Source organism: Bradyrhizobium hipponense, assembly GCF_008123965.1.
In the GTDB taxonomy this organism is placed as follows: domain Bacteria; phylum Pseudomonadota; class Alphaproteobacteria; order Rhizobiales; family Xanthobacteraceae; genus Bradyrhizobium; species Bradyrhizobium hipponense.
Genome location: NZ_VSTH01000084.1, coordinates 1 through 53,795, shown reverse-complemented (window position 1 = coordinate 53,795; position 53,795 = coordinate 1). Strand labels below are relative to the sequence as shown.

The following is a 53,795-nucleotide window of genomic DNA, read 5'->3' as shown; positions in this document are numbered from 1 at the left end:
GCCCTCAACGGAGGGATACGTTCCAATCGTTCAGTCAATTGATGTTCGTCAAGTCAACCAAGTATTCGACGCTTAAGGTATAGGCGGAGAAGCTTAACTGGTTATGGGTCGGTACCTATGTCTGACGCTCACCATTTTTCCCCTCTGCACTTGCAGCTTACAACACCTAGATGTGCGGTTCGCACCCTACGGCAACTCCAGACTTGGCTCTTGCCAATCGGATTGGCCGCGCTTTTTGTCGCCACTCCAGAAGGCGCCGTTTCGTCAAGCGGAGCCGTCGCGGCCGGGCTCTCGTTGAACGTCATCGAGCAAAATACTCCCGGTTACAGCGAGGCATTTCCCGCCGGCGCTCCCAAGACGTCATCATGGTGCAACGGCACCTCCAGACCTGATGACGGTGGCCCCCCTTCGGACTTCACGGCCGTCACAGGACTAGCTTCGGTCTTTCCAGAATTTGGGGCGACCCAACCCGCCAATTCGGACGGAAAGATCCTCGTGGCAAATGGAAAGACGTATGTACGCCTCCGCGCCACAAAGGAATGGGCCCTCGTGCAAGACCAGAATGAAAACGAGATCGTTGGAGCCCATTTTGACGCTATGGCTCCCAAGAATTTGGCCATCCAAATGAAGATCGAGGTGCAAGCCGATGGAGGCACCCTTGTCGGCAGTCCTCCGCCTGGCCGCAACGACCTGATGTGGATGGTGAGACGAGGCAGCTTCGCTGCCGGAAGCGTGGATGCAGTGTACGTGCAGATGGACATGAGAACGTCGGATCCGAACATGAAGGTTGTCGCCAACATTGGAGCCGACTGGTGGCGAGCCCCGGATTCGCCGCATAGTGGCGTTAACAATCGAGGGGCTGGCAACAGCAACTGGGTCGAACTGTCAGCAGATTGGTCTACCCTCTATTTCTTTTCCGGGAGCACCTCGCAATTTACTGCGGACCCCCCTCCACCGTTGACCGAGTCGCCACCTCCGACACGACCCGCGAGCATGCGGCGCGCCCCAAATTCCCCATCGCCGTGCCTGCGCGTCCTGGCACCTCGATAACGGCTTGCGTGAATCACCCGGCATCGGTGAGCTTGCGAATTAATCCGCACTGAATACGGATCTAGGGACGGTCGTCGACGTCGCGTCCTCATGACATATCTCTGCGCTCACGAACCTTCCTCTCTCATCATGAAGCGCCGGATCTCGCGGTTGAGATTCGTCAAGTTCATGGTGCGCGTGGAGCAATATCCTTCCGCTGATCTACGGGCGCGAGGGACGATATCGTTAAAGGTAATGAATTGCTGCGGCCAGTCTTTTCGAAAGAGGCTCTCGATGTCCTCAGCCACATACGGTTCCAAGCATTTATCTTCTGCAGTCACCGGTCGTAGCCCTTCGCTGCAAAGACCGTTTCAAATCGTCATCATGGCGGGCGATTTCCTGCTGGTTCTGCTCAGCTATGTCTGCGCTTCCCTCGCTCATCGTGAGCTCATGGGAATTCCGGCCGACCATGAACTTTCAGTGGGCGCTGGCTTGATCGTGGCCATGCTATTTGTCACGATTGCTTTCGGTCAAGGCGGCTACGACCGCCACAATCTGCTAAATGCGAGATGGCAATCGCGCCAAGTCCTGCTTGTTTGGATCTTGTCACTGACAATTCTTGCGGTCGCTGCTTTCCTGTTGAAATCGACGACCGCTCTGTCCCGCGCCACCATCATTTTGTTCGCGGCAATGGGCCTCATTAGTCTGGGCGCACACCGTGCGGTCTGGCGCCTCGTCTTGACCTCATCCTTTGCCAGGGGCCACTCCTTCAAGCGGCGGGTCGTGTTGCTCAGCCAAAGCCCCCTCGATTTCACCTCCAGCCGCTTCAAGGATTTGCGCAAGAACGGTTTTGAGGTCGTGCATCACGTCGTGCTGAATTTGACGCCGCAGCACGACGATGCAGCGTGGGACCGGGATGTTCTCCAGATCGTTCGAGAGTCTCGTGCTGCGGAAGCAGATGAATTTCTCCTCGCTTTCAACTGGAACGAACTTCCAACATTACAAAAGCTGAGCCAACGGTTGCGCCAGGTACCAAATGCCATTCGCTTGCTGCCCGATTTCGCGATCGCGGACCTCGTGTCACGGCCTTTCGTGCCCATAAGCGGCACGATGGCGATCGAACTCCAGCGCGCCCCTCCTTCAATCGCCGAACGTGCCCTGAAGCGCGGCCTCGATGTCAGCTTGGCCTCTCTAGGGCTGTTGTGCATGGCCCCGCTGCTGATCATAACAGCGATTCTGATCAAGCTTGACTCGCCGGGCAGCGTCATTTTTCGTCAAACACGCCGCGGGATCAACGGCGGGCTGTTCGATATCTGGAAATTTCGCAGCATGACGGTTTCGGATAATGGCCCTGAGATTAGACAGGCAAGCAAGCGGGATGCGAGAGTTACCAGGATCGGTCGTCTCTTGCGCAAGACGAGCATCGACGAATTGCCTCAGCTCTGGAATGTCCTGCGCGGAGAAATGTCGTTGGTTGGCCCGCGCCCGCACGCGCTTGCGCACGACAACTACTACAATCAGATGATCAGCAACTACGCCTATCGCCACCACGTGAAGCCTGGCCTGACCGGCTGGGCCCAGGTCAACGGCTTCCGCGGTGAGACTCCAACCATCGACTTGATGAAGAAGCGCGTCGAATACGACGTCTGGTATGTGACCAATTGGAGCATCTGGCTGGATCTTCGCATTCTAATGCGTACCGCGATTGTGCTTTCGAGCCAGGATGCCTATTGAGATCGCGATTCCACAGGTGCTCATTTCGCGATGGGTGTGCTGTTGCGATAAAGATGATGTTCGTGTTCGTGCCCCGCGGATCGCCGTGGGGACTCGAAGTCAATTGATGGTCGGAAGGTATCCCTTCGAGATGAGGCGATAGTCTCGGCTGACGAGAAGACGCGCAGCTCGCGGGCGACAATTTGTCACCGAGTCGATTTTGACATCCATCAGATTTAGGAGATCCAAACTTCGTACGAACGGCCGGCAATTAACCGCGGCGTTTGAAATTGAATTGGGCGGCGTACACTCTCGACTGGACCCTTCAAACTGGCGCCTCGGTCTGGTTGACGAGCAACACCAGGTCGCGAGGCCTTCCGCCAGTAGGCACCGATTTGCCTATCCTTTTGGGGGATGCCACGATCATATACGGCACTGTGCTTGCCTCATCATCCTCTGCCGTTGTTCTCGAACTGGACAGCGGCCATCTCCGGCGGCTCACTCCAGCGACTTTCCCTTTCCCCTCGCCTCGATTCCTAGGCTCAGAATGGATTGTGCAGCGGCGCGCCTAGCAGGGGACAGGTTTGCACGCCTATCCCAAGCGCGCACTCGCCCCAGCCATGGCCGGTACCGTCGTTCCCTGCCGTAAGGCCCTCTTAGAACTGTCTTGAACAGGCGCCTTTCTTTACCCCCGAGGTAATCGAATTGGGCCCCCGGCCAGCGCATCTTCGGGAGCAACAGGAGGTGACCATGATCGCGCTGTTGCTCTACCGGACCCTTGCAGACCACATCGTGCCCTGGGCCACGACGTTCGCAACCCGAATGCTGGCGCGCGAGCTCAACATGCCCGAGCCGCTGCTGCATTCGACCGGCGACTATGTCGTCGCGCAGGTCTTCGCCTTCGAACATGGCGTCTGCAAGAGCCTCTGTCCCTTCCGCCTCGCCGCTCTCGTCCGCGCCTGGTGGCGCGGACAGCACTGAGTTTCACCCCAAGCCCCCCAAACCGTGAGAGGAGACCATGATGATTAACGCATCCATCTTCCTGCGCCGCGCGCTGCTCGCCGACGCCATCTTCAGCGGCGTCGCCGCCCTTGGCTTCACTTTCGGTGCGAGCGCGTTTGCGGCGCTCTTCAACCTGCCTGAAGCGCTGCTGAGCGAGACCGGCCTGTTCCTGATCGCCTACGCTGCGCTGGTCGGCTGGCTCGCCTCGCGCGCAGCGGCGCCGAAGCCGCTCGTGCTGCTGGTCGTGATCGGCAACGTCGCCTGGACGATCGGAAGCATCGCACTGCTGTTCTCGGGCGCGGTGTCGCCGAACCTTTCCGGCGAGCTCATGGTGGTGGCGCAGGCGATCGCGACGGGTGTGTTCGCCGAGCTGCAATATGTGGGATTGCGGAAGAGCGAGAACGCCGCAATGGCGTGACACCTGGCCTGACAGGCAAACCGCTAGCAGTCGTCGCCCGGTTTGACCGGGCGACGCAGCATTCCAGAGATAGTCATTTTTAAGTAGAAAAGCCGCGACGTACTGGAGATGCCCCGCCCCAGTGCGCAATTGCGCACAAGGCGGGGCATGACCGCGAGGTTGAGCCTACGCCCGCGAGCGCCCGACCTTGCCGCCGAAGTGCTTGCCGTTCAGCTTCTTCTTTTTCGCGGCTGGAGCCTTGCCAGTGGCCTTCTCGGCTTTGCGCTCTGCGCGCGCCTTGACCTTGGCCCGCTCGGCCCGGGCTTCGGCGCGCAGCTTCTTGCGCTTCTTCTCGCAAGACTCGCATTTGCAGCCGATCGGCTTCAGATAGGCTTTGAAATAGTCGGTGCCGTAATCGTAGTTGATCTCATCGCCCGGCTCGATGTTCTTGATGGCGCGGATATAGACCTTGCGCTCGCGTGGACGGACGTCGGATTCGGCGTTGGGCCGGCAGGAATGGTTGATATAGCGGGCGAGGTTCTTGCGCACCGAGCCGTCGATGGTCCAGCGGCCATTGAGCTCGAACAGGTACTTGTTCTCGATGTCATCCTGCTCGGGGATGCGCGAATCCAGGATCGGCCCGAAATAGCGGACGATCCGGGTCCCCTTCTTGATCGGTTTGGTGGCGAAGAGGCCGAGTCCGGTCTTGGAGCGGCCGACGCGGTAAGGTTTGTTCGACGAGGTGGTTGGCATGATCAGTAAAATAGAGGACGCGAACAAGGCTCGATGAAGCCCAAGCGAAGCCGCCGTTCTAGAACGATTCCGCCTCCCTGTCAGGTGTCTCCCGGGCTTGTTTGAACCTTGCCCACAGTGAACGCGTCAGATGGACGGAGTTCCGCTGCATCGAGGCCTCATGATGACCCGTATTGCCTCCCTATGGCTGGCCCTGTTGCTGATGGGCACCGGCCTCGATCGCGCCGGCGCCCAATCGCTGGGTAGCAGCTATACCTCCACCGCGCCGAAGGATTGCCGCCAGATCGGCAAGCCCGGCGAGCTCGACGGCAGCACCACGCGCGTGTGTCCGGGCAAGAACGGCCTCCTCGTGCTGATCGCCGAGGACGACCTTCGCGAAGTCGTCTCAGTCGGCCGCAATCGCAAGCTCGCTGCCGAGGAACCGGCAGCAAAGGTCTGGTTCGGCCCATTCAATTCGTCTGAAACCACGGCCGAATGGCGCGCCAGCGGCGCAAAGCCGTTCGCCATCATCCAGCGCTGGCACATCGCCGACGGGACTGACCTCGACAAGCAGGGGCGGCCCAACACCAAGGCCATGCTCGTCGTCACGCGGCTGCCGCCCGGACCGGTCTGCCACGTCGCCTATGTCGATGCCGTCGCCAATCCGAACGCCAATGAGCTCGCGCGCACGGCCGCGGACGAGGCTGCCCGCGGTTTTCGATGTGGCAAGGACGAGGTGAAAATCATCGGCGCGAGCGGCCGCGCGGTCGAACTCGCGACCAGGCGTTAGGCGTTCGCCTGGCGCCATGGGCCGATCCAGTCAGCATCCTGGCAGCTTCGGCACCACCGTCGACGTCAGCATCGCCTGGAGAAGCTGTTCAGCCGTTGTCCCCTTGGGCAGCCGCTCCAAAATATCCTTGAGCCGTCCATCGAGCAGCAGCGTGGTGAAGCCGTGCACCATCGACCAGGCGCGCGCGATCGCCGCGCCCTGATCGAGCGTCAGTGCATCGCCGCTGATCTGCTCCTGCCGCATCGCGCCGATCGCGTTGGCCAGACCGGCGAACGAGGCCTCGGACGCCTCGTGCAGCGAAGGCCTGGAATAGTCGAGCCGCTCGGTGCGGAACATCAGGCCGTACATGCCGGGATGGGCCTGCGCATAGGCGACATAGGCCTTCGGCCGCGCCAGCGTGCGCTCGAGCGGCGTGGTGGCGGCGTCGCAGGCCGAGACCATCGCCGCGTTGAACTGGCGGAAGCCGATCGCCGCGAGTTCGCTGACGAGGCCGGTCAGATCGCCGAAATGATGCGTCGGCGCTGCATGCGACACCCCCGCCTCGCGCGCCACCGCGCGCAGCGTGAGACCGGCGAGACCCTCGCGCTCCAGCACCCGTTCGGCGGCCTGGAGCAGCGCCTCGCGCAGGGCACCGTGGTGATAGGGCGTCTCGGTCTTCGCGCTCGCCGCGCGGCGCGCCGGGCGTGCCGATGCGCTCGATGATGTCGTTCCCCGATTGCGCGGGCTGTGCGCTGTTTCGCTCTTGATCTCGCTCTTGGTCATGTCCCCAGCTATATGACGCAATATTGACAGTGTAAAGATTTCCCTTGACCGACGTTGTAATCGGCGCTATCTGATCTTTACGATGTAAAGATAGGGAGAGACGCCGTGCAGCAGGATGCCATCGCCGAGCGCCGCAACAACCTCGCTCCGATCCCGTTCGAGGCGGATGCATTTTTCCTCAAGATCGTCGGCGAAATGCCGCGCGAGCTGAACGGCACGCTCTATCGCAACGGCCCCAATCCGCAGTTCGACTCTCCCGGCGCGCACTGGTTCGTCGGCGACGGCATGCTGCACGCCTTCCACCTCGATAACGGTCGCGCAAGCTACCGCAATCGCTGGGTCCGCACGCCGAAATGGCTGGCCGAGCACGATGCCGGCCGCGCTCTATTCAGCGGCTTCGGCCGCAAGCTGCCGGATGCGCCGGCAAACCTCAGCGATAGCGGCGTCGCCAATACCAACATCATCTTCCATGCCGGCAAGCTCTTGGCGCTCGAGGAGGCCCATCTGCCGACCGAGATCGAGCCGGGCACGCTAGCAACGCGCGGCTACCACAACTATCAGGGCCGCGTTGCGGGCAGCTTCACGGCGCATCCGAAGATCGATCCCGTCAGCGGCGAGCTCGTGTTCTTCGGCTACAACGCGGCGGGGCCGCTGACATCCGCCCTCTCCTATGGATCGATCGATGCGTCGGGCAAGGCAACACGCTTCGAGCGTTTCGAGGCGCCCTATGCCAGCATGGTGCACGACTTCATCGTCACCGCAAACCACGTCCTGTTTCCGATCCTGCCGATCACCGGCAGCATGGAGCGTGCGATAAGCGGACGGCCGCCCTATGCCTGGGAGCCGGACAAGGGCGCTTATGTCGGCGTGATGAAGCGCAAGGGCACGGCAAAAGACATCGTCTGGTTCCGCGCTGAAGCCTGTTACGTCTTCCACGTCATGAATGCGTGGGAGGACGGCGATCGCATCATCGCCGACGTCATGCAGTTCGAGGAAGCGCCGCTGTTTCCGCATCCCGATGGGCGACCGACCGATCCCGAAAAATCGCGCGCTCGCCACTGCCGCTGGACGTTCGATCTCGCCGGGAATACCGACCGCTTCCAGCAGACTTATCTGGACGATCTCACCGGCGAATTCCCGCGCATCGACGATCGCCGCGCCGGCTTGAAGAGCCGTCACGGCTGGTACGCCTGCGCCAATCCGAGGCTGCCGATGTTCGGCGCGCTGTCCGGCATCGTCCATGTCGACGGCGCCGGCAGGCGGCTCGGGCACTATCTGCTGCCGGCCGGCGATACCATCTCCGAGCCGGTGTTCGTCGAGCGATCGAAAGACGCGCCCGAGGGCGACGGCTGGCTGCTCGCGGTGGTCTGGCGCGCGCGGGAGAACCGCAGCGACCTCGCCATCTTCAACGCCACAGATGTCGAGGTCGGCCCCGTCGCGCTGGTACAGCTCGGCCACCGCGTGCCTGATGGTTTTCACGGCAATTGGGTGGGAGCGCAATAACACTGCCCGGTCATTCCGGGGCGCGACGAAGTCGCGAGCTACGATGCGCAATTGCGCATCTGAGAATCCATTTCACCTCGCGGACCGCTGCCCGACGGATTCTCAAATGCGCACTTGAGTATCTTAGCTCGTGCTGACGCGTGCCCCGGAATGACAGCGTAGATGTGTCACCAGAGAGGCCTTCCATGCACGCGCCATCAATCACCGCCGACTGCTTCGCAGTTCTTGCCCTGGCCTGTGCCGCGCTCGCACTCTGGATGATCCGGCTGCGGCGGAGCAGCCATGCCACCTTAAGCGGCTGCATCCTGCTCTCGATCAGCCTCTTGATCGCCAGCGCGGTGCCGATCCTGTCGATCGTGCCCTGGGCGACATTCGCCGAAGAGGCATCAGACCAAGTCCTTGCAGCAGTTCATCTTTTGCAGGTAGCTTACATAATTTTGACACTGTAAAGATTTCACTTGACCGTGCCTCGTCACTGAATTAGTTATCTTTACATCGTAAAGATTGACCCACCGAGGCGGCCCATGACGATTTTCCTGATCCTTGCCCCCTACGGCGTCTACACCTTCCTGCTGCTCGTGACCTCGGCGACGGTGAGCGTGTTCGCGGCCTCCGCGATCTGCCTCGCCACCATCGCAGTCGATGTGATGCGCGGCCGCTCGGTGAAGATTCTCGCCGCCGGCTCGGCGATGCTGTTCGCCGGTATCGGCCTCTACCTCGCCTTTGCCCACCCCGCGCTGAGCGAGCTTGCGGTCAAGGTGTCAGTCGACGCCGGCATCTTCCTCATTTCGCTGGGCTCGATGCTGGTCCGCCGTCCCTTCACGCTGCAATATGCGCTGGAAGAGGTGCCCGCCGAGACCGCGGGAATGCCGGGCTTCCTGCGCGCCAACTATACGATCACCGCGGCCTGGACCGCCGCCACGCTGTTGATGATGGCGGCCAACGTCGTCCTGCTCTATGTGCCCGGCCTCCCAATCTGGTCGAGCCTCGCAATCGCATTTGCAGCCCGCAACAGCGCAATTTATTTTACGAAGTGGTATCCTGAGTATCGCAGGATCAAGGACATCGCCGCAGCCGCGGCGCTGCCCAACGGCTGATCGAAGCCTGACCCGAAAAGGACCGACGATGAAGGACGTGTTTGCCCGCCTTGCCTCCGACTTCCTTTCGGCCATCATCTTCCTGGCGATCTATCTCATCACCGACAATGTGGTCCTGGCAACCTCGGTGGCGATTGCCACTGCAATCGCACAGGTGATCTACGCCCGCGTCAAAGGAAGCCAGTTGAGCTTCATGACCTATGCGAGCCTCGCGCTCGTCATCGTGCTGGGGTCGATGACGCTCCTCACCAACGATCCCCGCTTCATGCTGGCGAAGCCCGCGATCGCGCATTTCGCAATCGGCGTCATCATGCTCAAGCGCGGCTGGATGCTGCGCTACATGCCGCCGGTCGTCGCCGAGACCGTTCCGGAATATGTGACGACTGCGGGCTATGCCTGGTCGGGCCTGATGTTCGTGATCGGCGCCGGCACGATCGCGGTCGCCTCCACCGGCGACCTGAGACTGTGGGCGTTCTACATTTCCGTGGTCGCCGGCGGCGCCAAGATCCTGGCTTTTGCCGTGCAATATGTCGTTCTGCGGCTCATCGTCACAAGCCGCCTGCGCGCCGCTGCCCGCGCCTGACACAGTGTTAGGCAGGGGCTCCGAGTTGGGTTATAGGCTCGGCGCTGGACCGGCCGCGGATCGTCGCGCTTCGCCGGATGACCTTGGGAGGCGGGAATGGCCGTGGACGGCAACTGGAATCTGACCATGACGACCCCGATGGGCGAGCGCCAGGCGACGCTGACCCTGTTGAGCTCCGCCGGTACGCTGACGGGCACGCAGGGCGCCGACGGCAATTCCGCCGAGATTTTCGACGGCACCATCAGCGGCGACGCCGTCAACTGGAAGGTCTCGATCACCAATCCGATGCCGTTGACGCTCGAGTTCATCGGAACGGTCTCCGGCGACAGCATGAGCGGCGAGATGGGCATCGGCCCGATGGGCAGCTTCCCGTTTACGGGCACGCGCGCGTAGAGCACGGCGACCATGCGCGTTCTCCGCCTTATCGCGGCAACGATCCTGTGTGTCGCTGCGCCGGCGGCAGGGCGTGCGGACGACACCGAACCGGCGTGGCGCGTGAGCGCGCTCGCCCTGGTGCCGGCAGGCCACGTGGCAGGCGCAGCATATCGAACCGACGGTTCGATCGGGTATCTTGCCGTCTATCCGTCAACGTCGAACGACCCGAAGTCGCCCGCGAGCCTATTCGCTGTCCGCCAAGAGCTAACGGTCACGCTTGCGCCGGACGGGAAGCGCGCTGTATCGGCTGAATTGAAGCCGCGCACTGAACCCGGTCCCGACGACGACGACATTGCTTCCGCAAAGCTGCACGCCGATCTCGCGGCGAAAAGCGCAACGCTCCCCGGGGGCACCGAGCCCTGCGATCTCGGCGCGTGGTCGATCGACAAGGATCCGAACGGCCTCAACGTGCGCGCCGAACCCTCGGTGAAGGCGCGCGTGATCGGCACACTGCCGCCGCCCTACCGGCTGAAGCTCGGCGGCAGCGAGAACACGCCCGACGGCGGCTGGCTCACCGAATTCCGCATCATCGGTTTCAGGGACGGTTGGTTCCTGATCGAAGGCGCCAAACCGCCGGGCAAGGACTACGAGGACGAGACAAAGTATCCGCGCAATGCGCCAAAGCCCTATGCGGGGCGAGGCTGGGTCGCAGCCAACAAGGTTGGCGCGGCCTACGCCAATGGCGGCACGCGCATGGGCGGCCTGTTCCAGGCCCCCTTCGTCGACGCCAGATGGATGCCGGCGCAGCGCGAGCTTGGCGGCCCTATCGACACTGACGGCGGCCCGAAGCGGCTGCTTGCATGCAGCGGCTTTTGGGGTCTCGTCGAAAGCCAGGACGGCGTCCGCGGCTGGTGGCGCGGGCTCTGCTCCAACCAGGTCACGAATTGCAGTTAGCGAGTGGGTGCGAGAGCTCCGAAAAACGGGTGCAGGCTCGCCGCGCAATCAGCGTCATCACCGGGCTTGTCCCGGTGATCCACGCTTCTCCGCGATCTCGGAAGGCCGTGGATGGCCGGGACAAGCCCGGCCATGACGAACCTGGGAGAGTGACGTTCCTCAGCCCAAATTCAATTCCTTGAAGAAGTCGTTGCCCTTGTCGTCGATGATGATGAAGGCGGGGAAATCGACGACCTCGATGCGCCAGATCGCTTCCATGCCGAGCTCGGGATATTCGAGCACCTCGACCTTCTTGATGCAGTGCTCGGCGAGGTTCGCCGCCGCCCCTCCGATCGAGCCGAGATAGAAGCCGCCATATTTCTTGCAGGCCTCGCGCACGGCCGGCGCGCGGTTGCCCTTCGCCACCATCACCATCGAGCCGCCTGCGGCCTGAAACTGGTCGACGAAGGAATCCATGCGTCCCGCGGTGGTCGGGCCGAACGCACCGGAGGCATAACCCTCGGGCGTCTTGGCGGGGCCGGCGTAATACACCGGATGGTTCTTGAAGTAATCCGGCAGCGGTTCGCCCTTCTCAAGCCGCTCGCGCAGCTTGGCATGCGCGGAATCGCGCGCCACGATCATGGTGCCGGTCATCGAGACCCGCGTCTTGATCGGATATTGCGAGAAGGTCGCCAGAATGTCCTTCATCGGCTGGTTGAGGTCGATCTTGACGACCTCTCCGCCGAGCGACTGCTCGACTTCCGGCAAATATTGCGCCGGGTTGTGCTCGAGCTCTTCGAGATAGACGCCGTCCTTGGTGATCTTGCCGAGCACCTGACGGTCGGCCGAGCAGGACACGCCAAGCCCGATCGGCAGCGAGGCGCCGTGGCGCGGCATGCGGATCACCCGCACGTCGTGGCAGAAATACTTTCCGCCGAACTGCGCGCCGACGCCGAGTGACTGCGTCATCTTGTGGATTTCCTGCTCCATCTCGACGTCGCGGAAGGCGTTGCCGTCGGGCGAGCCGTGGGTCGGCAGCGCATCGAGATAGCGGGCGGATGCAAGCTTCACCGTCTTCATGCAGAGCTCGGCCGAGGTGCCGCCGATCACGATGGCAAGGTGATAGGGCGGGCACGCGGCGGTGCCGAGCGTCAGGATCTTCTCCTTCAGGAAAGCGAGCAGCCGGTCCCTGGTCAGCACCGAGGGCGTTGCCTGAAACAGGAAGCTCTTGTTGGCGCTGCCGCCGCCCTTCGCCATGAACATGAACTTGTAGGCCGAGTCTACGTCTGAAGAGCCGCCCTCGGCGTAGATCTCGCACTGCGCCGGCATGTTGTTGGCGGTGTTCTTCTCCTCGTACATCGAGAGCGGCGCGACCTGCGAATAGCGCAGATTGCGGCGCAGGTAAGCGTCGCGCGCGCCTTCCGACAGCGCCGCCTCATCGTCACCGTCGGTGATGACGTTGCAGCCCTTCTTGCCCATGATGATCGCGGTGCCGGTGTCCTGGCACATCGGCAGTACGCCGCCGGCGGCGATGTTGGCGTTCTTCAAAAAGTCGAGCGCGACGAACTTGTCGTTCGGACTGGCCTCGCCGTCCTCCAGGATCGCGCGGAGCTGCTTCAAATGGCCGGGCCGCAGATAGTGGTTGATGTCGCCGAAGGCGGCTTCCGATAGCGCCCGCAGCGCCTCGCGCGACACCACCAGCATGTCTTTGCCCAGGACCTTCTCGACCCGGACGCCCTCGGCCGTGATCTTCTTGTAGGGCGTCTCATCCTTGCCCAGCGGAAACAGCGGGGTGTGCTTGTAGGGCGGGACGGGCTTTGACGGATCGGGGAATGCGGTGGGAGCGTTCATGAATGGCTCGCGGGTTAAATCCCAGGAAAAGGCGGTATTGAAAGGTCTGATAGACCACCATCTTGTGCGAGCGCAACAGATGTCTCGGAATGGCGGCCGCGGAGCGTCCCAATGGCGACTTTCGTATTGATTCCAGGTGGTTGGCGCGGCGGCTGGACGTTCGCCGAGTTCGTCGCCAGGCTGAACCGGTCAGGCCATGAGGCCGCCGCTGTAGCCCTCAGCGGCCTGCATGCGGAGCATGAGCGATCCGCAGCCCCCATTAACCTGGACACCCATATCGCCGACGTCCTGGACCTTCTGAGACTTAAGGATCTCTCTGAAGTGATCCTGTGTTCCCACAGCTATGGCGGAATGGTCGCGAGCGGCGTCGCCGACAGGGCCCCCGAGCGCATCGCAGCGCTTGTCTACCTCGATGCCTTCGTGCCCGAACACGGTCAGTCCTGGTGGGACCTTGCGGGCGAGCATTTCCGGAATCTGGCGATCGACCGCGCCCGTCACGATGGCCTCAGCGTACTCCCGCCAGAGGGCGGCGATCCCCGACGCCGGCCCCATCCGCTCGGCTCTTTCCTTCAAGCCGTGCATCTGCCGCGCGCGCCCGCGCCTATGCCGCGCGTCTTCGTCTATGCCAGCGGCTGGAGCGCAACGCCCTTCACCGCCCAATATCAACGCCTGCGCGACGATCCGGCCTGGATCGTTCACAGCCTCGCCTGCGGCCACGACGTCATCAACGCTGCGCCGGATGAGATTTTCGAGATCCTCATGCAGACGGCAGCCCGCCTCGCAACGACCTAGCGATGTTGCAGAAGAACGTCATCCCGGACGTTCACGATTCTGCACGGCTTGTCCACCCTTGCGCTTCGCGCCCTCGGACGCTTGAATGCGCCCCCTAAGGGGCATTTCATCATGATTTTGAAACTGAACGTCCGCGGCGCGCTTCTGCTTACCGCCGCCATCACCGCGCTTGTCACCCTCGCCGCGCCTGCGCGCGCGGACCAGTGCGACGATATCGCCAAGCAGCTCGCGAGCGGCATTGACAAGCTGAAGATCAACTTCAAGGCCGCCAACATCATATATCTCACTCACCCGGCGGCGAAGGAGCTGTCGCTCGGCTGCCGCGCGCAGGGGAAGACTTACGCCAACGAACTCTATGCCAAGGGCGATCGCAAGCCGGCGCCACAGTTCTACGATCTGGCCGGGTCCGCGGCCGCGATCATTTTCACGCTGCCGAAGGGCGACACCACGACCGGCGCCACGCGCTGCCTGAAGCGGATGGGCCTGTTGCGCGGCGACAAAGTGTCGATGCGGTACAAGCGCCTCAACATGGAATGCACGCGCACGAAAACGGACGCCGCGATCGCGATCACGCGGCCAAAGGACGAGTAGGCGCACGCCTGCGGTCCCGCCGTTGGCGTGATCCGGACGCATCGCGACGTCGGGGAGCCACATACTCCGTTATTGCGAGCGCAGCGAAGCAATCCAGAAATCCCGCCGCGGAGACAGTCTGGATTGCTTCACTGCGTTCGCAATGACGGTGGAGAGAGCCACTGTCCTCAAAACGGTGCAATCGCGGAGGCAGAGGGACGCGTCTCGCCGGGCCAAATCCCTCGCATTTTAGCGATTGCCTTGACGGAAGGTTCGTTCCTCGCGGGCCAGTGTGGATTGTTTCCACCTGTGAGGGTTTGTGGATGAGTGTTTCCAGCGTTGCACCGCCGCCGATCACGATCGTGGTCCCGAGCTACGACACGACCAAGCAGCAGGACGACCAAGCCAAGACCGACGACCCGACCTACAAGCCGCCGCCGCCCGCACCGCTGCCGCCGGGACAGGGTACGCGGATCGATCAGCTCGCCTGAGCGAATCCGCCGACGATGGTTCGCCCGATCCTGTCGATCGGGTCTGTTCCGCATCCGGCCCCATCTTTGCCGGATAGCCTGGCCAATATCGTGCGACATTGCCCGGGGAACCGTGCATGATCGCAAAATTGCTGTTGCAGAATACGATCTTCGTTGTGGCGATGGGCGCGCTGCTGTTCGCATCCGCCGGAACGCTGCATTGGCCCGGCGCCTGGGCAATGCTGGTCGCGTCCGCCCTGCTCGGCCCGCTCTGCGGCTGGTGGCTTTACCGGCTCGATCCGGCGCTGTTGGCCGAGCGTCTTCGCCCGGTCATCCAGAAGGACCAGCCGCTCGCCGACAAAGCCTTCATCATAGCGTTCGTGCTGGCGATGCTGATCTGGCTGGTCGCCATGGGGATCGACCGGCGCTATCTCGCGTCCAACGTGCCGCTCGCACTACAGGCGCTCGGATTTCTGCTGATCCTGGCCTCGACCTTCTTCACGATGTGGGTGTTCCGCGAGAACTCGTTCGCCGCGCCTGTGGTGAAGCTGCAGGCCGAGCGCGCGCAGCGCGTGATCTCGACCGGGCCCTACGCCCATGTCCGCCATCCCATGTACAGCGGCATGGTCCTGTTCTTCACCGGCCTGCCGTTGCTGCTGGGATCATGGTGGGGACTTGCGATGATGCCCGTGTTCCTCGCCCTGTTCGCGGTCCGCATCCGCATCGAGGAGCGCACGCTGAAACAAGGTCTGCCAGGCTACACCAATTATGCGGCCCCGGGTGCCCTATCGCCTGCTGCCGGGTATCTGGTGAGCGCGCATCAATAGCGCCGCGCCGTTGGGAAAAGCATTCTTGCGCTCCGATCAGCTGACGGACCGGCTAATCATCGAGTTCGCGGTAACGGCGGAAGATGCCCTGCTCGTTGAAGGCAATGCGGCGGTCGCTGGCGAGATACGCCTCGATGTTCGGCCGCGCCGCGACGCGACCGTGCAGTCCGACCAGGCCCGGGATATCTGCCTCGAAAGCCTTCATCCGTTTCGGGAAAGCGTAGCGCAGCCCGTCGACGATCTGGAACAGCGAAAGATCGACATACGTCAATTTGCGGCCGGTGACGTAGGCACCGCCACGATCCGTCAGAAGCTGCTCGAAATAGCCGAGATATTTCGGCACGCGCTCGCTCCAGAAATCGGCCGTTCGCTTCTTCGCGGGCGGCTTCTGGTCCTCGTAGTATAGCGAAGGCCCGAGCGGATGATGGGTATCGTGGATCTCGACCACGAAGTCGGTGATGGTGAGCTGAAGCTGATGCACCCAGAGCCGGCCTGCTTCCGTCTTCGGCGCGAGCCCGTGGCGGGCGCCGAGATAGAGCAGGATGTTGGCGGTCTGGCCGATGACGAGCTTGCCGGCTTTCAGAAAGGGCGGCGCGAAGGGCGGCGTGCCGCCACGCCCGTCCATCATCTTCATCATCGCACTGGTGCCGCGCGGACCGCGCGCGACATCGACGTACGTCGCACCCGCCTCCTCCAGCGCCAGGCGCACATATTCGCCGCGGCCCTGAATCTCAGGCCAGTAGTAGAGCTCGTATTTCATGAGGGGCAATCCGTGAACGCTTGGTGCAGTCATACCAATATAGCACGCAGGCCACGGTTCCATCAGCGCTAGACGCTCGGCGCATACACACTCGATTCGCCGACGCGACGGCATTCCCGATTTGCCAGCCCGCGGTGGGAGCCGGGACCGCGCATGTCGATTAATTGCTTCCCCGGACCGCTGCGCCCGGCGAGCATGCCGAGCCTGGCCGATCGCAAAAGTGATCGCCCAGGGAGGACGTGGGGACAATTTGTGCGGGCCGTTCAGGGCGGTATCCGCGATCGGGCTTTGCCGCGAGCCGCGGCGCTAGGGGAGATCGTCCATGCATCGGAAGACCACCAGCCGCATTGCAGCGCTTGCGAGCTATGTCGCGCTTTCGTGCCTTGCCGCCGGACCGGACCGCGCCTCCGCTGAGGAACTCTTGAAGGCTCGCCTGGCGCAAAACCTCGGGCCGATTTCCGGCCTTGCGATCGTAGCCAAGTCGAAAGGGATCTTCGAGAAGCATGGACTGGAGATCACGGTCTCGAACTTCACCTCCGGCAAGCAGTGTCTCGACACCGTGATCGGCGGCGGCGCGGATATCGCAACGACGGCGGAAGCGCCGGTCACCGCGTCGGCGATGGCAAACCAGCCGATCGCCTTCGTGGCCGGCATGGAATATTCCGATCTCAAGACCGTGGTTGCCGCCAAGGCCGGCATCAAAACCAGAGCGGATCTCCGTGGCAAGCGGATCGCGTTCACCGCCGGCACCGGCAGCGAGGTCTATACCGTGACGCTGTTGAAATCGGCGGGCTTGACGGCCAAGGACGTCACCTTGGTCAATCTGCGCCCGCAGGAGATGCTGCCGGCACTGGCGGCCGGAAGCATCGATGCGTTCGACACCTGGGAGCCGCACATCTCCAACGCGAAGAAGGCGCTCGGCGAAGCTGCCGGCGAACTCGACACAAAGGGGACCTACTCCGAGACGTTCAACATCGTAGTGATGCGGCCTTATCTCGACGCCAATCCCGCGCTGGTCGAGAAGTTTATCGGCGCACTGATCGATGTCGAAATCTGGATGAAAGCGCATCCGGACGAAGCAATCGCGGTGGTGGCGGATGCGGCCGGCATGAAGCGGGACGAACTCTCGGCGATCTGGACCGAGTACGTCTACCGGGTGCGTCTTGACGACCGGCTGATCGAAATCCTTCGAACACACGCGGCATGGCGCCTTGAAAGCGGCAATCATCCGCCGGGCGCCACGATGCCGGATTTCCGCAACATCATCGCCGCGGAGCCGCTCAAGAAACTCGATCCCGCGCGAGTCACCCTGTCGTGGAAATAGGTGCCGAAGCGATCGTGCAGAACAAGACTCCAAAGCGCGCTGCTGTGACGGCCGGAGCTGATCGTCCTGGCCGGCGGCCGACCTCGGGCCGTTTTCGTCGTCTCAATGTCTTGGTTGGGGTACTTTCGATCCCCCTGTTCGTCATTCTTTGGGAGCTGATCTCCCGATCGGGCATCGTCAATATGGTACTATTCCCGCCGCCGACCGTGGTTGCGGCAGCCGTCCTGGAATGGATGCGAAGCGGACAGTTTTTTTGGGACGTGGCAGCAAGCCTCTATCGAGTCTCCGCAGGTTTCCTCCTCGGCAGCGCGCTCGGCGTCCTGCTCGGCATTCTCACGGGCCAATTTCCCGTCGTTTCCAGCCTGCTGTCGCCGCTGTTTCAGATCCTGCGGCCAATCCCGCCGATTGCTTTCGTGCCGATCGTCATTCTCTGGTTTGGCCTGTCGGAAGCAGGAAAGCTGTTTCTCGTCGTGTGGGGCGTATTCTTCACGGTATGGCTGTCGACCCATATTGGCGTGCAGAAGGTCGACCGCGGCTTGATCCGCGCCGCGTTGATGCTCGGCACGCCGCGGCGGCAGATGCTACAGGAGATCATTCTGCTGGGCGCATTGCCCTACATCGTGGTCGGGCTGCGCACTGCGGTCAGCATCTCCTTCTACACGCTGGTCGCAGCGGAACTTGCCGGCACGTTTGCGGGCGTTGTCTACCGGATCGAGATCGCGCAGCAAAATCTACAGACAGGCCAGGTGATGGGCGGACTAGCGGCGCTCGGGCTGATTTCCTTCATCGCCGATCGGCTGTTTGCCGCTCTTGCAGAACGAACGGTTTGGTGGCGCTGATGTCGGGATATCGCTCGACCACAAAACTGGCGCTGGCAAGTTCGCAGCCGTCTGTCAAGGCGGCGTCGAAACAACCGGCGATACAAGTCTCAAACCTGAGCATCGTGTTCGACACCAATCGCGGCCAGATGATCGCGGTAGACCGGGTTTCCTTCGACGTCGCAGCCGGCGAGTTCGTCTGCATCGTCGGTCCTTCGGGCTGCGGCAAGTCCACTGTGCTCAATACGATTGCCGGGCTGGAGCTGCCGTTCGAAGGCGAAATCCTGGTGGAAGGGTCGCCCGTGGGCAATCCGCGGCCCGATATCGGCATGGTGTTTCAGCAGCCGCATCTGTTTCCCTGGAAGTCCGTTCGCAGAAACATCGCCCACGGTCCGAGAATGCTCGGAAGGTCCGCGAAGGAGGCCTGCGCCATCGCGGACGATCTGATCGCGATGATCGGGCTTAAACGCTTCGCCGACGCCTATCCGAACACGCTGTCCGGCGGCATGCAGCAGCGCGTCGCAATTGCGCGCGCGCTTGCCAATGAGCCGCGCGTTCTGCTAATGGACGAGCCATTCGGGGCACTTGACGCGCAGACCCGAGCGGTGATGCAGGACAATCTGCTGGAGCTGCGGGACCGGATCAAGGCGACCATCGTGTTCGTCACGCACGATATCGATGAAGCCATCGTGTTGGCCGACCGCGTCCTGATCATGAGCGCGGGGCCCGGTCGCATCCTGCGGGAAGTCGCCGTCAACCTGCCGCGTCCGCGTTCGAGCGCGATCCTGATCGAGCCGACCTACCTGGCGCTCAAGAGAGACTGCCTCGAAGTCATTCGCGCGGAAGGGTTGCGGGCGTTCAATCAATCGGACTCGAGCTGACCGCGCCGATGCTCGCGTGACGCCAAGCCGCCGATAGTGCGCTGGCACGGTTCTTGAATAATCGAAGCCGTCTCTTGACGTGGAGCCGGCGATGCACAGGGCGAATAGCGCGGTAGCGGCTGGCGTGATGCTGGCAGAGTCGGACAATCTTGTGAGGCCGCTGCCCGGCCTGTTGGATGGCCTGAGCAGCGTCGATTGCAAGCGGTTGCGCGCGATCGGACGAGAAAAGCTCTTGGAAGCAGGGCAGCTGGTCTGGAGCCAGGGCGATGCACAGAACGGAATCTATCTCATCCGCGAGGGGCGCGTTCGCAGCTATTACGTGGCGCCCTCGGGACGGGAGGTCACGCTCGCCTACTGGTTTGCGGGCAATTTCGTCGGTGGTCCCGATATCTTCGGAATGGGTCCACATATGTGGACATCGGTTGCGGCAGAGCGCAGCCTGCTGACGTTCCTGCCTGGCTTGGCCTTGCGGCGCCTCGCGCTGGAATCCTCTTCGATCGCGGTCGCCTTGCTGGATGCCCTCGCTTTCAAGGCGCGATGCTATTCGGCGATGGCCCAGATGCTGGGGACGCGGTCAGTCACGGAGCGGCTGCACCGGCTGTTGATCTTCCTCTCGCACGTCTATGGCGTGCAGCGCGACGGTGAGACCGTCATTGGCATGCCTTTTACCCACGGCGATCTCGCAAACCTGATCGGATCCACCCGTCAGTGGGTGACGGTGCAACTTGCGCGCCTCCAGGAGCAAGGCGTCATCACCTACGATCGATCGATGATTTCGATTCTTGATCTTTCGAGGCTTGATCGGGAGATGAACTAAAGCCCCTTGGAGAGAGGTGAAGAGGTCTGGCAGCCGATTTAGCCATCGAACATCACGCTCAGCTGTCGATCGCGCTCATGCGCGGGATTTCAGCTCGAACGCCGCGCCGCTGCACTTGCCTTCGATCTGGCGCGCCAGGCCGATCAGTGCTCGGTCCTGCCAGGCCGGCGCCAGCAGGGTCACGCCCATCGGCATACCGTTTGACAACGTCGCGTTCGGAATCGCCACGCCGCACAGATCAAGCAGATTGGCGAAATAGGAGTAGTAACCAAGGCGATTGTTGAGGGTGATCGGATCGCGATGCATCTCCTCGAGCGTGAACGGCCGTGGCGCCGTCGGGACCATCAGCACGTCGATGCCGGCAAAGATCTTCTCCGCGTCCCGGCGCAGCCGATAGAGTGTGTGGATGGCACCAAACGCATCGACTGCCGAATAGCCGAGCGCCGATTTCAGCACGGCGCCCGTGACCTCGAGCAAGGGGGGAGCTTCGATTTCCATGAGCGAGGCGATGGCCGAACGGCGCTCGGAAACCCAGGGACCATTGAACATCAACTCGCCCGTTTCGCGGAACGGGGCAAAGTCAATCTCGATCGGCGTTCCGCCGGCTTGCGAAAGACGCTCGCAAGCACGCTCGTACAGCTCACCGCATTCGGGCATGCCGAAGCATTCGACATGAGCCGCGGCAATGCGGCCGAACCGGAACCACGGCCCGACCTTGCCGCCGGACAAACCTTTGGGCAAACGGCTGTAGGGATCCTCGGGATCGAACCCCTCGATGACGTCGAGGACCGCCTCGCCGTCGGTGATGGTATTGCAGAACACCGAAACGCAATCGAGCGTCGGGCAGTTCGGCACCAGGCCGCGCGACGACACCAGCCCCACCGTTGGCTTGATCCCGACGATACCATTGAAGCCGGCAGGAATGCGGCCGGAGCCGCCGGTATCGGTGCCGAGCGCGAAGGCGACATGCCCGGCCGCCACAGCAACCGCCGAGCCGGAACTGGAGCCGCCCGAGACGTAGCGCGCATCTGCAACTGACGCGCAGGAGCCGTAGGGTGAGCGCGCTCCGGAGAGTCCCGTGGCAAATTGATCGAGATTGGTCTTGCCAAGGCAGATGGCTCCGGCCGCTACGAGACGCTCGACGCTGCGCGCGGAATGCCAGGGCGTGTAGCTGAAGGCCGGACACCCCGCGGTGGTCGGCATTCCCGCGACGTCTATGTTGTCCTTGACGCCAAAAGAAATGCCGAGCAACGGCAGGCTCTCGCCGGCTCGCGCGCGCGCCATGAACCTGCGGCACTCCTCACGTGCTTCATCCCTTGGACGCACATGGATCCAGCAGTTGCGGTCACGTTCGGCCTCGATCCGGTCATAGGCCACATCGATCGCCTCCAGCGGCGACATGGAATTTTTCGCAGTGACTTCGTGGCGTGTCCCGGAGCGCGCAATGGACTGGCTCACTGAGTATCTCCCTATCGGCCGGCGTGATCGAGATTGCGGGAGGGCTGCTTATGCAACAAGCAATTAAGTGCCTTGCCCAAACGCGAGGCGTCACCAAGGGCGAGCGCACACGCTCGGCGAACACCTTCCGTGAGAAATGAAATCGTGAGAAATGAAAATGGCACCGTGGGCTAAATTGCGGCGCCATGAATCTCGGGCCAGTAGTAGAGCTCGTATTTCATGGAAACAGTCCGTGATTGCGTTGCGGCAAGCACGCAACCACGAACGCCATGACGGCGGAGAGAGTTCCGCGCCTCAATTCGACGCGAAGCAATACAGCAGCCCATCGCCGCCCGTGCTCTTCAAGTCGGCCTGCGAGCAGCCGCCATCGGGGCCGCGCGAGAGATGCGAGCTGTTCCAGGATTTCGACGGCTCGTCGTCGCGCAGGCCCTTCTGGTCGGCATGGCCGACCACCGCGGCACCTTGCGTGCTGGACGACCAGTTCTTGCAGGTCTTGTCCTCGCCGGCGGCGAACGCAGTGCCATCGGGTTGCGTTCCCGTGAGGATGTCGTGCCGATTCGGTGTATCGCCGATTCCGTTGTTGACCTCGCCCTTCTCGCTCAGCGCCGTTTGCTTTGTGAGGTTGTTGGCGGGGCCATGCAGGTCGGCAACATCCTTGGCAATGATCGCGCCCTTGGCATTCTGCCACGGCCCCTTGCCGATGCGATCGCGCGCGTTGACGGCCGGCTTGCCGTCGGCGGCCTGGGTCGAGAGATAGGCGCGCCAGCTCTTGGCGCCGGCGCCGGCGGCCTGGGCGAGCTTCTGGCAATGCGCATCGGCCCCTTCCAGGCCGCCGAGATCGGCTCCCTTGCCGGGGCCGCTCGAGGTCACGAAGAAGGTCATGTCGGCCGACTGCGCCTGCGCGGATGGCGCCGCAAGCAAGGCAAAGGCGGCCGCGGCAAAAACAAGAGCTTGGGATTTCACGGATCCGTCGAAACGATGCATCTCTTCCTCCGATTGTGTTTTGTCGTTGGCTGCCTGACTTGAACCCAAGGCATGCCCTGTTATTCCGTGATACGAGGCGCGCACAACAAAAAGGGCGCCGTGCCGAAGCACGACGCCCTCATTTGTTACGTCACGTGCGATCAATTGGTCTGCTGGATCGCCGACAGTTCCCAGCCGGCGCCCGGCCGTCGGGCAAACGTCCAGACTTCGGTGGCTTCGCCCGGTTGTTCGCTGCCCGCGACGAGCGCACCGGTGTTGCGGTCGACCGTCTTGTCGGTGAGCGCGAAGCGGAGTGCCACCGTCGCATACTCGGTTTCGCCTTCGCGCCAGGCCTCCGCAAGGTCACCCTGCAACAGCTTGACGTTGGTCACCTTGTTGACAGCGTTGCGCGCGCGGTTCTGGGCGAGGTCCTGCTCGAAATAGGACACCATCTCCGGCGTCGCGAGCGTATGCAGCTTGGCCACGTCCTCGTTCGACCAGGCGGCCTGGACATCGCCAAGCAGGCGCTCGAACGCCTCATAGTCGTCCGGCTTGATCTCGAGCGGCGCGTTGTTGGCGCCGAAGCCGAAACCGCCAAGACCGCTGCGATAGTTCGTCTGCGGTCCCGGAGCGGCACCGGCACTGGCATCCGCATTGGCGTAAGCCGCCTGCGGCGTGTGGCGGCGCTGCCACCACGACATCGCCAGCCGCACCACGACCACCACCAGCACGATCTGGATGATCAGGCCCAGGATCGAGGACAGGCCGCCGAGGCCGCCGAACAGGCCGCCGCCGAACAGCATGCCCAGAAGGCCTGCGCCAAGGAAGCCGGCGGCGAGACCGCCCAGGAAGCCGCCGCCGCGGCCGAACAGGCCGCCGCGCGCGGGCGCGGCTGCGGCCGAGTTCATGCCTGCGCCCGGCTGAGTGTAGGTGCGATTGAACTGCGACGTCGAGCCCGGCGCGGTCGTGGTCGACGGCGGGGCCGAGTAGGTCCGCGAGCCGCGCGAACCCGACGACATGCCGCCACCGACGCGGGCGTCGGCTGACGAGATTACCAGCGCAGTCGGCAGCCCGAGCGCCAGTACGACGGCAATCGTCTTGAAGAGACCGCGGCTACGTTGCGAGAAATTCATGTGCTTTTCCCAAATCCCCGGCATGGGGACGTGCCCCTAAGATGGTCAGCCTTCCCGAAAAGGGAAGCCGGTTTCGGAACTTATGGCTGCGGCCCTCAGTCGCGGGGATGTGGCAAAAGCCCATATTTGTCGAGGGTTTGGCGGGAAAGCGCGCCGAATTGTGGTCGCCCGTTACCGGCGGGTTGACGGAGGCGGCTATCCCGCCTTCACCATCGTCTCCTTCACCGCCGCCACGAGCTGGCTGAGCGTGAACGGCTTTGGCAGGAAGTCGAACTGCTGCCCTTCGGGCAGGCTCTTCTCGAAGGCGTCCTCGGCATAGCCGGAGACGAAGATGAACTTGATCTCCGGGTTCTTTTCTCGCATCGCCTTCAAAAGCGTCGGCCCGTCCATCTCCGGCATCACGACGTCGGAGACGACGAGATCGATCCCACCGCTGTGCTCCTCGAGCACCTCCATGGCCTCGACGCCGTTTTCGGCCTCGACCACGGTGTAGCCGCGCGAGCGCAGGCCGCGCGCGTTGAGTGCGCGCAGGCCCTCTTCGTCCTCGACCAGGAGGATGGTGCCTTGTCCGGTGAGATCGGTGCGCGGCTTGGCCTCCGCCGCGGGTGTGGCTTCCCTCGCGCCATTGAGCGAGCCAACCGCCGCGGGCTGCTCGAGCTGCGCGTCCGGCTCGGCATGGTGCCGCGGCAGGAAGATGTTGAACGAGGTGCCCTGCCCCGGCTCGGAATCGACATAGATGAAGCCGCCGGTCTGCTTGACGATGCCGTAGACGGTGGAAAGCCCGAGACCGGTGCCCTTGCCCACTTCCTTGGTCGAGAAGAACGGCTCGAAAATCTTGTCGCGGATGTCGGCGGGAATGCCGGTACCGGTGTCGGCGACCTCGATGCGGACATAATCCGCGGCCGGCATGCCCTTGTAGGCGAGCTTGGCCGCTTGTTCCGCGGAGACGTTGGCGGTGCGGATGATCAGCTTGCCGCCGTCCGGCATCGCATCGCGCGCGTTGACCGCGAGATTGACGATCACCTGCTCGAACTGGGAGACGTCGACCTTGACCGGCCAGAGGTCGCGGCCGTGGATGGTCTCCTGCTTGACCTTCTCGCCGATCAGCCGCCGCAGCAGCATGGCAAGGTCGCTCAGCGCATCGCCGAGATCGAGCACCTGCGGCCGAAGGGTCTGCCGCCGCGAGAACGCGAGCAGCTGCCGCACCAGCGTCGCGGCGCGCGTCGCGTTCTGCTTGATCTGCATGATGTCCTGGAACGACGGATCGGTCGGCTTGTGCGCGTTCAGCAGGAAGTCGTTCGCCATCATGATGGCGGACAGCACGTTGTTGAAGTCGTGGGCGATGCCGCCGGCGAGCTGGCCGACGGTCTCCATCTTCTGCGACTGGTTGATCTGGTTCTCCAGCGCGCGCCGCTCGGTGGTTTCGAGCATGTGGACGATGGCGGCTTCAGCATCGTGCTCGGCCTCGTCGACCGGCGTGACGAAGAACTGCCCCCAGCGCTCCTTCGTGCCCTCGAGCGCCACCTCGACCGGCGCAACGTCGCCGCGGCCTTCGGCGGCCTGGTTGATGGCCGCGATCAGCAGGTGCCGGTCGCGCGAATTGACCGCGCGGAAGATCGATTTGCTGGCGCTGTCGAGCCCGAGGGCCTGCCCGAGCTTGGCGTAACGCGCATTGGCACGCACGACGTTGCCGGCGCGGTCGACGGTCGCAATTGCCATCGGCGTGTGGTCGAAGAAGCGCATGAAGCGCACTTCGGCGGCGCGGTCGGGATCGCTGCGCTCGTCGCGGGCGCGGCTGATGACCAGCGTGCGCGACGGTCCCGGCGCGCTGTCGGCGCCGAAGGCGAGTTTGTGATAGAGCCGCACCGGCATGGTCTTGCCGGTGCGCATACGCAGGTCGATGTCGAAGACTTCCGTCTTCACCTCGCCCGGCACCGCCACGATCGAGGTGAGCAGCGAAGTACCATCGCCGGAGACGATATCGGTCAGCTTGAGGCCGCCGGAGCCAATCTCGGCGAGGTCGTAGTCAAGCCAGTTCGCGAGCGTCGCGTTGACATAGACGAGCTCGCCGGCCGGATTGACCGAGAAGAAGCCGCAGGGCGCGTGATCGAGATATTCGATCGCGTGCTGGAGTTCCTGGAACACGTCCTCCTGGCGCTCGCGGTCGCGGGTGATGTCGGCGATCGACCACACCGCGTATTTCGCTTCGCGCTTGCCGGTGCCGAGCGGGCGCACCCGCATGCGCAGCCAGCGCCCCTGGCTGCCGTCATGGCCGGAAATGCGCACCTCTTCCTGCTGGCGTTTGCCCTCACGCGCGGCTTTCAGCAGGCGGAATACCGCCTCGGAGACGTCGGGATTGCCGATGAAGACGCGCTCGACCGGGCGCACCTCCTGCGGGCCGGTGGCGCCGGTCAGGGTCAGATAGGCGGCGTTGGAATAGACGACGTGGCCGCGCGGATCGGTCACCGCCAGCCCATCAAAGGCGTGGTCGGCGATCCGCCCCATCACGGGATCGTCGAGATTGCGGTCGACGAAGCGGATGATGCCCGCAGCAAAGGCGAACAGGTTGAACAGGCCGACCATCGCCAGCACGGCGAGGATGCCGAGAATGTAGGGCTGCGCCTGCGCACGCCCGAGCGTCATCAGCCCGACGGCGACGGCGACGAGGCCGGCGGCCACCAGCAGCACAAGCGCGATGCTGCCCGAGCGCGGCGACGGTTCGTGCGCCGCAACGGGCTCTCGCGTGAGGTCGTGGTCGGTCTCGGCAGTCATATCAAGCTTGCGCAGCCTGTCGGCAGAGAATCAACGCGCTACGGGGCGCGCCGGGTCCTCCCTGCCTGAATCGGACCCGCAGGCGCAAGGGCAGCAAGGGCGAAAGGTACGCTGATTCCCAGATTACAGCCATTTCCGGTATTTTTCGGGAGCTTTATTGCCGTCCGGCGCCGAATCCGCGCTTCAGCCGCATGACGTAGCCGATGACTTCGGCGACCGCATGGTAATGCTCGGTGGGGATTTCCTCGTCGATCTCGACGGTGGCGTAGAGTGCGCGGGCCAGTGGCACGTTCTCGACGATGGGGATGTCGTGCTCGCGCGCGATCTCCCGGATCTTGAAGGCGAGATTGTCGACGCCCTTGGCGACGCAGATCGGCGCCTGCATGCCGCGCTCGTAGGACAGCGCCACCGAATAGTGGGTCGGGTTGGTGATGATCACAGAGGCCTTGGGAACCGCCGCCATCATGCGCTTCTTGGCGCGCTGCTGACGCAGTTGCCTGATCTTGCCCTTGATGTGGGGGTCGCCCTCGGACTGCTTGTACTCTTCCTTGATCTCCTGAAGCGACATCTTCTGCCGCTGGAACCAGCTTCGGTACTGGAAGAAATAGTCGGCAATGGCCACGATCGCGAGCGCCGCGACCACCGCGCCGAGCAGGTGGATGGTCATGCTGGTCGTCGCGCCGAGCATGGCTGCGGGATCGAGCTTGACCATCGCCTCCATCCGGTGCCGCTCCGGCCATAGGATCACGGTCATGACCACGCCGACCGCGACCAGCTTGCCGATACCCTTCAGAAAGTTCGCCGCCGCCTGCTTGCCGAAGATGCGCTTGAAGCCGGCGCCGGGCGAGATCTTGCTGAACTTGGGCTTCAGGGATTCGGCCGACCACACCAGGCGATGCTGAAGCATGTTGCCGGCAATCGCCGCCAGCGCCAGCATCAGCAGCGGTACGCCGAGCGCCGCGAGCAAGGCGACTTCGAGCTGCTGCATCAGCGCAAGCAGAGCTTTTCCGTCGGTCTTGATCATCCAGGAATTGGCGAGCAGACCGCGCATTGGCGTCACCAGCCCGCTGCCGATCGAGCCCGAGAAGGTCGAGACCACGAGCGTGCCGCCCGCGATCACGAACCAGGTGTTGATCTCCTGGCTCTTGGCGACGTCGCCGCGTTCGAGCGCATCGTCCAGGCGCTTTTGCGTCGGGTCTTCTGTTTGACTCTCGGGATCGTTGTCTTCAGCCATCGATCCCTCGTTACCTGAGCGGCATCATCTGGTGCATGACACCGATGAAGTAATCGAGATACGTGCCCATCATCGCCGAGATCACCACGCCGAGCACAAGAAAGCCCACGAAGATCGACAGCGGCACGCCGACGAAATAGACCTGCATCTGCGGCATCAGCCGCGCCAGCACGCCGAGCCCGATGTTGAAGACGAGGCCAAACACCAAGAACGGGCCCGAAAGCTGCAAGCCGAGCCGGAACGCCGCGGCGAACGCGCGCGTCGCGAGCGAGGCGACGTCGCCACTCGACACGGTCTCGCCCGGCGAGAAGATCGCATAGCTGTCGTTGAGCGCCGCGATCACCAGGTGATGGCTGTCGGTCGCGAACAGCAGCGTCACGCCAAGCATGGTCAGGAAATTGCCGACCAGCACACCCTGCTGGCCCTGGGTCGGATCGACCGAAGTCACGAATCCCAGACCCATCTGCTGCGCGATCACGGCACCGGCGACCTGAAGTGCCGACAGCGTCACGCGCGCGGTCGCTCCCAGCACGATGCCGATGGCGATCTCATGCAGCATCAGCACCAGCAGCGGAGCGATCGAGCCCATGTCGACGTGATAGGCGTTGCGGTGCAGGGGCAGGATGATGAGCGTGAGCAGCAGCGCGATCGACAGCTTGATCCGCGTCGGGATGTTGGACTCGCCCAGCCCCGGCAACAGCATCACCATCGCGCCGACCCGGGCGAAAGCGAGCATGAAGGCCGCGGCGAGCGCCGGCAGCAGCGAGACGTCGATGCGCATAGCGCCCGCATTCTGCCTCAGCCGCCGACGATTCGCGATGATATCCGCAGCATGTGGGAATGGAGAGCGTCGGCCATGAACGGCAGCGCCAGCAGCATGGTGGCGAAAATGGCCAGGATCTTCGGCACGTAGATCAGCGTCTGCTCCTGGATCTGCGTCAGCGCCTGGAACAGCGACACGATGACGCCGACCACGAGCCCCACCACCATCAGCGGCGATGACACGATCACGATGGTCCAGATCGCATCGCGCGCGACGTCGAGGGTTTCAGGTCCGGTCATTTTGATTTTCTCTCTGTGAATTGCTTGTCGTCATTCCGGGGCTCGCGAAGCGAGAACCCGGAATCCATTCAGCGGCATCGTCGGTAGCACCATGGGTTCCGGGCTCGCGACTTCGTCGCGCCCCGGAATGACGGATCCATCAGATCGGCATCTTCATGATGTCTTCATAGGCCGCGATGACGCGGTCGCGGACCGACACCAGCGTCGACACGGCGACGTCGGTGTCTGCGACCGCCGTCACCACGTCCATCACGTTGGCCTTGCCGGCGGCCATCGCCACCGTCTGCGCGTCGGACTTGCGGCCGGACTCCATGACGCTGCCGACGGCGTCTTTGAGGAGCGAAGCAAAGGACTGCCCGGTCGCCTCGCTGCCCTTGCCAGCGCCGCTGTTTTCCAGCACGCGGGCGAGATTGGCATAGGCATTGGCTGCGATTGTCGGTGATGCCATGGCTTAAGGTGTCCCGTTCAGGATTTGAGGATGTCGAGCGTGCGCTGGATCATCCGGCGCGTCGCACTGATGATGTTGATGTTGGCCTCGTAGGACCGCTGCGCATCGCGCATGTCGGTCATCTCGACCACCGAGTTCACGTTGGGATATTTGACGTTGCCGGTGGCATCCGCCGCCGGATTATTCGGCTCGTACTTGACGCGGAAGTTGGACTGGTCGGGCCGGATCTTGCCGAGGGTGACGACCTGCGCGTCGAGCGTACGGTCGAGCGCGGAGGAGAAGGTCGGCACCTTGCGGCGGTAGGGATCGCCGCCGGCAGCCTGCGACGTCGAATCCGCGTTCGCGATATTCTCCGAGATCACCCGCATGCGCCCGGCCTGCGCGCGCAGGCCGGAGGTCGCGATCGCCATCGAGCGGGCAAAGTCGCTGCTGTCATTCGTCATGGTTTTCCTCCTCTAGCCCTTGCCGATCGCGGTCTTGAGCAGATGCAGGCTCTTCGAGTACAGCGAGGTCGCCGCCGCATAGTCCATCTGGTTGCTGGAGGACTTCATCATCTCCTCCTCGAGATTGACGGCGTTGCCCGCGGGGCGGGTCTCGAAGCCCGCATTCTTGTTCTGATCAAAGCCCGAGGGCGAGCCGGATGGCGTCATGTGGGAGCCGCTGGTACGGGCGAGTGCCAGGGGGCCCATCGAGCCGGTGACCGCGCCGCTCTTATCGAACTTCGGCTCGACCAGATCGCGCGGCCGGAAATTGGGCGTATCGGAGTTGGAGACGTTCTCGGACAGGACGCGCTGGCGTTCCTGGTGCCATTGCATCTTGGTGCGAAGCGCCGACAGCACCGGGAGGTCGTTGGTGGACATCGTTGCGGCTCCTTCCGCCCCCGGACCTGTGTCCGAAGCTAGGCAGAATTTGCCGCGTGTATGGTTAACAGGTGGTTAAAGGTGGCGCAGGCACATGTCCCCTGCCGGGACAAGTCTTTGCGCCCCCGTGATTCTATGGTCCGAAAAGCGGTATTAACCCAACCGTTTGGCGGTGCGTGCACAGGCCAAGAAGTCGTTTTGGATCGGGCGATTCATAGGTTATTAAGAGTTGGGGACGGTAAAACCTGCCGTGGGACATTAAGAGATCGCAGTTTGGGGCATCGCGCGCCAGTGGTCGGCGCAGCTGACCACGGGCACAAGAAAAGCGCCATTTGTCGGGGACAAGTATGCAAGGCAGCCCTATCACCTTCATCGTCGCGTTCATCGTCGTTCTGGCGTTGATCGGCGTCGCTGCATGGCTGGTTCGCCGATTCGCCAGCAGCCGGCTCGGTGCCAACACCCAGCGCGGCAGGATGCCCCGGCTCGCCGTGATCGATGCCGCCGCAGTCGATGGCCGCCGGCGCCTGGTGCTGGTCCGGCGCGACAATGTCGAGCATCTCCTGATGATCGGTGGCCCGACCGACATCGTCGTCGAACCGAACATCGTGCGCGCCGCGCCCGGCCGCGACCAGCTGCCGCAGCGTTCCAACGCCGCCGAACCGCCGCGTCTTGCGCCCATGCCGGACACCAGCGGCTGGGCCGACGAAGCGCCGCGACCCGAACTGCTCGATCATCCCGAGCCGCAAATGCCGGAACCGCCGCCGCGGCCCTCGCGGCCGTCATTTGCCGACGAAGTGCGCCGGCCAGCGCCCGCTCTGGCCGAGCGCCGCAGCGATCCCCTCGCCGGCTTTACGCCCGAGCCGATCTCACCGCGCCCGGAACGCGGCGAGCCGCGTCCCGAGCCGGCGCCGCCGCGCGTTGCCCGCGGCGAACCACCCTTGATGCCGCGTCCGCCGCGCCAGAGCGAGCCGGTGAAGGTGCCGCCGGTGCGCGCCGAGCGCGCGGCCGCGCCGCCGCCTCCGCCGATCCCCCAGGCTCCGCCTGTTCCGCGGCCGGACACGGCCCCTGTGGCGCCCTCGAGCGCCGAACAGAATCTGGCCGAAATGGCGCAGCGGCTCGAAGCCGCGCTGCGCCGTCCGGCCGGCGAGACGGTCGCGCCTCCGGTTGCGCCCGAGCCGCCGGCACCTTCGCCGCGCGCAGCACGCGCCGAACCGCCCGCCGCACCGGCCGCGCCAGCGAAACCGGCCACGGAAAAGACCAGCTTCGAGAACCTGGAGGACGAGATGGCCTCGCTGCTCGGCCGTCCAAAGCCACCTTCGTGAGGCTGCCGGCCCTCCCGCGTAGAGTTCTTGTTCTTTCTGTCCTGATCGGCGCGGCTTCGCTCGCAAGCTCTGCGCATGCGCAGGACATCAGCATCAATCTCGGCGGCGGCCAGGGCGGCGGCGTCACCGAGCGCGCGATCCAGCTCATCGCGCTGCTCACGGTGCTGTCGATCGCGCCGTCGATCCTGATCATGATGACGTCGTTCACGCGCATCGTGGTCGTGCTGTCGCTGTTGCGCACGGCGATGGGCACCGCGACTGCGCCGCCGAACTCGGTGATCATCGCGCTGGCGATGTTCCTCACCTTTTTCGTGATGGGCCCCGTGCTGCAAAAATCCTACGACGACGGCATTCGTCCGCTCGTCGCCAACCAGCTCGGCGTCGAGGACGCGCTCCAGCGCGCCTCGGTGCCTCTGCGCGGCTTCATGCAGAAGAACGTGCGCGAGAAAGACCTGAAGCTGTTCCTGGATCTCTCGGGCGAGCCGCCGCCGGCCACGCCTGACGAGCTCGGCCTGCGCATCCTCGTCCCCGCCTTCATGATTTCCGAGCTGAAGCGCGCCTTCGAGATCGGCTTCCTCCTGTTCCTGCCGTTTCTGATCATCGACCTCGTCGTCGCCTCCGTGCTGATGTCGATGGGCATGATGATGCTGCCGCCCGCGACGATCTCGCTGCCGTTCAAGCTGATCTTCTTCGTGCTGGTCGACGGCTGGTCGCTGGTAGCGGGGAGTCTGGTGCAGAGCTACGGGGGGTGAGCCGACGCCTCGGGGACGACGTCACCGACGCATCCCCTCAGTCCCCAACGATAACCTTCGGCCTCTCCCCGTCATTGCGAGGAGCCCTTGCGACGAAGCAATCCAGACTGCCCCCGCGGAAAGACTCTGGATTGCTTCGCTCCGCTCGCAATGACGGAGAATGCGGAGCTGTCTCGGGCTGCGCTTCGCGCTGCGGCAGACACCCTACCGCATCATCTTGATCTGCCGCACGGCGGGGATCTTCGGCAGCGAGCCGGTGTGCTCGGCTTCGTCCTTGGCCTGCGGGGCCGCCGGTGCGCGGGCGGTGGCGTCAGGGAAGCGCTGCTTCATCTCGCGCAGGAATCCGTCGAGCGTGTCGACGCTGGCAGCCAACTTGGCGATCTCGGCAAATTCGGCGCTAGAGGCTCCGGCCGGCTTGCTCGCGATGTCGAAGGCGAGCCGGTCGGCGCTCTCGCTCATCAGCGGCGCATATTTCTCGCGGAAGCGCGACAGGCCGATCGAGTCGTCGGCCAGCGCATAGCCGACGGCGGCGCGGATGATGTCGCTCTTCTCCACCGAATTGAGCGGCTTGAAGTCGCGGAAGCGCTCGCCGTAATAGAGCTCGATCTGCTCGGCGGATTCGCGCCAGCGCCGCGCCGCCCAGAAGATATCGGAGCGCAGGCGCAGCACCTCGCGTCCCGAGACGTTGGAGACGATGTCGAGCGCGAGGTCATGGCGGCCGACATCACTCTGCGCACGGGCTTCCAGCAGCAGGCGCTGCTGCCGCAGCTCGCCCGACAGATCGCTGATGCGGCTCGCGCGCAGCGCCGAAATCGCCATGTCGGGCTTGCGGTTGGCAAGATAGATCATGGAAAGGCGCGCGGCGACCTGCGCGCGCGCAGCGCCTTCGAGGCGGTGGTCGACCTGGTATTGCAACAGCTCGGCAGCCTGGTCGAGCAGATCGATCGAGGCCAGACGGTCGGCCAGGCGGCGGATCAGTTCGTCGCCGCGCCGGCCGATCGGCGTCAGCTCGCGGAACTCGTAGAACATTCCGAGCGCCTCGATCGGCGGCAACTCGTCGCCTTTCGGCCCGAGGAATATCTGTGTGAACAGGTCGGAGGCGAGATCCTGCGCCAGGCGCGAGGCCTCGGCATTCGGTTGAAGCTTGGTCGCCGTGCGTGCCGCGGTGAGCGCGTCACGGTAGCGCCCGTTCTCGGAGTACATCCGCGACAGCAGCTGGAGCGTCTTGACCTCGATCGCGTCGCCGCGCCAGGTCATCGACAGCGTCTCGAGCTCGCGCAGCGCCTCTTCCTTGCTGATCTCGTCGCGCTTCTGCCGCAGTGCGACTTCGAGCTGCTTGGCCTCTGCCGCGGCCTGACGGTCGTCCGAGGCAACCGCGATCTTGTAGTCGTCGAGCGCATCCTTGTCGTGACCGAGCGCCTCGGCGAGCCGGCCGCGCAGCACGGCAAAGGCGGGCGCCGTCTCGGGTGGCACGCCGACCACCTCGATCTCGCCGCGGCGCTTCGAGGCACCGGCATAGTCCTTGACCTCGAGCGAGGCGCGCATCGCATCCATCGTCACGATCCGCTGGATGTCCAGCGGCAGCGAGGCGATGGCGAATTCGACGTTCTTGAATTTTTCGCGCGCATCGGCCCATTTGCCCTGGCGTGCATAGGCGAGCGCCTTCCAGAGCTGGGAGTCATGGCTGTTGCCGATCACGGGATTGGCGAGGTCCTTCAGGCCCTGCGCCGGCCGGCCGATCAGGATGCTTGCGATCGCATGCATGATCAGCGCGCCGCTCTCCTCCTTGTTGAGGGGATCGCTCAGCATCAGGTCGGTGACGGCCTTGGCCTCGTGATACATGGCGCGCGACATGTAGAACTGCGCGAGGTCGAGCCGCGACAGCGAGCGCATCGCCGGTTCGACGGCCGCGATCGCCGCGATCAGATCGCCCTGGCGCGTGATGAAGTTCTCCGACTGGCCCTTGCGCCAATTTTCGGGACTGAAGATCGGCCGTACCGCGGTCGGCGCCCGCTCGGCGGAGATGTCGACCGGCGACAGCGTCAACCCGCCCCTCTTGCCGAGAATGACCTTGTCGGCCCCGACCTCGACCCCGATCTCGTCGGAATTCGGCCGGATCGCAATGCCGTGCGCGGATTCCAGCAGCGAGAGGTCGACAAGGTCCTGGCGCTTGATGAAGCCGCGGACCGGCCGCTGCGCGGTGACGACATAGAGCGTGTCGCCGGCGTCGGGATCGGTCAGCTTGTGCAGGAGGCCCGGATTGGCAAAGGGAATGGCGATGTTGGCGAGCGCAGGATCGGTGATGTTGCGTGACATCATCAGCGGCAGCGGCGTCGCCTGGATCTTGTCGGCGAGCGTCAGCAGCCAGTTCGTCTCCTTGCCGACCTCCTCGGTCGACAGCGAGTAGACCAGCGGCCGGGTGAGGCGAATGCGAACGGCCTGCCCTTTGTCGAGCGGCATGCGGCTGACCTCGCCGATCATCGCGCCGCCCCTGGCGCGGATCGGCTCGACATCGATCGGCTTTGGCGTATCGAACACCAGCCAGATCGTATCGCCGCGGCGGAATGCCGCCGCGGGGGTCGCGACCTGAAGCGGGAACGTCACGCGCAGACCGTCGCTGTCGCGGCGCGCATCGACGCTGGCCGCGGCGGGCTGCGGCGCGGCCGGAGGTTCGGCAGCCTTGGTCGTTTCCTTGGTCGTTTCCTTGGTCGTTTCCTTGGTCGCTTCGTTGATCGTGTCCTTGGCCGGCTCCTTCACGACCTCCTTGGGCGCCTCGACGACCGCAGGCGCTGCCGGCTTGACGGGCGCAACCGCAGTTTCCGTGACGGGCGCCGCAGGCTTGGGCGCTTCGGCGGCGTGCACAGCTTCGGGCACGGCCGCAACAGGTGCCGGTGCTGGTTTCGGAGCGTCGGCAGGCGGCGCTGCAGCGGGGGGTTCCGGCTTCACGTCGGGCTTGACGTCGATTTTGGCTTCGCGCGCGATCGTCTCGGACGTCGGCGGGATGATCTCGCGATGGGCGTCCTTCTTCTCGGCCGCCGGCTTTTCAGCAGCTGGTCCGTGACCGGCCGGCTTGGCCTGCGCGATCGCCGCCTCGGGCGTCGCGGCAACCTTGCCCTTGTCCGGCTGGAAGGCGATGTCGACGACGTAATTCTTCTCGTCGCGGAAGGAGTGCACGTCGGAATCGCCGATCAGCGATATCTCGACCGCAGTCTGGTCAATGTCGGCCCGCTGCTTGATCGAGGCCACGTTCGGCGGCGCCGCCACGATCGCATCGGCAAGATCGAAATTGAGGTTGGCGTTGAAGGCCAGCGTGAGCTTCTGTTCGTTGAGCACGGAGGAGACCCCGACGCCGTCGGGCATTTCGAACACGAAACGCACGAAGGTCGGTTGCACCGAGGCGCGCACGCGGATCGTCGGACGTTTTTTGCTCTCGGCGGCAGCACGCTGGGCACGCAGCGCGCGCTCGGCGACACGAGCCCGTTCGGCGAGCTCCTTGACGACGTCCATGGGCAGGCTCGGCGGTGGTCCCTTCCAGCCCTCTGGCAGGAGGTCGATGAAGGTGCGCTCGCCCGCATTCATGGTGTTGACAGTGACACGCCGTGCCAGCGACAGCCGGATCGCACTACCGTCGGGGTCGCGCCGGGCGGAATTGACGTAGTCGGGCGCGCCCTCCGGAACGCGGTCGACGGGAACGTCGACGGGGCGATCGAAGCGGATGATGAGGATCGAGCCCGCGGTCGTCACCTCGGAGGGAACATCCTCGCCGAGCTTGATCACGAGACGGGCAAAGCCGCCGCCGGCCGCGAAAGTCGCCTCGCCCCGGATCGGGTCGGCAGCACGGGCAGCCGTGCTGAGGCCGATCAGAAGGCAGGCCGCCAGCACGGGCGCCTTGCGGACATGGCGCGACAGTCCTCGCGCCATGGCGCGGGCTCGCGACAACAATCCAGCGGCAGCCTCTCGCGCCATTGGCGGCAATTCTTCCGGTTCGACCGTCCATGCCGGCACTGCCGCCGGCCCGTGCCGTCGACTGTAGATTTTGGCAATTAAGGACTTCTTAAGTATGAGCCCTCAATTCGGCTTTTGCGTCGGCTTGCCATCGATCTTCGGGAGGTCTCCGGCGGAGGCGGACTGGTCTCCGCCGCCATTGGCACGCCGTGCCATCTCGACCGTCAGCCGCTCGGCGGCTTCGGACGACATCAGGCCGAGGATGTCCGACATCTTTCGCGGGGCGACTTGCGAGGCGATCTCGATCAGCACGCCCATCTCCAGCCGGTCGAACACCCGCGCAGCGTCCTTGGGCTTCATGCCCTCATACATGGTCACGAGGCCCTTCATGCGCTGGGCCTCGGCGGCCTTCTGCTCGGCCTGGGTGGTGGAGATGCGGGATTCAACCGCCTTCATCTCCTCGACCTTGTTCTCGATGCGCTTCTCGGCCGACTTCAACAGGCTCTCGCGGATGTCGATCTCGCGCTGGCGGGCCTCGATCTCCTGGCGGCGCGACTGCAGCCGCTCCAGGATCGCGCGCTCCGAGGCCGAGACCTGCGGTTGGGCCTCCTCGACCTTGACCACGGTGCCCTCGGGCTTGGTCTCGGGCGCGGCCGGCTTGGGCGCCTCCTTCGGCGCGCCATGCGTCGATCCCGTGATGTCGGGGTCTTCCCGCCCGGTCGGGAAATTCAGGTTCTCCTCCGCCCACGACTTCTTCGTCGGATTCGGCTTGTAGTCGAAGACATAGCCGCCGTTGATCGCGAGGCCCGCGACCTTCAACGTGGCGAGACCTGCGACCGCAACCAGGACGACGGGAATGACGCGGATGTTACGAAAGGACTTCATACCTGGACTTTATGCAGCCAGACCGCTGGACCTTCGGCGCTCGGAGAATGCTTCGGCCGCAGCCGCCACCGCCTTCGCCGCCGAGGGCCTAGCCGCTGGCGCAGCAGCTGGTTCCGGACTCGTGACCGGTCGCGCAGCGATCGCGATCTTGGAGAGGCGCCGCACCACGTGGTCGGCTTCCCCCAGCTGCTTGTAGAGCTGGTCTGACATCTGGGTGGCGGCGGCGAGCTGGCTGCCGAGATTCTCGTTGACGTCGCGCACGGCGAGCTTCAGCCCGCCGATCGCGCGCTCGGCGATCTCGGTCGCGGTGATCAGCTCGGCGATGACCGCCTTCAGCGAATGCTCGTCCGCCTTCAGCCGCGTCAGCCGCTTGTTGAGCAGGATACAGTAGCCGATAGTGAGCATCAGCAGGATAGCCACCAGCGTCTCGATCGCCATTCCCAGGGAGTGGTTCATGGGGCCTCCATCATCTTGTTCTGCTCGTCCACTTTCTCGAACATCGCAAGTGTCGTACTTGGCTTGCGCAGGGGTTTCGTCACCCGTATCGCGACGCGGTCGCCGACCCGGCCCATGCGTCCTTCGGTAAGGGTGACGTCGCCGCAGCGCACGGTGACGTTGGCATCCGCGCGCATCTCGAGAGGCAGCGTGTCGCCGACCTTCAGCCGCATCAGCTGCTTGAGCGGAATGTCGGCCTCGTAGAGCACGGCGTCGACGGAGATCTCGGCCTGCCCGATCTCGGTGGCGAAATGGCCTTCCCAGATCTGATCGCGGCCGAACTTCTCGCCCATGAACATCTGGAGCAGAACGCCCCGGATCGGCTCGATGGTCGCATAAGGCAACAGGAGTTCGATGTTGCCGCCGCGGTCTTCCATGTCGATGCGCAGGCGCACCAGGATTGCGGCGTTGGCGGGACGGCTGATCGCGGCGAAACGCGGATTGGTCTCGAGCCGGTCGATCGTGAACGTCACCGGCGACAGCGGCCGGAACGCCTGTTCGGCGTCGGCCAGGACCACCTCGACAAGGCGCTTGACCAACTCAGTCTCGATCGTGGTGTAGGGCCGGCCCTCGATGCGAAGCTGGCTGGTGCCGCGGCGCCCGCCCAGCAGCACGTCGATCATCGAGTAGATCAGGTTGGAATCGACCGTCGCCATGCCGAAGTTTTCCCACTCCTCGGCCTTGAAGACGGTGAGGACGGCCGGCAGCGGGATCGAGTTCATGTAGTCGCCGAAGCGCACCGAGGTGATGCGATCGAGCGAGACTTCGACGTTGTCGGAGGTGAAATTGCGCAGGCTGGTCGTCATCAGCCGCACCAGGCGGTCGAAGACAATTTCGAGCATCGGCAGACGCTCGTAGGAGACCATCGCCGAATCGATGATCGCGCGAATGCCGGAATGATCGTCGAGGGTGACGTCGCCGACGGTGAAACCGAGGAGATTGTCGATCTCCTCCTGCGACAGCACGCGCTCGCCGGAGTTCTTGCCGCTGCCGAGATCGCGGCTGCCGTCCTCGACCATGGCCGCCCATTGCAGGGCCATGGTCTCGGATAATTCATTCTCGGAAGCAGCCTTCGCGGCCTCAGCGGGATCCTCGGAATCAAGCGAGGCCTCCCATTGGGCGGCAATTGCATCCTGGTCGACCTGGTCATTGCCCGCCATGATCCCTAGTCCGCCCTGTTCACTGGATCACGACTTCCTTGAACAGCACCGCGCTGACCTGGATCGGCGCGACCGCGGCATTGACGCGCTTGGTCAACTCTTCCTTGAGGCGGAAGACGCCCGCGGAGCCGTTGAGGTCGGATGGGCGCAGTTCCCGCACATAGGTCTGGAAGATGTCGGTAACGCGCGGCATCGTCGGCTTGATCGCCTCGATCTGCTTCTCTTCCTTCAGCTCCAGCACGATCTTCAGCCGCAGATATTGCACGCGCTCCCCGGGCGTGCCGGCGAGGTTGACCATGATGTCGGGTACGTCGACGAAAGCCGGCGGCTTCGGCGGCGGCGCCGCCTCGGCATGATGCTCGTCGTCGCCGTGACGAAAGAAGAAGAACCAGGTCGCCGCACCGCCGCCAAGGATGGCGAGCAGGCCCATGGCCATGATGATGAGCTTGAGCTTGTTCTTCGGCGCAGCGGCTTCCGCGCCTTCGGTGGCTGCGCCGCCTTCCGCTTCATTATTCTCTGCCATGGTTGCCGGGCTCGCTCATCTCTAAGTCGGGTCGAAAGAGCGAAGCCCCCTGGCAGACAATGACGCGATACGAATGCCCCAGCGCAACGCGCCCCTCTTGCACGCAAACGCTACGGTAATAATGGTTAACGGAATCTTTCGATTGGGCCTCAGCTAGGAAAATTCTGCCGGGCAAACATGGTCAACAGACCCTTTCTGCCGCCCCTCGTCGCCCGCGATAAACAGCCAAGTATTTGTAATAACGATATTTTCCGAGTTGGCACGGCTTTCGCTGAGAAGGGAGCGAGACCCAACGGTTTGGGAGAACCTGACGGTCTCGTTCACGGGGTTGCCAAGGCGCTTGGGAGAGCGACGCGGCGGGCCCCACTCAGGGGAGATTGATCCGATGCAGAACGCGCTTCTGATCGGCTTGTCACGGCAGATGACGTTGGAACGGCAGATGGATGTCATCGCCAACAACGTCGCCAATGCCAATACCAACGGCTTCAAGGCCGACCATTCGTTGTTCGAGGAGTACCTCAACTCCAACGCACGCGAGGACAATTTCGTCGGCTCCGACCGCCGCGTCTCCTATGTGCAGGATCGCGGCACCTTTCGCGACGTCGGCCAGGGGCCGATGGAGCCGACCAATAATCCGCTCGACATGGCCATCGACGGCAACGCCTATTTCGCGGTGCAGGCCAATGGCGGCGAGCGCTACACCCGCGACGGCAAATTCTCGCTCAACAGCACCGGCCAGCTCGTCACCTCCGACGGCAACCTCGTGCTCGGCACCGGCGGCCCGATCACGTTCCAGCCGACCGATCACGACATCAACGTCGCCCCGGACGGCACCGTCACGGTGCTGGAAGGCACGGCAAAGACCGACTCGATCCGCGGCAAGATCCGCATGGCCTCGTTCGACGATCCGGCCAAGCTGACCAAGCTCGGCGCCAATCTCTACGACGTCGGCTCCGCGACCCCGCAGGCAGACGCCAAGTCGAACGTGCGCCAGGGCTACATCGAGAAGTCGAACGTGAACTCGGTCGGCGAGATGAGCCGCATGGTCGAGGTGATGCGCAGCTACACCTCCATCGCCAACCTGCTCCAGCAGCAGAGCGACATGCACAAGTCGGCGATCGAGAAGCTCGCCGACGTTCCGGCCTGATTAGGGGAGAACTGACATGCAGGCGCTTCACACCGCAGCGACCGGAATGGCGGCACAGGAACTCAACGTTCAGGTGATCTCCAACAACATCGCCAACCTGCGCACCACCGGCTTCAAGAAGCAGACGGCGGCGTTCCAGGACCTGATCTACGAGCACGTGCGCCGCGTCGGCGCGCAGGCCTCGGACCAAGGCACCATCGTGCCTGTCGGCGTCGACATCGGCGGCGGCGTCAAGACCGTCGGCACGCCGCGCAGCATGACGCAGGGCACGCTGTCGCAGACCGGCAACGACCTCGACCTCGCGATCTCAGGCGAAGGCTTCTTCAAGATCCTGATGCCCGACGGCACCTTCCAGTACACCCGCGACGGCACCTTCCAGATGGACAATCAGGGCCGCATCGTCACCGCGCAGGGCAACCCGGTACAGCCGACCATCACCATCCCGAACAACGCCTCCGGCCTCACGGTCAACGAGCAGGGCCAGGTCTCGGTGACGCTGCCGGGTTCGTCGACCTCGGCCGTCCAGGGCCAGATCGGTGTGACCCGTTTCATCAACAAGGCGGGCCTTCAGCCCGTCGGCAACAACCAATTCACCGAGACGCCCTCCTCCGGCCCGCCGCAGGACGGCACCGCGAACGCCGAAGGCTACGGCAAGCTCACGCAGGGCAGCCTGGAGCAGGCCAATGTCGACGTCGTCTCGGAGATGAGTGACCTGATCGCGGCCCAGCGCGCCTACGAGATGAACGCCAAAGTCATCAGCGCCGCCGACCAGATGATGCAATCGACCACGGCGCTGTTCCGCTGAGGTGATGACGATGATTCGTAAGATCGCAGCCACAATGTACACTCGGCTCTCTCCCCCCTTGTGGGGGAGAGTTGGAGAGGGGGGTAGCCACGAACTCCGCTCTCGCCCGGGGCTACCCCCCTCCCTGACCCTCCCCCACAAGGGGGGAGGGAACGGAAAGATCACGTCGCGTTGCTTGTCCTGTCTCGCCACCATCGCTGCCCTTATCGCGCTGGCGCTGCCGGCGCAGGCCGCCGACGACGGCATTGCCGCGCCGACGCTGCGTGCCAGCGTCACCGTCACCTCCGACCTGGTGCGGGTCGGCGATCTCATCGACAATGCGGGCTCGGCCGCGCTGATCCCGGTGTACCGCTCGCCCGATCTCGGCACCACCGGCGCGCTGCCGGTCGCGCAGGTCCTGAGCGTGCTGCGGGCCAAGCAGGTGATCGGCGTGATGACCGGTGACATCAAGGAGGTCGCAGTCACCCGCCTCGCCCGCACGCTCGCCAACAAGGACCTCGAAAACGCGGTTGCCACCGCGCTGGAGCGCCGCTTTGGCCTTGGCGATGCCGCCAACATCACCGTCACCTTCGATCGCGGTATCTCCGAGATGCGGCTGGATGCCTCCAACAGCGGCGCGCTCCAGCCGATCGCGACGCGCTACGACGCACGCAGCGGCCGTTTCGACCTGACGTTCGAGATCAGCAACGACAACAACCCGACGCCGACCAAGCTGCGCTTCACCGGCACCGCGATCGAGACCGTGGAGGTCGCCGTGCTGACGCGGGACATCGAGCGCACCGAGATGCTGAAATCCTCCGACCTCGCGCTGGAGCGCCGGCCGAAAGCGGAGGTTACGGGCGAGCCTGCCTCGCGCGACCGCGCCGTCGGCATGCAGCTTCGCCGGCCGATGCGGGCGGGGACGCCGATCCGGGTTGCCGATATGGCGCGGCCCGAATTCGTGCAGCGCGACCAGAACGTGACCATCATCTACCAGGTGCCCGGCCTCTACCTCACCACGCGCGGCAAGGCGGTCGAGAGCGGCGCCGAAGGCGACATCGTCAGCGTGCTCAACATCCAGACCAAGCGCACGCTGAGCGGCGTCGTCACCGGCCGCGGCCAAGTCACGGTCCAGGGCGCCAGCCAGTCCGCGCCGATGGCCCCTGCGGTCGAGCAGACCTCGTCCCTTCAGCGCGAAACGCCCGCCCCGGCTGCCCCTGCTCCGGCGTCGCAGACCAAAGTCTCGCAAGCCCAGATCCCGCCAGCGCAGTTCCTGCAAGCTCAAGCCAAGTCAGAGTAAGTCATGTCCGCTTTCAGTTCGGCTTCCCGTCTTCGTCGCCTCGCGCTCGCCGGTTTGCTGCTCGCAACCTGCACCCTCGCGAGCGGCTGCTCCTCGATCGACCGCTTGTCGCAGATCGGCGAGCAACCGAAGCTGTCGGCGATCGACAATCCGACGACGCAGCCCGGCTACAAACCGGTGCAGATGCCGATGCCGAAGCCGGAAGTCGCCTCCTACAATCCGAATTCGCTGTGGCGCAGCGGCAGCCGCGCCTTCTTCAAGGACCAGCGCGCCCACCAGGTCGGGGACCTGCTGACGGTGGCCGTCAACATCACCGACAAGGCCAACATCGAGAACGACACTCAGCGCAGCCGCACTAACTCGGAAAATTCCGGGATCAGCGACTTCCTCGGCGCCAAGACGATCACCCAGGCCAACAAGATCTTGCCCGGCCGCATCCTGACCGCCGACTCCACCGCATCCAGCGAGGGCAAAGGCAGCGTCGAGCGCAAGGAAGCTTTGCAGACCAACGTCGCCGCCGTGGTGACCCAGGTGCTCCCGAACGGCAACCTCGTGGTCGAAGGCAAGCAGGAGATCCGCGTCAATTACGAGATCCGCGAACTCGTGGTCGCCGGCATCGTCCGCCCCGAGGATATCCAGAGCGACAACACCATCGATTCCACCAAGATCGCCCAAGCCCGCATCGCCTATGGCGGCCGCGGCCAGATCATGGACGTGCAGCAGCCGCGCTACGGCCAGCAAGTGATGGACGTGTTGCTGCCCTTCTAGCTTTCTCCCGAGCTCCCACATCGTGTTCGCGAACCTAGGCGCGAACGACGATGTACGACGCGGCCCTCGCTAGCTCCCCTGGCGAGGGCCGCATGTATTCAGCGTTGTTACTATTGGGAACTACAAATCGGCGATCAAAGTTTGACCAGGCCGCCAACGCAAACTCCGTCATTCCTAGCGGAGCGAAGCAATCCAGGCTGCCGCCGCGGAAAGATTCTGGATTGCTTGCGCGAAGGGCTCCTCGCAATGACGATGCGGAGACGTCACGTAAACTCCGCCTCCACCACCCCGAGCCCGTCCAGCTCCATCCGCACCTTGTCGCCGGCCTTGAGCCACAGCGTCTTGACCAGGCTGCCCGTCAGCACGAGCTGGCCCGCATGCAGGCCCTTGCCTTCGGCGGCGAGATGGTTGGCGAGCCAGGCGAGGGCGTTGTGGGGGTGGCCGAGCACGTCGGCGCCGGTGCCGTGGCTCACCTCTTCGCCGCCCACGACTGCGTGGCCCTTGACCGCCTTCAGGTCCGGCACGGACGAGCGCGGGACCGACGGACCGAGCACGCAGCCGGCGGCGAAGAAATCGTCCGCGATCAGTGTCGGTGCGCCCATCGTCTCCCATTTCACATAGCGGTCGTCGACGATCTCGATCGCGGGATGATAGGCATCGACGGCTTCGCCGACCCATTCGGCCGTGAACGGCGCCTCGCCGGGCGCGAGGTCGCGCTGCAGCCGGACCGCGATCTCGCATTCGACGCCGACGCGGACATAGTCGGAGGCGGCGAGCTTCACCCCGCTCTCATGCACGCCCTTCTGGAACACACCACCGCCGCAGGGATGCGGGATGCCGATATAGTCCTGCATCACCTGGCTGGTGCAGCCGATCTTGTAGCCGACCAGCGGCCCGAGATGCGGCAGCAGGAGATCATGGAGCGCGCGCTGGACCAGATAGCCTTCGGCCTCGTCGGCGGGCGGAACCTGCAGCGCCGCGAGCGGCGCATGGTTGCGGCGCGCGAGCGCGATCGCCTTTGCGGCCTGGAGAATTTTGTCCATCGGTGCCGCCTCCCACGCTACGCGATCATGCGTGGCAGTGGAGCATCCCCGCTCCGGCCTGACAAGCACGGCCCGGGCCGTGCAGCCGCCCGCCTCGACCAAGCCAGCCGAACCACCCGCACGCTCTGCGGTCGCGGAACAGTCGCGCCTGGTGCGGACCTTTAAGGAAATATTGAGGTGCGCGAGGCTTTATGCGGAGGCGCTCAGCTTGCAGCCTCGCCGCAGGTGACGCGAAAGGCGTGAGTGCAGCGATGCTTGATGTGGCTCGCCCGGCGCCTCAATATTCGAGTCGATCCCGTTGATGCGACTCGCAAAATTCGCCCCACTTGAAGTGAAGCCTGTTTCTCATCTGAACTCACGTGAGCTCGGAGGAGTTGAATCTAGCCCATTGATCGCGATTCAGTTTTCTCAATCGCGGCGGCGGGCGGACGGCTGAGAAACAGCACACAACGCCACCGGCGGCGCGAAGCGGCGCCTTGCGTCCACAAAAACAAAGAGCCGCAACTCTGCGGCTCGGACTTTATTCGTCGCGATAGACCTTCTCGCGCTTCTCGTGGCGCTCCTGCGCCTCCACCGAGAGCGTCGCGATGGGCCGGGCCTCGAGCCGCTTCAACGAGATCGGCTCGCCGGTTTCCTCGCAATAGCCGTAGGTGTTGTCCTCGATGCGCTGGAGCGCAGCGTCGATCTTGGCGATCAACTTGCGCTGGCGGTCACGGGCGCGGAGCTCGATGGCACGGTCGGTTTCGGACGAAGCCCGATCGGCAAGATCGGGGTGGTTCACGTTCTCCTCCTGCAACGCTTGCAGGGTGAGCTTGGACTCTTTGAGGATCTCATCCTTCCAGGCCAGGAGCTTCAAACGGAAGTACTCCTTCTGCCTGTCGTTCATGAAAGGCTCTTTTTCGGTTGGTCGGTAATTTTTCAACTTTTCCAAGGGCGGCCCATCTGTCTAAGCAACGATTCGCACACGGAACAGAGTGCGTTGAGCCGGGCTTATATAGCGGCGTCCTGTGACAGACAATATTTCCCTCCTCCCCGCAGGCCCGCCCCCAAGCCCTTGCACAGGAAGGTTTATCCGCAAGGGCCCGGGGACGGCCGAGACTCAGTAGCCGGCCGTGAAACGCAGCCTCAGGTGGGCGGGACGTTCGATTTCGTCGGCGAGCGCGATGGCGTAGTCCGCGAAGGTGATCCAGCTTTTGCCGTTCGCATCTGCGAGAAGCTGATCCGTCCCGAGCCGGAACTTGGCCGTCCGTTCGCCCTCGATGAACAGGGCCGACGGCGAGACAAAGGTCCAGTTCAGCTCCTTTTCCTGCCGCAGCAGGTCGAGGAAGGCGGAACCCGCCTCGGCCTCAGCCCTGTATTGGGCCGGAAAACCGGGAGTTGTGACCAGCTTCACGCCGGGAGCGACCTCCAGACTGCCCGCTCCGCCGACGACGAGGTAGCGCCCCACCTTCGAGTCCCTGGCCGCGCCGATCAGCTTGTGCGGATCGCTGGCGAGGAAGTGCACGGAACTCACGGCGACGTCATGGCCGGCCCACAGCTTGCTCAGACCGGCCTGGTCAAGCACGTCGCCCTTGGTCGGCGTTACGTTCGGCAGGGTAGCGATCTTCTCGGGATTCCGCGCGATCGCGGTGACGCTATGGCCGCGGCGGGAGAGTTCCTTGGTAATTTCGGACCCGGCCCGGCCCGAGGCGCCGGCAACTGCGATTTTCATGGAAGGTTCCTTTGCTTCTGTGGTAACTAATGGTGACTTGATATCGCAAAGGACGCTGGTGTTAAGAGAGCACTTTGTGCTTACCTGATTACGCGGGAGTAACCGGTAAGCGTGACCAGCAAGCCTAACCGGAACGGATCGCGAGGAACGAGCATGAAGCCCGACGTCTATGCCGCCGATTGCCCAACGCGCCAGATCCTCGACCGCGTTGGCGACAAATGGGCGGTGCTGATCCTGCTGCTGCTGCGGGAGGAGCCGATGCGCTTCAATCGGTTGCGTCGCACGATTGAAGGCATCTCGCAGAAAATGCTGAGCCAGGTGCTCAAATCGCTCGAACGCGATGGCCTGATCAAGCGCCGCGCCATCGCAACCGTGCCGGTGACAGTGGAGTATTCGATCACGCAGCTCGGCGTGACACTCGCCGCCGCCGTCGATCCCTTGCGCGACTGGGCCGAACAGAATCTGAAAGACGTGCTCGCCGCCCAGCGGCGCTACGATTCACAGCAGAAAGAGGAAGCTGCGTAAGCGCTACGCCTGCCCGGCCTTCGCCAGCTCGACCTCGACACGAAGCTCAATTTCGGAGAGCACGGCATCGAGGCCGGAATCGCCCGACGACGATTTCAGGTTCGCGGCGGCATCGCGCAGCCGCATCACGGTCGAAGCGTCGAGATTGCCGGCCAGAAGCCCCATCTTGAGATCGTCGAGCACGTCGAGCGCGGTCTTGCCACGGGCGACCGAGCGCTTACGACGCTCGACCGGATCTTCCTCTACGCCCTGCATCGCGAGCAGCGCGTCGATATTGGCCGTGGCCTTTGGTGCTGCGGCCGCGCGCGTCTCCTGCGCCGACGATGTGTCGGGCAGCACGAAGGTGCCCGAGCCCGTCCGCCTGGCCTGGCTGGCCGGCGTTCCGAGCGTGGTGCCGTTCGGTCCGTAGATGCGCATCGAAGCAATCCGGGTGATCGATGGCCGCAAGCTTCGCCGCTTTATGGTTAATGATGCGTAAACAGCCCGGCAAAAACTGCCGCCAGGCGGCAGTTTCGCTCCTCAGGGCGAACATCCGCTGACGCCGGTCGAAACAGATTTATTCAACCTATTCAACCGCCTAACCCCATTGCCAGATGTTGGCACAGCGCTCGCAAGGAAAGCGTCGGACCAGCTCGTCATGGGAGTGTCGAGCAGGTCCGAGATTTGAGGAGCCTCGGGGAGCAGAGGATGCCAGGCGTTCGTTGGGTGAGATTTTTGGGGGTGGCCTGCGCCGCGCTGTCAGCGCTGGTGCTCTCGGCCGCGTCCGCCAACGCGACCTCACGCATCAAGGATCTCGCCAACATCGAAGGCGTCCGCCAGAACCAGCTCATCGGCTACGGCCTCGTTGTCGGCCTCAACGGCACCGGCGACACCCTCAACAACATCCCCTTCACCAAGCAGTCGCTGCAGGCGATGCTCGAGCGTATGGGCGTCAACATCCGCGGCGCCACCATCCGCACCGGCAATGTCGCCGCCGTGATGGTGACCGGCAATCTGCCGGCCTTCGCGACGCAAGGCACGCGCATGGACGTCACCGTCTCGGCGCTCGGCGACGCCAAGAACCTCCAGGGCGGCACCCTGCTCGTCACCCCCCTGCTCGGCGCCGACGGCAACGTCTATGCGGTAGCGCAGGGCTCGCTCGCAATCTCCGGCTTCCAGGCTGAGGGCGAAGCGGCGAAAATCGTGCGCGGCGTGCCGACCGTGGGGCGCATCGCCAACGGCGCCATCATCGAGCGCGAGATCGAGTTCGCACTCAATCGCCTGCCCAACGTACGCCTTGCGCTGCGCAACGCCGACTTCACCACCGCCAAGCGCATCGCAGCGGCCATCAACGACTATCTCGGGGTCAAGACCGCCGAGCCGATCGACCCCTCGACCGTGCAGCTTTCGGTTCCGCCGGAGTTCAAAGGCAACGTGGTCGCCTTTCTCACCGAGATCGAGCAGCTCCAGGTCGATCCCGATCTCGCCGCCAAGATCATCATCGACGAGCGCTCGGGCATCATCGTGATGGGCCGCGACGTCCGCGTCGCCACCGTCGCGGTCGCGCAAGGTAACCTCACCGTCACCATCTCCGAGAGCCCGCAGGTCAGCCAGCCCAACCCACTGTCGCGAGGGCGGACGGTGGTCACCCCACGCACCGGCGTCACCGTCACCGAGGACGGCAAGAAGTTCGCCGTCGTCAAGGACGGCGTCTCGCTCCAGCAGCTCGTCGACGGCCTCAACGGCCTCGGCATCGGCCCTCGCGACCTCATCAGCATCCTCCAGGCCATCAAGGCGGCGGGCGCGATCGAAGCCGACATCGAGGTGATGTGATGCAGACGGGCATGATCAACAGCGCACACCTCGTCTCCTCCGCGTTCTCCGTGGAGAGCCGCAACGGCCGGCCCGATTTCGAGCTCGCCGCCGCGCTGCAAAAGGTCTCGCCGCAGCAGCAGACCAAGGCGCAGAAGACCGCCACAGATTTCGAGGCGATGTTCCTCAACAGCATGTTCTCGCAGATGACCTCGGGCCTGAAGGGCGAAGGCCCGTTCGGCGACACGCCGGGCACCGGCGTGTGGCGCTCGATGCTGACCGAGCAATATTCAAAGAACTTCGCCAAGGCCGGCGGCGTCGGGGTCGCCACCGAAGTCTACCGCACCCTCATCCTGCAGCAGGCGAAAACCATCCGCACGGCATAAGGTCCCCTCGACATGAACCACTTCAACGCCTCTCGTCAGCCGATGCCCGGGCAACGCCCGAACAACACGCCGGGCAGCGCCGAGGCGCGCAAGCTTGCCGAAGGCCTGATGGATGCGATGAATGCCCTGCTCGGCCTGATCGAGCATGAGACCGAGCTCGTCCGCGCCGGCAAGGTCCGCGAGGCGATGACACTCGAAGTCAAGAAGCAGGAGCTGTCGCGAAACTATGTCGGGGCCGTCAGCCAGCTCAAGGCGAACCAGACCCAGCTGGCGAAATCCGCGCCCGAGCTGCTCTCGACGCTGCATCGCCACCACGACGCCTTCCGCGCCATGCTCCAGGTCAATCTCACCGTGCTCGCCACCGCCCACGCGGTGTCCGAGAGCGTCGTGCGCGGCGTCAATGCGGAGATCCAGAAGCGCAACGTGCCGAACACCTATACGGCGGCGGGGCGCCGCGCGACCCCCGGCCCGCGCCATATCACGCCGCTCGCCGTCAGCCGCTCGCTCTGAGCGCACGCGAAAATCACCTGCAATTTTATGAAAAATTGCGCGGCGAAATCGTCGCGCGGTTAGGCACGTTCGCTAACCGGGTCTTCAAACCTGGTGTTCCATGGTTGCGTATTGAGAGGGGTTGGGATTTGACTCACGTGAGGCAACCAGGAGGCTGCCATGAGTACAGATTTCAGCATCAGGCCGGTGGGGATACCGGCCCCCGTGCAGATCGTAACGACGTCGAACGCGGCGGCGAATGAAGCCGTGCAAACCGATTTGCCGGTGAGCCAGACGGTCGCCGCAAGCGATAGCAGCGCGGCTGTGCGCAACGATCTGCACGGCAACGAAAACGTCTCACGCCAGGTCGTGTTCGACCAGGCGGCCGCATCCTTCGTCTTCCAGGTCGTCAACGAGAGGACCGAGGCGGTGGTCAATCAATTTCCCGACGAAGCGATGCTGCGCCGGCGAGCCTATTTCCATGCACTTGATCTGAAGTCCGAGCCCTCGCGTCCGCTCAATACGGACCTCAGCGCCTGACGATCAATTATCGCGCGTCGCGACAGCGGTGTCGAGATAGGTCGAACCGGTCGCGGGATCCGTGACGACGTTCCTGATCTGCGCCTTGCCGGTGTCGGTCACGCCCGGCCTGACAGTCCCGCAGCGATATTGCGGTTGATCTCGATCAGCGGGCGGAAGTGATCGAACTGCGGGCTCATCTGCAGCGCGGCGGTCTGGCTCAGCACGAACACGCTGATGTTGGCGATCTTCTGCCGGACGTCGATCGGCTGCGGATTGTTATCGCGCATCGCTTCGCTGAGGAAGATGGTCCAGAGCTTGCGATTGAACATCAGGGCCTGCATCGTCTGCTCGCTGAGCGGATCGGCGTTGTTGATCGCATCCTGAAGCTTGTTCGCTGCCTTTAGCAGAGTCTGCGCCTCGACGTCGCGAGGAGATGCTGTGGTCGTGGCAACACGCGCGTAAGCCGAGGCAGCGGAATTCGACATCAATCACACCTTGGAGGTTACCTAGCCCGTTGAACGCGCTTAAGGATTTCTTTCCCAACCCTAGGCAGCACCGCTTAAGATTTGCTTACGTGAGAGACCGGAAGCACTCCGGACAATTACGGGCCGCGGATTCTTCCTCACGCCCAAGCTAGATGCGCGTGCGTGCGCTGTAAACGATCGCGTCTATCATGCGCTGATTTCGGCTAATCTTGTCTTAGCAATCTCGCTCAAAAGGAACGGCGAGGCCCTGGCCTCGGCGCGATTTCGGATGCGGAGATTCTCAAGCTCAGGATTAGCGCAGCAGCTGCAGCACGCTCTGCTGCGACTGGTTGGCCAGCGACAGCGCGGACACCGCGATCGACTGACGGGTCGAGAGCGCCTGGCTGTTGGCCGCTTCCTCGTTGGTGTCGGCAAGCGTGAGGTTGGACGAGCCGGTTTGCAGTACGTTGATCAGGTTCTTGGAGAAGTCCTGACGCACCTGCACGATCGAGAGGTTCGAGCCGAGCGCAGAACCTTCCGAGCGCAGCGTGCTCGAGGCGGCGTTCAGGCTGGTCAGCACCCTGTTGGTGGCGCCATTGTCGATGAAGTCGATACCGTTGACGAGGTTGCTGAGGCCGAGGCCGGCCGCGTTGAAGACCACGCCGTTGATGCCGAGTGTCGAGCTGCCGGTCTCGTTGAAGATCAGCTTCAGCGTATCGCCATTGAGCAGGTTCACGCCGTTGAAGGAAGCATCCTGCGAAGTCGTGTCGATCTGCGCCAAGATGTTGTTGAACTGGTTGACCAGGTTTGAGCGCGCCGTCTGCGCGACCGGATCCTGGATCGGCGGCTGGGCGGTCGTGAAAGCGATCACACCCGTGATCGTGCCGGCGACCGCGCCCCCGGCAGTCACCGAGCCGAGAGTCGAGGAGGCATACTCGTTGACGGTGGTGATCGTGAGCACGCCGTTGGCGTCGATCGTTGCGGTCAGATGGTTCGCCTGCAGCTGAGAGTTCAGTTGATCGAGCGTCTTGACGGTGCCGTTGGTACCATCACCAAAGGTCACGTTGACCGGCGTGCCGCCGTTGAACGAGGTAAAGGTCAGGGTCTTGCCCGAGATGCTGCCCGGTCCGGGCGCGCGACCAGCAGTGAAGGCCGTGCCGGTGCCGGTCGGACCGGTCAGGCCGAACGCGGACAGCGCGTTGCCCGTGCCGGTGATCGACAAATCCGCCGTGGTGCCGGTGCTGAGCTTGAGGGCGCCGTTGACGACCGATGAAAGCGACGAACCGCTCGCCGCAACCACGGCACCGCCGCTGACGATGCCGGCGCCCGAGGCCAGGTCGATCGCATTCAGTGAATCCTGAACGCTTGCGCCCTGGAGATACACGACGGAGTTGCCGTTGTTGTCCGTCACGATGTTGCCGATCTTGGTGGACCCCGTCGGAGCAGCAGCAGGAGCCGCCGCGTTCTTGAACGACACCGTCTTGCCATCAACGTTCAGCGTGGAGCCGTCGTCAACAAGCGTACCCAGCGTCGCCGAGGTCGTCAGCCGTGCCTTGGTAACACTGACGTTGCCGGAGCCGGTCGCGGTCGTCAAACCGAGCGCCTTCAGCAAGTCGGCCTTGCCGGTGACGCTGAGATCGGCGCCCGTTCCGGTGGTGAGGGTCAGAACACCGCCGGCGATGGCTGCGTTGGTGCCTGACGAGCTCGACAATGTCGCAGTGCCGCCCGCGATAGCGGCCTTTTGCACGCCGCTCGCGAGATCGATCGCGTCCATCACGTCCTGGACCGTCGCGGCCGGGACGGCATTTGTCCCGAGGTAAACGGTGGAATTGCCATTGCCGTCAGTGACGACGTTGTTGTTCCTGCCGGAACCGGCGGGAACGCTGGCCACCGCAGGCGCAGCGCCGGCCCTGAACGTGATGGTCTTGCCGTCGACGATCATCACATCGCCGTCCGAAGGCGCGCCGTTCGCCGCGATGGTGGTGTTGCTGGGCGTGCCGAGCAGGGTGAGACCCGGCGCAAGGCTGTTTGCCGTACCGGCACCGTCGGGAGCTGCAAATCCTGCCAGTGGCTGCGAGAGGCCACCGAGCGTGGTCGCGCCGGTGATCGGAGTCGTACCACCAGCAGTACCGTCGGTGACGACATTGCCGGTTGCAGTTGCGTACGTATAGCTCGTGGTGCCGCGAAGATCGGCAGGCGTTGCACCGGGGATCGTCGTCGTGATGTTCGACTTGGTCGAATAGCCGACGGTGGTCTGGAGCGCCTGGTTCGCGATCGATTTGGCGCTGTCGATCAGCTTTTGCAGCGAGGTGATGCCGGTATTGGCCGCCTGCAGCACCTGCACACCGTTATTGATTCCGTCGAGGAGATTGCTGATGTCGCTCGCCCGGTTGTCCAACCCTTGCGCCGTGAAGAAGTTGGTGGGGTTGTCGAGCGCCGTGTTGACCTTCTTGCCGGTCGAGAGGCGCTGCTGTGTCGTGGCCAGCAGGTCGGCCGTCGACTGCAGTGACAACAGGTTCTGGCGAACCGACGCCGAGAGAACGATGTTGGACATGGCGGGTCTTCCTCTTGAACCGGGTACGAATCGGGGCTCGCCGATCTGGAAGGCGGGCTTTTGTCCAGTTTTAGGGGCTGTCCTTTAAAGTATGGTTAACGGCGGTTTAAGAGATACGGTTAATGCCTAGTTAGCGCCCCTTCCCGGCCTCGGCTGCGGGATCTGCACCTTCCCTGCACACGCAAAAAAGCGGCGGGGCCGAGGCCCCGCCGCCGTATTTGCCTTGCGATTGCCGCGACTTACTAGCGGAGCAGTTGGAGCACGCTCTGCTGCGATTGGTTGGCCAGGGACAGCGCGGAGACCGCGATCGACTGGCGGGTCGACAGCGCCTGGCTGTTGGCCGCTTCCTCGTTGGTGTCGGCCAGCGTCAGATTGGAAGAGCCGGTCTGCAGCACATTGATCAGGTTCTTGTTGAAGTCCTGGCGGATCTGCACGACCGAGAGGTTCGAACCCAGGGTCGAGGCTTCCGACCGCAGGGTGCTCGAGGCCGAGTTCAGGCTGACGAGCACCTTGTTGGTCGCGGCGTTGTCGATGAAGTCGGTGCCCTGAACCAGGCCGGCCAGACCCAGACCCTTCGAGTTGAAGGTCACGCCGGTGATGTTCAGGGTCGATTTGGCCGTCTCGTCGAAGACGAGCTTGAGCTGGTCGCCATTGAGCAGGTTGACACCATTGAATGACGCGTCGACCGACGTGGTGTCGATCTGCGACATGATGTTGTTGTACTGGGACACGAGGTTGGAGCGGGCGGCCTGCGCCACGGGATCAACGGTCGGAGTCGTCGCGTTTGTCCAGCTCAGGGCCGAAGTGATCGTGCCACCGATGGTGCCGCCCGCGACTGCCGAGCCGATCGTTGAGGAGGCGTACTCGTTGGTCGCGGAGATTGTGAGCAGGCCATTGGCATCGATGGTAGCCGCAAGGTTGTTGGCTTGGAGAGCCGTGTTGAGCTGATCGAGCGTCTTGACCGTGCCATTGGTGCCGTCGCCGATGGTGACGTTCACCGCCGTGCCGCCGTTGAAGGAGGAGAAGGTCAAGGTCTTGCCGGAGACGCTTCCGGATGCAGGCGTTCGGCTCGCTGTGAACGCGGTCCCGGTGCCGGTCGAACCGGTCAGGCCGAGCGAAGACAGCGCATTACCCGAACCGGTGATTGACAGATCCGTGTTGGCGCCGGTGGAGATATGCAGCGAACCGGCGACCAGCGAGGAGTTGGTCTGACCGGTTGCGGTGCTCAGCGTCGCCGTACCGCCGGAGTTGGTTGCGGTCTGCACGCCGGTGG

At 63.9% G+C, this 53,795-nt stretch carries 54 protein-coding genes and 1 pseudogene; 29 read left to right on the top strand and 26 right to left on the bottom strand.

Annotated features, from left to right (window positions below; all coding sequences use genetic code 11):
• The first annotated feature begins 1,323 nt into the window (after window positions 1-1,323).
• The 3 genes from FXV83_RS24870 (at window position 1,324) to FXV83_RS24860 (ending at window position 4,162) form a co-directional block, all read left to right on the top strand.
• Window positions 1,324-2,763, top strand: a complete 1,440-nt coding sequence (locus tag FXV83_RS24870) for an undecaprenyl-phosphate glucose phosphotransferase (RefSeq protein WP_148742137.1) — start codon at window positions 1,324-1,326, stop codon at window positions 2,761-2,763.
• Between the two features lie 729 nt (window positions 2,764-3,492).
• Window positions 3,493-3,723, top strand: a complete 231-nt coding sequence (locus tag FXV83_RS24865; protein ID WP_187436133.1) for a hypothetical protein — start codon at window positions 3,493-3,495, stop codon at window positions 3,721-3,723.
• 40 nt (window positions 3,724-3,763) lie between these two features.
• The gene (locus FXV83_RS24860) at window positions 3,764-4,162 is read left to right on the top strand and encodes a hypothetical protein (RefSeq protein WP_148742133.1); all 399 of its coding nucleotides are present in this window, start codon (window positions 3,764-3,766) and stop codon (window positions 4,160-4,162) included.
• Between the two features lie 165 nt (window positions 4,163-4,327).
• Here FXV83_RS24860 and FXV83_RS24855 read toward each other — a convergent pair whose 3' ends face one another.
• Window positions 4,328-4,894 carry an SET domain-containing protein gene (locus FXV83_RS24855; RefSeq protein ID WP_148742131.1) on the bottom strand — a complete coding sequence of 189 codons (567 nt, stop codon included), beginning with the start codon at window positions 4,892-4,894 and terminating at the stop codon, window positions 4,328-4,330.
• 163 nt (window positions 4,895-5,057) lie between these two features.
• On the opposite strand from FXV83_RS24855, the gene FXV83_RS24850 reads away from it, so the two are divergent.
• A complete protein-coding gene (locus FXV83_RS24850; RefSeq protein WP_187436135.1) occupies window positions 5,058-5,663 on the top strand; it encodes a hypothetical protein in 606 nt (201 codons plus the stop codon).
• Window positions 5,664-5,693: 30 nt separating this feature from the next.
• On the opposite strand, the gene FXV83_RS24845 is transcribed toward FXV83_RS24850, so the two are convergent.
• A complete protein-coding gene (locus tag FXV83_RS24845) occupies window positions 5,694-6,425 on the bottom strand; it encodes a TetR/AcrR family transcriptional regulator (protein WP_148742129.1) in 732 nt (243 codons plus the stop codon).
• Window positions 6,426-6,530: 105 nt separating this feature from the next.
• Here FXV83_RS24845 and FXV83_RS24840 point away from each other — a divergent pair, with 105 nt between their 5' ends.
• The 6 genes from FXV83_RS24840 to FXV83_RS24815 all read left to right on the top strand — a co-directional run bounded on the left by FXV83_RS24840 (window position 6,531) and on the right by FXV83_RS24815 (window position 10,937).
• Window positions 6,531-7,928 (top strand): carotenoid oxygenase family protein, encoded by a 1,398-nt coding sequence (locus tag FXV83_RS24840; protein ID WP_148742127.1) that lies wholly within the window; start codon window positions 6,531-6,533, stop codon window positions 7,926-7,928.
• A gap of 185 nt (window positions 7,929-8,113) precedes the next feature.
• Window positions 8,114-8,377 carry a hypothetical protein gene (locus FXV83_RS24835; RefSeq protein ID WP_148742125.1) on the top strand — a complete coding sequence of 88 codons (264 nt, stop codon included), beginning with the start codon at window positions 8,114-8,116 and terminating at the stop codon, window positions 8,375-8,377.
• Between the two features lie 75 nt (window positions 8,378-8,452).
• The gene (locus FXV83_RS24830) at window positions 8,453-9,025 is read left to right on the top strand and encodes a hypothetical protein (protein WP_148742123.1); all 573 of its coding nucleotides are present in this window, start codon (window positions 8,453-8,455) and stop codon (window positions 9,023-9,025) included.
• A gap of 28 nt (window positions 9,026-9,053) precedes the next feature.
• Window positions 9,054-9,608, top strand: coding sequence for an inner membrane-spanning protein YciB (locus FXV83_RS24825; protein ID WP_148742122.1), 555 nt, complete (start codon window positions 9,054-9,056; stop codon window positions 9,606-9,608).
• A gap of 96 nt (window positions 9,609-9,704) precedes the next feature.
• Window positions 9,705-10,001 carry a hypothetical protein gene (locus FXV83_RS24820; RefSeq protein ID WP_148742120.1) on the top strand — a complete coding sequence of 99 codons (297 nt, stop codon included), beginning with the start codon at window positions 9,705-9,707 and terminating at the stop codon, window positions 9,999-10,001.
• Between the two features lie 12 nt (window positions 10,002-10,013).
• Window positions 10,014-10,937 carry an SH3 domain-containing protein gene (locus FXV83_RS24815; protein WP_148742118.1) on the top strand — a complete coding sequence of 308 codons (924 nt, stop codon included), beginning with the start codon at window positions 10,014-10,016 and terminating at the stop codon, window positions 10,935-10,937.
• 159 nt (window positions 10,938-11,096) lie between these two features.
• Here FXV83_RS24815 and FXV83_RS24810 read toward each other — a convergent pair whose 3' ends face one another.
• Window positions 11,097-12,767 carry a fumarate hydratase gene (locus FXV83_RS24810; RefSeq protein ID WP_148742116.1) on the bottom strand — a complete coding sequence of 557 codons (1,671 nt, stop codon included), beginning with the start codon at window positions 12,765-12,767 and terminating at the stop codon, window positions 11,097-11,099.
• A gap of 111 nt (window positions 12,768-12,878) precedes the next feature.
• Between FXV83_RS24810 and FXV83_RS24805 the strand changes: the two genes are divergently transcribed.
• From FXV83_RS24805 to FXV83_RS24795, 4 genes and pseudogenes are all read left to right on the top strand, one after another.
• Window positions 12,879-13,559, top strand: coding sequence for an alpha/beta hydrolase (locus FXV83_RS24805; RefSeq protein ID WP_148742114.1), 681 nt, complete (start codon window positions 12,879-12,881; stop codon window positions 13,557-13,559).
• Window positions 13,560-13,670: 111 nt separating this feature from the next.
• Window positions 13,671-14,150 (top strand): hypothetical protein, encoded by a 480-nt coding sequence (locus FXV83_RS24800; protein WP_148742112.1) that lies wholly within the window; start codon window positions 13,671-13,673, stop codon window positions 14,148-14,150.
• A gap of 302 nt (window positions 14,151-14,452) precedes the next feature.
• Window positions 14,453-14,620 carry a hypothetical protein gene (locus FXV83_RS42965; protein ID WP_187436132.1) on the top strand — a complete coding sequence of 56 codons (168 nt, stop codon included), beginning with the start codon at window positions 14,453-14,455 and terminating at the stop codon, window positions 14,618-14,620.
• Window positions 14,621-14,736: 116 nt separating this feature from the next.
• A pseudogene (locus tag FXV83_RS24795) lies at window positions 14,737-15,412 on the top strand (methyltransferase family protein).
• 66 nt (window positions 15,413-15,478) lie between these two features.
• Here FXV83_RS24795 and FXV83_RS24790 read toward each other — a convergent pair.
• Entirely contained in the window at window positions 15,479-16,186 is a 708-nt protein-coding gene (locus FXV83_RS24790) for a glutathione S-transferase (RefSeq protein ID WP_148742110.1), read from the bottom strand.
• 322 nt (window positions 16,187-16,508) lie between these two features.
• On the opposite strand from FXV83_RS24790, the gene FXV83_RS24785 reads away from it, so the two are divergent.
• The 4 genes from FXV83_RS24785 (at window position 16,509) to FXV83_RS24770 (ending at window position 20,026) form a co-directional block, all read left to right on the top strand.
• A complete protein-coding gene (locus FXV83_RS24785; protein WP_148742108.1) occupies window positions 16,509-17,510 on the top strand; it encodes an NrtA/SsuA/CpmA family ABC transporter substrate-binding protein in 1,002 nt (333 codons plus the stop codon).
• Window positions 17,501-18,349 (top strand): ABC transporter permease, encoded by an 849-nt coding sequence (locus FXV83_RS24780; RefSeq protein WP_148742107.1) that lies wholly within the window; start codon window positions 17,501-17,503, stop codon window positions 18,347-18,349. Before FXV83_RS24785 ends, FXV83_RS24780 begins: the two co-directional genes overlap by 10 nt.
• The gene (locus FXV83_RS24775) at window positions 18,349-19,209 is read left to right on the top strand and encodes an ABC transporter ATP-binding protein (RefSeq protein WP_187436131.1); all 861 of its coding nucleotides are present in this window, start codon (window positions 18,349-18,351) and stop codon (window positions 19,207-19,209) included. The genes FXV83_RS24780 and FXV83_RS24775 overlap by 1 nt, the downstream gene beginning before the upstream one ends.
• A gap of 91 nt (window positions 19,210-19,300) precedes the next feature.
• A complete protein-coding gene (locus FXV83_RS24770; protein ID WP_148742103.1) occupies window positions 19,301-20,026 on the top strand; it encodes a Crp/Fnr family transcriptional regulator in 726 nt (241 codons plus the stop codon).
• 75 nt (window positions 20,027-20,101) lie between these two features.
• Here the strand turns inward: FXV83_RS24770 and atzF are convergent, their stop codons facing one another.
• The 10 genes from atzF to flgB all read right to left on the bottom strand — a co-directional run bounded on the left by atzF (window position 20,102) and on the right by flgB (window position 29,956).
• Window positions 20,102-21,484, bottom strand: a complete 1,383-nt coding sequence (gene atzF, locus FXV83_RS24765; protein WP_148742101.1) for an allophanate hydrolase — start codon at window positions 21,482-21,484, stop codon at window positions 20,102-20,104.
• 294 nt (window positions 21,485-21,778) lie between these two features.
• Window positions 21,779-22,468: a lectin gene (locus FXV83_RS24760; RefSeq protein ID WP_148742099.1), complete on the bottom strand. Its 690-nt coding sequence runs from the start codon at window positions 22,466-22,468 to the stop codon at window positions 21,779-21,781.
• 140 nt (window positions 22,469-22,608) lie between these two features.
• Window positions 22,609-23,604: a Tim44 domain-containing protein gene (locus FXV83_RS24755; protein ID WP_148742097.1), complete on the bottom strand. Its 996-nt coding sequence runs from the start codon at window positions 23,602-23,604 to the stop codon at window positions 22,609-22,611.
• 171 nt (window positions 23,605-23,775) lie between these two features.
• Window positions 23,776-26,352, bottom strand: a complete 2,577-nt coding sequence (gene cckA, locus FXV83_RS24750; RefSeq protein WP_148742094.1) for a cell cycle histidine kinase CckA — start codon at window positions 26,350-26,352, stop codon at window positions 23,776-23,778.
• A gap of 154 nt (window positions 26,353-26,506) precedes the next feature.
• Window positions 26,507-27,586 (bottom strand): flagellar biosynthesis protein FlhB, encoded by a 1,080-nt coding sequence (gene flhB, locus FXV83_RS24745; protein WP_148742092.1) that lies wholly within the window; start codon window positions 27,584-27,586, stop codon window positions 26,507-26,509.
• 10 nt (window positions 27,587-27,596) lie between these two features.
• A complete protein-coding gene (fliR, locus tag FXV83_RS24740) occupies window positions 27,597-28,367 on the bottom strand; it encodes a flagellar biosynthetic protein FliR (RefSeq protein ID WP_148742090.1) in 771 nt (256 codons plus the stop codon).
• 17 nt (window positions 28,368-28,384) lie between these two features.
• The gene (gene fliQ, locus FXV83_RS24735; protein ID WP_148742088.1) at window positions 28,385-28,648 is read right to left on the bottom strand and encodes a flagellar biosynthesis protein FliQ; all 264 of its coding nucleotides are present in this window, start codon (window positions 28,646-28,648) and stop codon (window positions 28,385-28,387) included.
• Window positions 28,649-28,787: 139 nt separating this feature from the next.
• The gene (fliE, locus tag FXV83_RS24730; protein ID WP_027575945.1) at window positions 28,788-29,096 is read right to left on the bottom strand and encodes a flagellar hook-basal body complex protein FliE; all 309 of its coding nucleotides are present in this window, start codon (window positions 29,094-29,096) and stop codon (window positions 28,788-28,790) included.
• A 17-nt stretch (window positions 29,097-29,113) separates the two neighbouring features.
• The gene (flgC, locus tag FXV83_RS24725; RefSeq protein WP_148742086.1) at window positions 29,114-29,539 is read right to left on the bottom strand and encodes a flagellar basal body rod protein FlgC; all 426 of its coding nucleotides are present in this window, start codon (window positions 29,537-29,539) and stop codon (window positions 29,114-29,116) included.
• Between the two features lie 12 nt (window positions 29,540-29,551).
• Window positions 29,552-29,956 (bottom strand): flagellar basal body rod protein FlgB, encoded by a 405-nt coding sequence (gene flgB, locus FXV83_RS24720; protein WP_148742084.1) that lies wholly within the window; start codon window positions 29,954-29,956, stop codon window positions 29,552-29,554.
• 347 nt (window positions 29,957-30,303) lie between these two features.
• On the opposite strand from flgB, the gene FXV83_RS24715 reads away from it, so the two are divergent.
• Both FXV83_RS24715 and fliP read left to right on the top strand, forming a co-directional pair.
• Window positions 30,304-31,278, top strand: a complete 975-nt coding sequence (locus FXV83_RS24715) for a flagellar biosynthetic protein FliO (protein WP_148742082.1) — start codon at window positions 30,304-30,306, stop codon at window positions 31,276-31,278.
• Window positions 31,275-32,030 carry a flagellar type III secretion system pore protein FliP gene (fliP, locus tag FXV83_RS24710; protein ID WP_148742079.1) on the top strand — a complete coding sequence of 252 codons (756 nt, stop codon included), beginning with the start codon at window positions 31,275-31,277 and terminating at the stop codon, window positions 32,028-32,030. Before FXV83_RS24715 ends, fliP begins: the two co-directional genes overlap by 4 nt.
• A gap of 204 nt (window positions 32,031-32,234) precedes the next feature.
• Here the strand turns inward: fliP and FXV83_RS24705 are convergent, their stop codons facing one another.
• The 5 genes from FXV83_RS24705 to fliL all read right to left on the bottom strand — a co-directional run bounded on the left by FXV83_RS24705 (window position 32,235) and on the right by fliL (window position 39,038).
• Window positions 32,235-35,996, bottom strand: a complete 3,762-nt coding sequence (locus FXV83_RS24705; RefSeq protein ID WP_148742077.1) for a tetratricopeptide repeat protein — start codon at window positions 35,994-35,996, stop codon at window positions 32,235-32,237.
• A gap of 102 nt (window positions 35,997-36,098) precedes the next feature.
• Window positions 36,099-36,860, bottom strand: coding sequence for a MotE family protein (locus FXV83_RS24700; RefSeq protein WP_148742075.1), 762 nt, complete (start codon window positions 36,858-36,860; stop codon window positions 36,099-36,101).
• Between the two features lie 9 nt (window positions 36,861-36,869).
• Entirely contained in the window at window positions 36,870-37,316 is a 447-nt protein-coding gene (locus tag FXV83_RS24695) for a DUF6468 domain-containing protein (RefSeq protein WP_148742074.1), read from the bottom strand.
• On the bottom strand, window positions 37,313-38,515 hold the full coding sequence (fliM, locus tag FXV83_RS24690; RefSeq protein WP_148742071.1) for a flagellar motor switch protein FliM: 1,203 nt from the start codon (window positions 38,513-38,515) through the stop codon (window positions 37,313-37,315). Before fliM ends, FXV83_RS24695 begins: the two co-directional genes overlap by 4 nt.
• A 19-nt stretch (window positions 38,516-38,534) precedes the next feature.
• Window positions 38,535-39,038 carry a flagellar basal body-associated protein FliL gene (gene fliL, locus FXV83_RS24685; protein WP_148742069.1) on the bottom strand — a complete coding sequence of 168 codons (504 nt, stop codon included), beginning with the start codon at window positions 39,036-39,038 and terminating at the stop codon, window positions 38,535-38,537.
• 385 nt (window positions 39,039-39,423) lie between these two features.
• Here fliL and flgF point away from each other — a divergent pair, with 385 nt between their 5' ends.
• The 4 genes from flgF to flgH all read left to right on the top strand — a co-directional run bounded on the left by flgF (window position 39,424) and on the right by flgH (window position 43,037).
• Window positions 39,424-40,185 (top strand): flagellar basal-body rod protein FlgF, encoded by a 762-nt coding sequence (gene flgF, locus FXV83_RS24680; RefSeq protein ID WP_148742067.1) that lies wholly within the window; start codon window positions 39,424-39,426, stop codon window positions 40,183-40,185.
• A 16-nt stretch (window positions 40,186-40,201) separates the two neighbouring features.
• Window positions 40,202-40,990 (top strand): flagellar basal-body rod protein FlgG, encoded by a 789-nt coding sequence (gene flgG, locus FXV83_RS24675; protein WP_148742065.1) that lies wholly within the window; start codon window positions 40,202-40,204, stop codon window positions 40,988-40,990.
• 175 nt (window positions 40,991-41,165) lie between these two features.
• Window positions 41,166-42,269 (top strand): flagellar basal body P-ring formation chaperone FlgA, encoded by a 1,104-nt coding sequence (gene flgA / locus FXV83_RS24670; protein WP_235940148.1) that lies wholly within the window; start codon window positions 41,166-41,168, stop codon window positions 42,267-42,269.
• A 3-nt stretch (window positions 42,270-42,272) separates the two neighbouring features.
• Window positions 42,273-43,037 (top strand): flagellar basal body L-ring protein FlgH, encoded by a 765-nt coding sequence (flgH, locus tag FXV83_RS24665; RefSeq protein WP_148742063.1) that lies wholly within the window; start codon window positions 42,273-42,275, stop codon window positions 43,035-43,037.
• 263 nt (window positions 43,038-43,300) lie between these two features.
• On the opposite strand, the gene FXV83_RS24660 is transcribed toward flgH, so the two are convergent.
• The 3 genes from FXV83_RS24660 to FXV83_RS24650 all read right to left on the bottom strand — a co-directional run bounded on the left by FXV83_RS24660 (window position 43,301) and on the right by FXV83_RS24650 (window position 45,791).
• A complete protein-coding gene (locus FXV83_RS24660; protein ID WP_148742061.1) occupies window positions 43,301-44,080 on the bottom strand; it encodes a 2-keto-4-pentenoate hydratase in 780 nt (259 codons plus the stop codon).
• Window positions 44,081-44,600: 520 nt separating this feature from the next.
• Window positions 44,601-44,966 (bottom strand): RNA polymerase-binding protein DksA, encoded by a 366-nt coding sequence (gene dksA, locus FXV83_RS24655; protein ID WP_085966600.1) that lies wholly within the window; start codon window positions 44,964-44,966, stop codon window positions 44,601-44,603.
• Window positions 44,967-45,179: 213 nt separating this feature from the next.
• Complete coding sequence (locus FXV83_RS24650; RefSeq protein ID WP_148742059.1) at window positions 45,180-45,791, bottom strand: NAD(P)-dependent oxidoreductase; 612 nt, start codon at window positions 45,789-45,791, stop codon at window positions 45,180-45,182.
• A gap of 153 nt (window positions 45,792-45,944) precedes the next feature.
• Between FXV83_RS24650 and FXV83_RS24645 the strand changes: the two genes are divergently transcribed.
• Complete coding sequence (locus tag FXV83_RS24645; protein ID WP_148742057.1) at window positions 45,945-46,316, top strand: winged helix-turn-helix transcriptional regulator; 372 nt, start codon at window positions 45,945-45,947, stop codon at window positions 46,314-46,316.
• A gap of 3 nt (window positions 46,317-46,319) precedes the next feature.
• Here FXV83_RS24645 and FXV83_RS24640 read toward each other — a convergent pair whose 3' ends face one another.
• Window positions 46,320-46,733: a flagellar assembly protein FliX gene (locus tag FXV83_RS24640; RefSeq protein WP_148742055.1), complete on the bottom strand. Its 414-nt coding sequence runs from the start codon at window positions 46,731-46,733 to the stop codon at window positions 46,320-46,322.
• Window positions 46,734-47,003: 270 nt separating this feature from the next.
• Between FXV83_RS24640 and FXV83_RS24635 the strand changes: the two genes are divergently transcribed.
• The 4 genes from FXV83_RS24635 to FXV83_RS24620 all read left to right on the top strand — a co-directional run bounded on the left by FXV83_RS24635 (window position 47,004) and on the right by FXV83_RS24620 (window position 49,522).
• Entirely contained in the window at window positions 47,004-48,128 is a 1,125-nt protein-coding gene (locus FXV83_RS24635; protein ID WP_148742053.1) for a flagellar basal body P-ring protein FlgI, read from the top strand.
• The gene (flgJ, locus tag FXV83_RS24630) at window positions 48,128-48,493 is read left to right on the top strand and encodes a flagellar assembly peptidoglycan hydrolase FlgJ (protein WP_148742051.1); all 366 of its coding nucleotides are present in this window, start codon (window positions 48,128-48,130) and stop codon (window positions 48,491-48,493) included. Before FXV83_RS24635 ends, flgJ begins: the two co-directional genes overlap by 1 nt.
• Before the next feature lie 12 nt (window positions 48,494-48,505).
• Window positions 48,506-49,003 (top strand): hypothetical protein, encoded by a 498-nt coding sequence (locus FXV83_RS24625; RefSeq protein ID WP_148742049.1) that lies wholly within the window; start codon window positions 48,506-48,508, stop codon window positions 49,001-49,003.
• Window positions 49,004-49,162: 159 nt separating this feature from the next.
• A complete protein-coding gene (locus FXV83_RS24620) occupies window positions 49,163-49,522 on the top strand; it encodes a hypothetical protein (protein ID WP_148742047.1) in 360 nt (119 codons plus the stop codon).
• A gap of 98 nt (window positions 49,523-49,620) precedes the next feature.
• On the opposite strand, the gene flaF is transcribed toward FXV83_RS24620, so the two are convergent.
• The 3 genes from flaF to FXV83_RS24605 form a co-directional block, all read right to left on the bottom strand.
• Complete coding sequence (flaF, locus tag FXV83_RS24615) at window positions 49,621-49,989, bottom strand: flagellar biosynthesis regulator FlaF (RefSeq protein WP_148742045.1); 369 nt, start codon at window positions 49,987-49,989, stop codon at window positions 49,621-49,623.
• 292 nt (window positions 49,990-50,281) lie between these two features.
• Window positions 50,282-52,522, bottom strand: a complete 2,241-nt coding sequence (locus FXV83_RS24610) for a DUF1522 domain-containing protein (protein WP_148742043.1) — start codon at window positions 52,520-52,522, stop codon at window positions 50,282-50,284.
• Between the two features lie 242 nt (window positions 52,523-52,764).
• Window positions 52,765-53,795, bottom strand: a 1,031-nt coding sequence (locus FXV83_RS24605) for a DUF1522 domain-containing protein (RefSeq protein WP_148742041.1), incomplete at its 5' end; no start/stop codon positions are given.

Bases quoted from the DNA above. Each gene is read 5' to 3' on its own strand.
- FXV83_RS24870 (WP_148742137.1), top strand. From the start codon at position 1,324: ATGTCCTCAGCCACATACGGTTCCAAGCATTTATCTTCTGCAGTCACC.
- FXV83_RS24865 (WP_187436133.1), top strand. From the start codon at position 3,493: ATGATCGCGCTGTTGCTCTACCGGACCCTTGCAGACCACATCGTGCCC.
- FXV83_RS24860 (WP_148742133.1), top strand. From the start codon at position 3,764: ATGATTAACGCATCCATCTTCCTGCGCCGCGCGCTGCTCGCCGACGCC.
- FXV83_RS24855 (WP_148742131.1), bottom strand. From the start codon at position 4,894: ATGCCAACCACCTCGTCGAACAAACCTTACCGCGTCGGCCGCTCCAAG.
- FXV83_RS24850 (WP_187436135.1), top strand. From the start codon at position 5,058: ATGACCCGTATTGCCTCCCTATGGCTGGCCCTGTTGCTGATGGGCACC.
- FXV83_RS24845 (WP_148742129.1), bottom strand. From the start codon at position 6,425: ATGACCAAGAGCGAGATCAAGAGCGAAACAGCGCACAGCCCGCGCAAT.
- FXV83_RS24835 (WP_148742125.1), top strand. From the start codon at position 8,114: ATGCACGCGCCATCAATCACCGCCGACTGCTTCGCAGTTCTTGCCCTG.
- FXV83_RS24830 (WP_148742123.1), top strand. From the start codon at position 8,453: ATGACGATTTTCCTGATCCTTGCCCCCTACGGCGTCTACACCTTCCTG.
- FXV83_RS24825 (WP_148742122.1), top strand. From the start codon at position 9,054: ATGAAGGACGTGTTTGCCCGCCTTGCCTCCGACTTCCTTTCGGCCATC.
- FXV83_RS24820 (WP_148742120.1), top strand. From the start codon at position 9,705: ATGGCCGTGGACGGCAACTGGAATCTGACCATGACGACCCCGATGGGC.
- FXV83_RS24815 (WP_148742118.1), top strand. From the start codon at position 10,014: ATGCGCGTTCTCCGCCTTATCGCGGCAACGATCCTGTGTGTCGCTGCG.
- FXV83_RS24810 (WP_148742116.1), bottom strand. From the start codon at position 12,767: ATGAACGCTCCCACCGCATTCCCCGATCCGTCAAAGCCCGTCCCGCCC.
- FXV83_RS24805 (WP_148742114.1), top strand. From the start codon at position 12,879: ATGGCGACTTTCGTATTGATTCCAGGTGGTTGGCGCGGCGGCTGGACG.
- FXV83_RS24800 (WP_148742112.1), top strand. From the start codon at position 13,671: ATGATTTTGAAACTGAACGTCCGCGGCGCGCTTCTGCTTACCGCCGCC.
- FXV83_RS42965 (WP_187436132.1), top strand. From the start codon at position 14,453: ATGAGTGTTTCCAGCGTTGCACCGCCGCCGATCACGATCGTGGTCCCG.
- FXV83_RS24790 (WP_148742110.1), bottom strand. From the start codon at position 16,186: ATGAAATACGAGCTCTACTACTGGCCTGAGATTCAGGGCCGCGGCGAA.
- FXV83_RS24785 (WP_148742108.1), top strand. From the start codon at position 16,509: ATGCATCGGAAGACCACCAGCCGCATTGCAGCGCTTGCGAGCTATGTC.
- FXV83_RS24775 (WP_187436131.1), top strand. From the start codon at position 18,349: ATGTCGGGATATCGCTCGACCACAAAACTGGCGCTGGCAAGTTCGCAG.
- FXV83_RS24770 (WP_148742103.1), top strand. From the start codon at position 19,301: ATGCACAGGGCGAATAGCGCGGTAGCGGCTGGCGTGATGCTGGCAGAG.
- FXV83_RS24760 (WP_148742099.1), bottom strand. From the start codon at position 22,468: ATGCATCGTTTCGACGGATCCGTGAAATCCCAAGCTCTTGTTTTTGCC.
- FXV83_RS24755 (WP_148742097.1), bottom strand. From the start codon at position 23,604: ATGCCGGGGATTTGGGAAAAGCACATGAATTTCTCGCAACGTAGCCGC.
- cckA (WP_148742094.1), bottom strand. From the start codon at position 26,352: ATGACTGCCGAGACCGACCACGACCTCACGCGAGAGCCCGTTGCGGCG.
- flhB (WP_148742092.1), bottom strand. From the start codon at position 27,586: ATGGCTGAAGACAACGATCCCGAGAGTCAAACAGAAGACCCGACGCAA.
- fliR (WP_148742090.1), bottom strand. From the start codon at position 28,367: ATGCGCATCGACGTCTCGCTGCTGCCGGCGCTCGCCGCGGCCTTCATG.
- fliQ (WP_148742088.1), bottom strand. From the start codon at position 28,648: ATGACCGGACCTGAAACCCTCGACGTCGCGCGCGATGCGATCTGGACC.
- fliE (WP_027575945.1), bottom strand. From the start codon at position 29,096: ATGGCATCACCGACAATCGCAGCCAATGCCTATGCCAATCTCGCCCGC.
- flgC (WP_148742086.1), bottom strand. From the start codon at position 29,539: ATGACGAATGACAGCAGCGACTTTGCCCGCTCGATGGCGATCGCGACC.
- flgB (WP_148742084.1), bottom strand. From the start codon at position 29,956: ATGTCCACCAACGACCTCCCGGTGCTGTCGGCGCTTCGCACCAAGATG.
- FXV83_RS24715 (WP_148742082.1), top strand. From the start codon at position 30,304: ATGCAAGGCAGCCCTATCACCTTCATCGTCGCGTTCATCGTCGTTCTG.
- FXV83_RS24705 (WP_148742077.1), bottom strand. From the start codon at position 35,996: ATGGCGCGAGAGGCTGCCGCTGGATTGTTGTCGCGAGCCCGCGCCATG.
- FXV83_RS24700 (WP_148742075.1), bottom strand. From the start codon at position 36,860: ATGAAGTCCTTTCGTAACATCCGCGTCATTCCCGTCGTCCTGGTTGCG.
- FXV83_RS24695 (WP_148742074.1), bottom strand. From the start codon at position 37,316: ATGAACCACTCCCTGGGAATGGCGATCGAGACGCTGGTGGCTATCCTG.
- fliM (WP_148742071.1), bottom strand. From the start codon at position 38,515: ATGGCGGGCAATGACCAGGTCGACCAGGATGCAATTGCCGCCCAATGG.
- fliL (WP_148742069.1), bottom strand. From the start codon at position 39,038: ATGGCAGAGAATAATGAAGCGGAAGGCGGCGCAGCCACCGAAGGCGCG.
- flgF (WP_148742067.1), top strand. From the start codon at position 39,424: ATGCAGAACGCGCTTCTGATCGGCTTGTCACGGCAGATGACGTTGGAA.
- flgG (WP_148742065.1), top strand. From the start codon at position 40,202: ATGCAGGCGCTTCACACCGCAGCGACCGGAATGGCGGCACAGGAACTC.
- flgH (WP_148742063.1), top strand. From the start codon at position 42,273: ATGTCCGCTTTCAGTTCGGCTTCCCGTCTTCGTCGCCTCGCGCTCGCC.
- FXV83_RS24660 (WP_148742061.1), bottom strand. From the start codon at position 44,080: ATGGACAAAATTCTCCAGGCCGCAAAGGCGATCGCGCTCGCGCGCCGC.
- dksA (WP_085966600.1), bottom strand. From the start codon at position 44,966: ATGAACGACAGGCAGAAGGAGTACTTCCGTTTGAAGCTCCTGGCCTGG.
- FXV83_RS24650 (WP_148742059.1), bottom strand. From the start codon at position 45,791: ATGAAAATCGCAGTTGCCGGCGCCTCGGGCCGGGCCGGGTCCGAAATT.
- FXV83_RS24645 (WP_148742057.1), top strand. From the start codon at position 45,945: ATGAAGCCCGACGTCTATGCCGCCGATTGCCCAACGCGCCAGATCCTC.
- FXV83_RS24640 (WP_148742055.1), bottom strand. From the start codon at position 46,733: ATGCGCATCTACGGACCGAACGGCACCACGCTCGGAACGCCGGCCAGC.
- FXV83_RS24635 (WP_148742053.1), top strand. From the start codon at position 47,004: ATGCCAGGCGTTCGTTGGGTGAGATTTTTGGGGGTGGCCTGCGCCGCG.
- flgJ (WP_148742051.1), top strand. From the start codon at position 48,128: ATGCAGACGGGCATGATCAACAGCGCACACCTCGTCTCCTCCGCGTTC.
- FXV83_RS24625 (WP_148742049.1), top strand. From the start codon at position 48,506: ATGAACCACTTCAACGCCTCTCGTCAGCCGATGCCCGGGCAACGCCCG.
- FXV83_RS24620 (WP_148742047.1), top strand. From the start codon at position 49,163: ATGAGTACAGATTTCAGCATCAGGCCGGTGGGGATACCGGCCCCCGTG.
- flaF (WP_148742045.1), bottom strand. From the start codon at position 49,989: ATGTCGAATTCCGCTGCCTCGGCTTACGCGCGTGTTGCCACGACCACA.
- FXV83_RS24610 (WP_148742043.1), bottom strand. From the start codon at position 52,522: ATGTCCAACATCGTTCTCTCGGCGTCGGTTCGCCAGAACCTGTTGTCA.